Annotated in this window: 51 protein-coding genes (2 of these 51 cut by a window edge); 30 read left to right on the top strand and 21 right to left on the bottom strand. The window is 59.5% G+C overall.

From position 1 onward, the window contains the following. Positions 1-826 carry the 3' portion of an S-methyl-5-thioribose kinase gene (gene mtnK, locus AC0TN7_RS17025; protein ID WP_473702303.1) on the top strand. The gene continues 374 nt to the left of window position 1, outside the view, so 826 of the gene's 1,200 nt are visible here — the last part of the coding sequence; its start codon lies beyond the left edge, outside the window; the stop codon is at positions 824-826. 89 nt (positions 827-915) lie between these two features. On the opposite strand, the gene AC0TN7_RS17020 is transcribed toward mtnK, so the two are convergent. From AC0TN7_RS17020 to AC0TN7_RS17005, 4 genes are all read right to left on the bottom strand, one after another. After that, on the bottom strand, positions 916-2,157 hold the full coding sequence (locus AC0TN7_RS17020) for an LVIVD repeat-containing protein (RefSeq protein ID WP_473702302.1): 1,242 nt from the start codon (positions 2,155-2,157) through the stop codon (positions 916-918). A gap of 89 nt (positions 2,158-2,246) precedes the next feature. Continuing rightward, entirely contained in the window at positions 2,247-3,311 is a 1,065-nt protein-coding gene (locus AC0TN7_RS17015; RefSeq protein WP_473702301.1) for a sugar ABC transporter substrate-binding protein, read from the bottom strand. A 19-nt stretch (positions 3,312-3,330) separates the two neighbouring features. After that, positions 3,331-4,326 (bottom strand): ABC transporter permease, encoded by a 996-nt coding sequence (locus tag AC0TN7_RS17010; protein ID WP_024906992.1) that lies wholly within the window; start codon positions 4,324-4,326, stop codon positions 3,331-3,333. Further along, positions 4,323-5,825 (bottom strand): sugar ABC transporter ATP-binding protein, encoded by a 1,503-nt coding sequence (locus AC0TN7_RS17005; RefSeq protein ID WP_248163574.1) that lies wholly within the window; start codon positions 5,823-5,825, stop codon positions 4,323-4,325. Before AC0TN7_RS17005 ends, AC0TN7_RS17010 begins: the two co-directional genes overlap by 4 nt. A gap of 159 nt (positions 5,826-5,984) precedes the next feature. On the opposite strand from AC0TN7_RS17005, the gene AC0TN7_RS17000 reads away from it, so the two are divergent. The 4 genes from AC0TN7_RS17000 to AC0TN7_RS16985 all read left to right on the top strand — a co-directional run bounded on the left by AC0TN7_RS17000 (position 5,985) and on the right by AC0TN7_RS16985 (position 8,739). Then, positions 5,985-7,073, top strand: coding sequence for an oxidoreductase (locus AC0TN7_RS17000; protein ID WP_024906990.1), 1,089 nt, complete (start codon positions 5,985-5,987; stop codon positions 7,071-7,073). A gap of 57 nt (positions 7,074-7,130) precedes the next feature. Continuing rightward, entirely contained in the window at positions 7,131-7,874 is a 744-nt protein-coding gene (locus tag AC0TN7_RS16995) for an SDR family NAD(P)-dependent oxidoreductase (RefSeq protein WP_024906989.1), read from the top strand. Between the two features lie 183 nt (positions 7,875-8,057). Next, positions 8,058-8,360, top strand: coding sequence for a type II toxin-antitoxin system RelE family toxin (locus AC0TN7_RS16990; protein ID WP_104949151.1), 303 nt, complete (start codon positions 8,058-8,060; stop codon positions 8,358-8,360). Beyond that, on the top strand, positions 8,335-8,739 hold the full coding sequence (locus AC0TN7_RS16985) for a helix-turn-helix domain-containing protein (protein ID WP_023305666.1): 405 nt from the start codon (positions 8,335-8,337) through the stop codon (positions 8,737-8,739). The genes AC0TN7_RS16990 and AC0TN7_RS16985 overlap by 26 nt, the downstream gene beginning before the upstream one ends. Here the strand turns inward: AC0TN7_RS16985 and AC0TN7_RS16980 are convergent. The 7 genes from AC0TN7_RS16980 to entC all read right to left on the bottom strand — a co-directional run bounded on the left by AC0TN7_RS16980 (position 8,736) and on the right by entC (position 16,076). After that, complete coding sequence (locus AC0TN7_RS16980) at positions 8,736-8,933, bottom strand: YbdD/YjiX family protein (RefSeq protein ID WP_006809671.1); 198 nt, start codon at positions 8,931-8,933, stop codon at positions 8,736-8,738. The two genes, AC0TN7_RS16985 and AC0TN7_RS16980, sit on opposite strands and share 4 nt — an antisense overlap. A gap of 60 nt (positions 8,934-8,993) precedes the next feature. Then, positions 8,994-11,099, bottom strand: coding sequence for a pyruvate/proton symporter CstA (gene cstA, locus AC0TN7_RS16975; protein ID WP_473702300.1), 2,106 nt, complete (start codon positions 11,097-11,099; stop codon positions 8,994-8,996). A gap of 149 nt (positions 11,100-11,248) precedes the next feature. Continuing rightward, entirely contained in the window at positions 11,249-11,662 is a 414-nt protein-coding gene (entH, locus tag AC0TN7_RS16970; protein WP_048993150.1) for a proofreading thioesterase EntH, read from the bottom strand. A gap of 1 nt (position 11,663) precedes the next feature. Continuing rightward, positions 11,664-12,410, bottom strand: a complete 747-nt coding sequence (gene entA / locus AC0TN7_RS16965) for a 2,3-dihydro-2,3-dihydroxybenzoate dehydrogenase EntA (protein ID WP_473702523.1) — start codon at positions 12,408-12,410, stop codon at positions 11,664-11,666. A gap of 5 nt (positions 12,411-12,415) precedes the next feature. Then, on the bottom strand, positions 12,416-13,270 hold the full coding sequence (locus AC0TN7_RS16960; RefSeq protein WP_417927078.1) for an isochorismatase: 855 nt from the start codon (positions 13,268-13,270) through the stop codon (positions 12,416-12,418). A gap of 10 nt (positions 13,271-13,280) precedes the next feature. Continuing rightward, positions 13,281-14,891: a (2,3-dihydroxybenzoyl)adenylate synthase EntE gene (entE, locus tag AC0TN7_RS16955; RefSeq protein WP_473702299.1), complete on the bottom strand. Its 1,611-nt coding sequence runs from the start codon at positions 14,889-14,891 to the stop codon at positions 13,281-13,283. Between the two features lie 9 nt (positions 14,892-14,900). Next, positions 14,901-16,076, bottom strand: coding sequence for an isochorismate synthase EntC (gene entC, locus AC0TN7_RS16950; protein ID WP_417927076.1), 1,176 nt, complete (start codon positions 16,074-16,076; stop codon positions 14,901-14,903). A 188-nt stretch (positions 16,077-16,264) separates the two neighbouring features. Between entC and fepB the strand changes: the two genes are divergently transcribed. Then, positions 16,265-17,224, top strand: coding sequence for a Fe2+-enterobactin ABC transporter substrate-binding protein (fepB, locus tag AC0TN7_RS16945; protein ID WP_024906981.1), 960 nt, complete (start codon positions 16,265-16,267; stop codon positions 17,222-17,224). Positions 17,225-17,270: 46 nt separating this feature from the next. Here fepB and entS read toward each other — a convergent pair whose 3' ends face one another. Next, a complete protein-coding gene (gene entS, locus AC0TN7_RS16940) occupies positions 17,271-18,518 on the bottom strand; it encodes an enterobactin transporter EntS (RefSeq protein ID WP_157188753.1) in 1,248 nt (415 codons plus the stop codon). A gap of 108 nt (positions 18,519-18,626) precedes the next feature. Between entS and fepD the strand changes: the two genes are divergently transcribed. From fepD to fepC, 3 genes are read left to right on the top strand one after another with little or no spacing between them, the layout of a single operon-like run. Next, on the top strand, positions 18,627-19,631 hold the full coding sequence (gene fepD / locus AC0TN7_RS16935) for a Fe(3+)-siderophore ABC transporter permease (protein ID WP_024906979.1): 1,005 nt from the start codon (positions 18,627-18,629) through the stop codon (positions 19,629-19,631). Next, positions 19,631-20,620 (top strand): iron-enterobactin ABC transporter permease, encoded by a 990-nt coding sequence (gene fepG / locus AC0TN7_RS16930; RefSeq protein WP_417927692.1) that lies wholly within the window; start codon positions 19,631-19,633, stop codon positions 20,618-20,620. The genes fepD and fepG overlap by 1 nt, the downstream gene beginning before the upstream one ends. Further along, entirely contained in the window at positions 20,617-21,417 is an 801-nt protein-coding gene (gene fepC / locus AC0TN7_RS16925) for an iron-enterobactin ABC transporter ATP-binding protein (protein ID WP_473702298.1), read from the top strand. The genes fepG and fepC overlap by 4 nt, the downstream gene beginning before the upstream one ends. Positions 21,418-21,499: 82 nt before the next feature. Here fepC and entF read toward each other — a convergent pair whose 3' ends face one another. Genes entF through fes form a run of 3 tightly spaced genes read right to left on the bottom strand, consistent with a single transcriptional unit; the run spans position 21,500 to position 26,782 of the window. Further along, the gene (entF, locus tag AC0TN7_RS16920) at positions 21,500-25,363 is read right to left on the bottom strand and encodes an enterobactin non-ribosomal peptide synthetase EntF (RefSeq protein WP_473702297.1); all 3,864 of its coding nucleotides are present in this window, start codon (positions 25,361-25,363) and stop codon (positions 21,500-21,502) included. Then, positions 25,360-25,572: an MbtH family protein gene (locus AC0TN7_RS16915; RefSeq protein ID WP_024906975.1), complete on the bottom strand. Its 213-nt coding sequence runs from the start codon at positions 25,570-25,572 to the stop codon at positions 25,360-25,362. Before AC0TN7_RS16915 ends, entF begins: the two co-directional genes overlap by 4 nt. 10 nt (positions 25,573-25,582) lie before the next feature. Next, positions 25,583-26,782: an enterochelin esterase gene (gene fes / locus AC0TN7_RS16910; RefSeq protein ID WP_417927072.1), complete on the bottom strand. Its 1,200-nt coding sequence runs from the start codon at positions 26,780-26,782 to the stop codon at positions 25,583-25,585. Positions 26,783-26,926: 144 nt separating this feature from the next. On the opposite strand from fes, the gene AC0TN7_RS16905 reads away from it, so the two are divergent. The 3 genes from AC0TN7_RS16905 (at position 26,927) to AC0TN7_RS16895 (ending at position 32,348) form a co-directional block, all read left to right on the top strand. Then, positions 26,927-29,176 carry a TonB-dependent siderophore receptor gene (locus AC0TN7_RS16905; protein WP_208763593.1) on the top strand — a complete coding sequence of 750 codons (2,250 nt, stop codon included), beginning with the start codon at positions 26,927-26,929 and terminating at the stop codon, positions 29,174-29,176. A gap of 109 nt (positions 29,177-29,285) precedes the next feature. Next, positions 29,286-29,939, top strand: a complete 654-nt coding sequence (entD, locus tag AC0TN7_RS16900; RefSeq protein WP_248163553.1) for an enterobactin synthase subunit EntD — start codon at positions 29,286-29,288, stop codon at positions 29,937-29,939. Positions 29,940-30,242: 303 nt separating this feature from the next. Continuing rightward, positions 30,243-32,348 carry a prolyl oligopeptidase family serine peptidase gene (locus AC0TN7_RS16895; protein ID WP_473702296.1) on the top strand — a complete coding sequence of 702 codons (2,106 nt, stop codon included), beginning with the start codon at positions 30,243-30,245 and terminating at the stop codon, positions 32,346-32,348. Positions 32,349-32,394: 46 nt separating this feature from the next. Here AC0TN7_RS16895 and betT read toward each other — a convergent pair whose 3' ends face one another. Next, positions 32,395-34,428 (bottom strand): choline BCCT transporter BetT, encoded by a 2,034-nt coding sequence (gene betT, locus AC0TN7_RS16890; protein ID WP_290094573.1) that lies wholly within the window; start codon positions 34,426-34,428, stop codon positions 32,395-32,397. Between the two features lie 128 nt (positions 34,429-34,556). Here betT and betI point away from each other — a divergent pair, with 128 nt between their 5' ends. The 5 genes from betI (at position 34,557) to AC0TN7_RS16865 (ending at position 41,072) form a co-directional block, all read left to right on the top strand. After that, on the top strand, positions 34,557-35,144 hold the full coding sequence (gene betI, locus AC0TN7_RS16885; RefSeq protein ID WP_024906969.1) for a transcriptional regulator BetI: 588 nt from the start codon (positions 34,557-34,559) through the stop codon (positions 35,142-35,144). Positions 35,145-35,157: 13 nt separating this feature from the next. Beyond that, positions 35,158-36,630: a betaine-aldehyde dehydrogenase gene (betB, locus tag AC0TN7_RS16880; RefSeq protein ID WP_290094572.1), complete on the top strand. Its 1,473-nt coding sequence runs from the start codon at positions 35,158-35,160 to the stop codon at positions 36,628-36,630. Positions 36,631-36,643: 13 nt separating this feature from the next. Continuing rightward, positions 36,644-38,323, top strand: a complete 1,680-nt coding sequence (gene betA, locus AC0TN7_RS16875; protein WP_473702295.1) for a choline dehydrogenase — start codon at positions 36,644-36,646, stop codon at positions 38,321-38,323. Positions 38,324-38,603: 280 nt separating this feature from the next. Beyond that, positions 38,604-39,344, top strand: coding sequence for an SDR family oxidoreductase (locus tag AC0TN7_RS16870; RefSeq protein ID WP_061715795.1), 741 nt, complete (start codon positions 38,604-38,606; stop codon positions 39,342-39,344). Between the two features lie 33 nt (positions 39,345-39,377). Next, positions 39,378-41,072 (top strand): thiamine pyrophosphate-binding protein, encoded by a 1,695-nt coding sequence (locus AC0TN7_RS16865; RefSeq protein WP_473702294.1) that lies wholly within the window; start codon positions 39,378-39,380, stop codon positions 41,070-41,072. A 33-nt stretch (positions 41,073-41,105) separates the two neighbouring features. Here the strand turns inward: AC0TN7_RS16865 and AC0TN7_RS16860 are convergent, their stop codons facing one another. After that, positions 41,106-41,804 carry a GNAT family N-acetyltransferase gene (locus tag AC0TN7_RS16860; RefSeq protein WP_473702293.1) on the bottom strand — a complete coding sequence of 233 codons (699 nt, stop codon included), beginning with the start codon at positions 41,802-41,804 and terminating at the stop codon, positions 41,106-41,108. A gap of 201 nt (positions 41,805-42,005) precedes the next feature. On the opposite strand from AC0TN7_RS16860, the gene AC0TN7_RS16855 reads away from it, so the two are divergent. The 5 genes from AC0TN7_RS16855 to AC0TN7_RS16835 all read left to right on the top strand — a co-directional run bounded on the left by AC0TN7_RS16855 (position 42,006) and on the right by AC0TN7_RS16835 (position 47,011). After that, positions 42,006-43,574: an ABC transporter substrate-binding protein gene (locus AC0TN7_RS16855; protein WP_473702292.1), complete on the top strand. Its 1,569-nt coding sequence runs from the start codon at positions 42,006-42,008 to the stop codon at positions 43,572-43,574. 70 nt (positions 43,575-43,644) lie between these two features. After that, a complete protein-coding gene (locus AC0TN7_RS16850) occupies positions 43,645-44,658 on the top strand; it encodes an ABC transporter permease (RefSeq protein WP_473702291.1) in 1,014 nt (337 codons plus the stop codon). Further along, positions 44,658-45,491 (top strand): ABC transporter permease, encoded by an 834-nt coding sequence (locus AC0TN7_RS16845; RefSeq protein WP_126544101.1) that lies wholly within the window; start codon positions 44,658-44,660, stop codon positions 45,489-45,491. The genes AC0TN7_RS16850 and AC0TN7_RS16845 overlap by 1 nt, the downstream gene beginning before the upstream one ends. Next, on the top strand, positions 45,484-46,320 hold the full coding sequence (locus AC0TN7_RS16840; protein ID WP_473702290.1) for an ABC transporter ATP-binding protein: 837 nt from the start codon (positions 45,484-45,486) through the stop codon (positions 46,318-46,320). Before AC0TN7_RS16845 ends, AC0TN7_RS16840 begins: the two co-directional genes overlap by 8 nt. Continuing rightward, positions 46,307-47,011 (top strand): ABC transporter ATP-binding protein, encoded by a 705-nt coding sequence (locus AC0TN7_RS16835; RefSeq protein WP_473702289.1) that lies wholly within the window; start codon positions 46,307-46,309, stop codon positions 47,009-47,011. The genes AC0TN7_RS16840 and AC0TN7_RS16835 overlap by 14 nt, the downstream gene beginning before the upstream one ends. 45 nt (positions 47,012-47,056) lie before the next feature. Here AC0TN7_RS16835 and AC0TN7_RS16830 read toward each other — a convergent pair whose 3' ends face one another. The 4 genes from AC0TN7_RS16830 to budA all read right to left on the bottom strand — a co-directional run bounded on the left by AC0TN7_RS16830 (position 47,057) and on the right by budA (position 50,925). Then, entirely contained in the window at positions 47,057-47,530 is a 474-nt protein-coding gene (locus AC0TN7_RS16830) for a cold-shock protein (protein ID WP_024906955.1), read from the bottom strand. A 131-nt stretch (positions 47,531-47,661) separates the two neighbouring features. After that, on the bottom strand, positions 47,662-48,432 hold the full coding sequence (locus tag AC0TN7_RS16825) for a (S)-acetoin forming diacetyl reductase (RefSeq protein WP_024906954.1): 771 nt from the start codon (positions 48,430-48,432) through the stop codon (positions 47,662-47,664). A 20-nt stretch (positions 48,433-48,452) separates the two neighbouring features. Continuing rightward, positions 48,453-50,174: an acetolactate synthase AlsS gene (gene alsS, locus AC0TN7_RS16820; RefSeq protein WP_198925452.1), complete on the bottom strand. Its 1,722-nt coding sequence runs from the start codon at positions 50,172-50,174 to the stop codon at positions 48,453-48,455. Beyond that, positions 50,146-50,925 (bottom strand): acetolactate decarboxylase, encoded by a 780-nt coding sequence (gene budA / locus AC0TN7_RS16815; protein WP_155725213.1) that lies wholly within the window; start codon positions 50,923-50,925, stop codon positions 50,146-50,148. The genes alsS and budA overlap by 29 nt, the downstream gene beginning before the upstream one ends. Before the next feature lie 105 nt (positions 50,926-51,030). On the opposite strand from budA, the gene AC0TN7_RS16810 reads away from it, so the two are divergent. The 8 genes from AC0TN7_RS16810 to glnQ form a co-directional block, all read left to right on the top strand. After that, complete coding sequence (locus tag AC0TN7_RS16810; protein WP_061715805.1) at positions 51,031-51,912, top strand: LysR family transcriptional regulator; 882 nt, start codon at positions 51,031-51,033, stop codon at positions 51,910-51,912. Positions 51,913-52,161: 249 nt separating this feature from the next. Then, entirely contained in the window at positions 52,162-52,752 is a 591-nt protein-coding gene (locus AC0TN7_RS16805) for a hypothetical protein (protein WP_473702288.1), read from the top strand. A 232-nt stretch (positions 52,753-52,984) separates the two neighbouring features. Next, positions 52,985-53,842 (top strand): MurR/RpiR family transcriptional regulator, encoded by an 858-nt coding sequence (locus AC0TN7_RS16800; protein ID WP_032649670.1) that lies wholly within the window; start codon positions 52,985-52,987, stop codon positions 53,840-53,842. 127 nt (positions 53,843-53,969) lie between these two features. Continuing rightward, on the top strand, positions 53,970-55,298 hold the full coding sequence (locus AC0TN7_RS16795) for an aspartate aminotransferase family protein (protein WP_473702287.1): 1,329 nt from the start codon (positions 53,970-53,972) through the stop codon (positions 55,296-55,298). Next, complete coding sequence (locus AC0TN7_RS16790) at positions 55,295-55,849, top strand: carboxymuconolactone decarboxylase family protein (RefSeq protein ID WP_175557789.1); 555 nt, start codon at positions 55,295-55,297, stop codon at positions 55,847-55,849. Before AC0TN7_RS16795 ends, AC0TN7_RS16790 begins: the two co-directional genes overlap by 4 nt. Positions 55,850-55,974: 125 nt before the next feature. Further along, positions 55,975-56,727: a glutamine ABC transporter substrate-binding protein GlnH gene (gene glnH, locus AC0TN7_RS16785; RefSeq protein ID WP_032649674.1), complete on the top strand. Its 753-nt coding sequence runs from the start codon at positions 55,975-55,977 to the stop codon at positions 56,725-56,727. A gap of 50 nt (positions 56,728-56,777) precedes the next feature. Further along, positions 56,778-57,434 carry a glutamine ABC transporter permease GlnP gene (gene glnP, locus AC0TN7_RS16780; RefSeq protein ID WP_024906945.1) on the top strand — a complete coding sequence of 219 codons (657 nt, stop codon included), beginning with the start codon at positions 56,778-56,780 and terminating at the stop codon, positions 57,432-57,434. A 2-nt stretch (positions 57,435-57,436) separates the two neighbouring features. Beyond that, positions 57,437-57,671 carry the beginning of a glutamine ABC transporter ATP-binding protein GlnQ gene (gene glnQ, locus AC0TN7_RS16775; RefSeq protein WP_267217187.1) on the top strand. Its footprint extends 488 nt past the window's final position, so the window shows 235 of its 723 coding nt (coding positions 1-235); its start codon is at positions 57,437-57,439; the stop codon falls past the right edge of the window.

Below are 57,671 nucleotides of genomic sequence, written 5' to 3'. Positions count from 1 at the left end.
CAACATTTACTACCCGCAGGCGGCGCGTCAGCTGGGTGAATACCTCGCGCACGCGCTGTTCCACACCAGCGATTTCTACCTGCACCCGCACGAGAAAAAAGCGCAGGTGGCAAAATTCATCAATCCGGAGATGTGCGAGATCACCGAAGATCTGTTTTTCAACGATCCGTACCAGATCCACGAACGCAACAGCTACCCGGCCGAACTGGAAAATGACGTCGCCGCCCTGCGCGACGACGCCCAGCTGAAAATTGCCGTGGCCTCCCTGAAGCACCGTTTCTTTTCTCAGGCGGAAGCCCTGCTGCACGGAGACATTCACAGCGGCTCGATTTTTGTGGCCGACGGCAGCCTGAAGGCCATCGACGCCGAGTTCGGCTATTTCGGCCCGATTGGCTTTGACGTCGGCACCGCTATCGGCAACCTGCTGTTGAACTTCTGCGGCCTGCCAGGGCATCTGGGCATTCGCGATGCCGCCGCCGCCCGCGAGCAGCGCCTGACCGATATTCAGGAACTGTGGAACACCTTCGCGGAGCGATTCCAGGCGCTGGCACACGAGAAAACACGCGACGCCGCGCTCAGCGCGCCGGGCTATGCCTCCGCCTTCCTGAAAAAGGCCTGGCATGATGCCATCGGCTTCTGCGGCACCGAGCTCATTCGCCGCAGCGTCGGGCTTTCCCACGTCGCGGATATCGACACCATTCAGGACGAGGCGATGCGCCACGAATGCCTTCGCCACGCGATAACGCTCGGCAAGGCGCTGATTGTGATTGCAGACCGTATCGACAGCGCGGAAGATCTGGTGGCGCGGGTGCGACAATACAGCTGAGTGCATTTGCCCGGTGGCGGCTTCGCCTTACCGGGCCTACGGGTGCAAAATGTAGGCCCGGTAAGGCGAAGCCGCCACCCGGCAAAAACTCACCCCAAATACTCAATCACCGACAGCCCACCGTTATAATCCGTGCTGTAGATAATCCCCTGCGCATCCACAAACACGTCACACGACTGGATCACCTGCGGGCGATTCGGACGGGTATCCATCATTTTCTCCGGTGCAGCAGGCACCAGCGCGCCGGTTTCCACCGGACGATACGGATTGGAGATGTCATACGCGCGCACGCCCGCGTTCTGATACGTGGCAAAAATCAGCGTGGAGCTGACAAAGCTCCCCGGCCGGTTCTCGTGCAGGTTATGCGGCCCGAAATGCGCCCCTTTCGCCACGTAGTCAGTTTCGTCCGGCTGCGGGAAGGTCGAGATGCTTACCGGGTTCGACGGCTCGCGAATATCAAACAGCCAGATCAGCTTCTCGCCGTCTTCCTGGTTATCCAGCACCGCTTCGTCCAGCACCACCAGTAGATCGCGGTCCGACAGCGGCAGCGCGGTGTGCGTCCCGCCGCCAAACGGCGGACTCCAGTTACGGTGGCTAATCAGCTTCGGCTGGGTACGATCCTTCACGTCCAGCAGCGTCAGGCCGCCGTCGCGCCAGCTGCCGTACGCGGTATCCCCCGCGATAATCGCGTGGTGCAGGGCGTAGCGTTTCCCTTCCGGCCAGTTCGGCTTCTCACCTTCGGCCTGGTTCATCCCCGGCAACCACCAGCGCCCGGCCACTTCGGGCCTACGCGGGTCCGCCAGATCGATGGTCAGAAAGATGTAGTCGGTAAAGCCATCGATCAGCGCCGACACGTACGCCCAGCGGCCGCCGACGTACCAGATGCGGTGAATGCCAATCCCGCTCAGCGACAGAAAGCCGATTTCGCGCGGCCTGTCCGGCGTGGAGATATCAAACACGCGCAGCCCGGCGCTCCAGCCTTTGTCCTGCACGTCGCTGACGGTCTCTCCCACCTGGCGGGTGTAGTAGACCTTTTCGTCGGCAAAGCGGGCATCGGCAAACAGATCCCGGGCGTTGATCACCAGCAGCAGGTCATCATGCGCCTGCAGATGCACGTTCCAGGTGCCGGGCGGCGCGGGCACGTAGCCCGCCGCTTTCGGGTTCTTCGGATCGCGCACGTCGACAATCGAAAAGCCCTGCGACACCATATGGCCGATATAGGCGAAACCGCGGTGCACCATCAGCTGCACGCCGTCCGGGCGACCGCCCTGATCGCTATGGCCAATCAGCCGCATATTGCGGCTGTATTCTGGAGGGGGTAAAGAAGACACCTTGAGCTCCTGTTGGTTTTCCCCCTCTCCCCGTGGGAGAGGGCCGGGGTGAGGGCATCAGGCCGCACCTGATGCCACCCGGCTTGGTTTTATTTGTTTTTCGCTTCCAGCGTCGCAAACCACGGCGCGATAAAATCTTCCGTCTGGCCCCAGCCCGGAATGATTTTCCCCAGCGACGCCACGTTCACCGCGCCCGGCTGGGCGGCCAGCAGCGCCTGCGGAATGGCCGCGGCTTTGAAATCGTAGGTCGCAGGCGTGGCTTCCCCGGCAATCTTGTTCGCCACCAGACGCACGTTGGTCGCGCCAATCAGCTTCGGATCCACCGCCACGCTCACCTTCCATGGGCTGCCAGGCTCGCGCATCAGCTGCAGATCCTGGTTGGAGATGTCGATGCTGTAGAGCTTGATCTCGGTGCGGCCGTTCTCTTTCAGCGCTTTGTACGCGCCCTGGCTGAAGGCGTCCCAGGTGCCCCAGATGGCGTCGATTTTACCTTTCGGGTATTTCGCCAGGATCGCGCCCACTTTGTTAGCGGTGTCGCCCTGCACGTCAGAGGAGACCGCGCCGATGGACTCCAGCTCTTTGATGTCCGGGTACTGCTTTTGCAACTCTTTATACGCCGCCTGACGACGCTCCATCGGCGGGAAGCCCGCGACCCACAGCTTGACGATATTGGCTTTGCCGTTGAAATCTTTCGCCAGCTGGCCGAAGGAGAGGTTAGTCAGGGAGGCATCATCCTGCTGGGTAACGGTCACGCCCGGGATCTCGCCGTTGACGGCGGTATCAAAGACGGCGACCTTAATTCCGGCGTCCACCGCCTTCTTCACCAGCGCGGTGGAGTACGGATCGCGCCCCTGAGACAGGATAATCCCGTCATATTTCTGGCTGATGGCCTGGTTCACAAAGTCCTGGAATTTGGCATCGTCCCCGTTGCTTAAAAAGGTGCTGACCTTAAAGCCAAGCTTCTTCCCTTCCTGAATGGCCCCGGCAATAAACTGCGTGGTATTGTCGTCTGAGCCAAGGTTACGGATCACCGCGATGCGGATCGGGCCGTCATGGTTGGCAATGGCCGCCGGAAGCGGCGCGGGCGTAGCCGCGAAGCCAGGCAGAGCGGTGAATAACCCTAATGCCACCAAAGAGAGTGCAATCTTTTTCATTTTTTATCCCGTTGTGTTGTCAGCGTTTTTGTATGTACGTAATCGCCAGCGCTACCGCGAGCACCAGCCCTTTTATAATGTCCATGGCGTAATACGGCACGGAGAGCATCACCAGCCCGTTCGACAGCACGCCGAGAATAACCGCCCCGACCAGCGTCCCCAGCGCATTCGGCTTGCCGGACCCGGCCAGCGAGAAGCCAATCCACGCCGCCGCCACCGCATCCATCAGGTAACCGCCGCCCGCGTTTACCTGCGACGAGCCAATGCGCGAGGCCAGCAAAATCCCGCCCAGGCCCGCCAGCAGGGAGGCAATCACGTAGGCCGCCACCTTGTAGCGGGTGGTGCGAATCCCCGAGAGGCGCGCCGCTTCCGGATTACCGCCGATGGCGTACATCCGACGACCGTGAGTGGTGAGCGACAGCCCCAGCTGCGCCAGAACCGTCACTACCAGCATGATGATCACAATCGTCGGCACCTGCCCCAGCAGGCTGAACGCCGCCGGAATGGTGCCTTCCGCCATGTCACCGCTCGGCAGCACCATGTTCTCGGTAATCGACCCGCCGTAGCTGTAGGTCATCGCCACGCCCTGGATCACAAACAGGCTGGCCAGCGTCGCGAGCATGTCCGGAATGCGCAGGATGACGATAAGAAAGGCGTTAAACAGCCCCACCAGCGTGCAGAGCGCGAGGGTGATCAGAATCGACTCGGTGGTACCAAAGCCGTGCCAGACGAACAGGGAAATCACCAGCGCATTCGCCAGTGAGGCGGTCGATCCCACGGAGAGATCGAACCCGCCAATGGTCAATGATATCGACACGCCAACGGCAATCACCGTCACGATGGCGATTGAGCGCAGAATATTGATGATGTTGTTCGGATCGAGGAAGCTGTCCGACGCCAGGCCAAAGACGGCCACCAGCGCGACGACGGTTAACAGCATGCCCCACTTGTAGAGAAAATCGAAAATCTGCTGACGGCCAGACGCCGTCGCGTTTACTGAAAGGGCCTTGCTCACGACGCCGTTCCTCCGGTTGAATAATAAAGTAGTGTCTCTTCACGGGCCTCGGCTCCGGCGATTTCCGCCACGATGCGCCCGTCCCACAGCACGCAGATGCGGTCGCACAGCCCGACCAGCTCGGCAAACTCGCCCGAGGCGTAAATCACCCCTTTGCCCTCGCGCGCCAGGCCGTCAATCAGCTGGAACAGATCGGTTTTGGCCTTCACGTCCACGCCTTTGGTTGGCTCGTCGAAGATCAGCACGCTCGCGTCATTGCGCAGCCACTTGCCGATGGCGACCTTCTGCTGGTTGCCGCCGGACAGACGTCGCAAAACCTGCCCGGGGCCGCGGGCGCGCACGCCGACGCGAGCGATCACCTCCTCCGCCCAGCGCCACGCCTGACGATGGCCAAACAGGCTCCAGCGCGAGAAGCTGTTATCGGCGCACACGGCAAGGTTCATGCTCACCGGCTCGTCGATAAAAATGCCCTCTTTACGCCGCTCTTCCGGCACCAGCGCCAGGCCGCGCAGCACCGAGTCGGCCGGGTCGCGAGGCTGCCAGGGCTGTTGATTCAACTCACCGCGCGCCACGCGGCTTTTGCTGGCGCCAAACAGCGCCTTGCAGAGTTCGGTTTTCCCCGCCCCCGCCAGCCCGGCAATCCCGAGAATTTCGCCTTTGCGCAGGTGCAGGGAGATATCTTTCAGCAGCGCGTCGTCATGCAGACCTTCCACCCGCAGCAGCGTTTCGTCGCCGTGCGGCGGCCGAGCGGGCGGGTAGATATCGCTCAGCACGTGGCCGAGCATCTTCTCGACGATCGCTTCGCCGCTAAGATCGGCCATCGGGCCGGACTCGATCAGCTTGCCGTCGCGCAGCACCGTCAGGGTGTCGCAGATGGCCTTCAGCTCGTGAATGCGGTGGGAGATAAACACCACCCCGATGCCCTGCTGCTTTAACCGTCTCACCACGGCAAACAGGCGCTCGCTCTCGTGCGCGTCCAGCGGCGCGGTGGGCTCATCAAGAATCAAAAAACGACAGTGATGAGACAGGGCGCGCGCCAGCAAAATCTGCTGCTTTTCGGCAAGCGTGCAGCTGTCGATGGAACGGCGTACGTCCATAGAAACGTCCAGCTGCGCCAGCGCCTGTCTCGCCTGCTGGCGGATTGCACGCCAGCGGAAGCGATGCCCCGGCTGCGCCAGCTGGTCGAGCATGATGTTCTCGGCGATGCTTAATCCCGGGATCAGCGCCACGTCCACCTCCTGCTGCACGAGGTGGATCCCCAGCCGTTTGGCGTCCAGCGGCTCGCGGATGCTTACCGGCTGGTTATTAATGGAGATTTCGCCTTCATAGTGGTCGTGCGTCCCGCACAGCACCGCCATCAGCGTCGATTTTCCCGCGCCGTTGGCACCGGTCAGCGCATGTACCGATCCGCCGGTTAAGGTGAAGTTCACGCGCGACAGCGCCTGAAACCCGGAAAAGGCCAGGCTGATACCGCGCATTTCAAGGCGACTGGAAACCATCCGCGTAAATCCTTCATTACTCTTCTGATTTATCGAATTTTTCACAGCTCCGGTTGACTGACAACGACGGAAAAGGCATAAGTTAAAGCGAAATATTATTAGCCATCCGGATGTCCAGACATAACATCGGGTTAGCGCTTGCTAAAAAAGGACAACACCATGAGCAACACCGATATCCGCGTCGTGCCTGGCCCGGCGAACTACTTCTCCCACCCCGGAAGCCTTGCGCATCTGAATGACTTCTTTACCCCGGAACAGCTTTCCCGCGCGGTGTGGATCTACGGCGAGCGCGCTATCGACGGCGCGCGCCCTTTCCTGCCTGAGAGCTTTCACGCGCCGGGGGCGAAACACCTGCTGTTTAAAGGCCACTGCAGCGAGCGCGACGTCACCCATCTGGTGAACGAATCCGGCAGTGACGCCAGCGTGGTGATTGGCGTCGGCGGCGGTGCGGTACTGGATACCGTCAAGGCCGTGGCGCGTCGTCTGGGCGTGCCGTTCGTGGGCATCCCCACCGTTGCCGCCACCTGCGCGGCGTGGACCCCGCTCTCCGTCTGGTACAACGATGCAGGTCAGGCGCTGCATTTTGAGATCTTCGACGACGCCAACTTCCTGGTGCTGGTAGAGCCGCAGATCGTCCTTAACGCCCCGGCGGAATACCTGCTGGCGGGCATCGGCGATACGCTGGCGAAGTGGTACGAAGCGGTTGTGTTGGCACCTGAGCCGCAGAACCTGCCGCTGACCGTGCGGCTGGGCATCAACGGCGCGCTGGCGATCCGCGACGTGCTGCTGGAGCACAGTGAGGAAGCACTGGCCGACCAGCAGCGCGGCGAACAGACGCAGGCGTTTCGGGACGTGGTGGATGCGATTATCGCCGGCGGCGGGATGGTCGGCGGGTTGGGCGAACGCTATACCCGCGTGGCGGCGGCGCATGCGGTGCACAACGGTTTAACCGTGCTGCCGCAGACGGAAAAATACCTGCACGGTACCAAGGTGGCCTACGGCATTCTGGTGCAGAGCGCCCTGCTCGGCCAGGACGACGTGCTGGCGCAACTGGTGACGGCGTACCAGCGCTTTAACCTGCCGACCACGCTTCGCGAGCTGGACGTCGACATCAATAACCGGGAAGCGCTGGATAAGGTCATTGCCCACACCCTGCGCCCGGTGGAGTCGATTCACTATCTACCGGTTGCGTTAACGCCTGACGTTCTGCGCGCCGCGTTTGAGAAAGTGGAATCCTTCAGCCGTTAATCGCGCCGACAGGCTATACCTAATGATGATTCTTTCTACTCTTGCAACGAGGTCATCATGCAGATCGATTTAACAGGTAAAAAGGCGCTGGTTACCGGTGCCAGCCGCGGGTTGGGTCGGGCTATTGCACTCTCGCTGGCGCGCGCCGGTGCGGATGTGATTATTACGTATGAAAAATCTGCCGATAAAGCCCAGGCGGTCGCCGATGAGATTAAGGCGCTGGGACGACACAGCGAAGCCGTGCAGGCGGACAGCGCCAGCGCGCAGGCGATTCAGGATGCCGTCACCCATGCGGCACGTTCCCTTGGCGGGCTGGACATTCTGGTCAACAATGCCGGGATCGCGCGCGGCGGCCCGCTGGAGTCCATGACGCTGGCAGATATTGACGCCCTTATCAACGTCAACATCCGCGGCGTGGTTATCGCCATTCAGGAAGCGCTGGTGCACATGTCCGACGGCGGGCGCATCATCAACATCGGCAGCTGTCTGGCAAACCGCGTGGCGATGCCGGGCATTGCCGTTTACTCGATGACGAAGTCCGCTCTTAACTCCCTCACCCGCGGTCTGGCCCGTGATTTAGGACCGCGCGGCATTACCGTAAACCTGGTGCACCCCGGCCCCACCAACAGCGATATGAACCCGGAAGACGGCGAACAGGCGGAAGCCCAGCGCCAGATGATTGCTGTCGGTCACTACGGCCAGCCGGAAGACATCGCGGCGGCGGTCACCTTCCTCGCCAGCCCGGCTGCCGGGCAGATCTCCGGTACCGGTCTGGACGTGGACGGTGGTTTGAACGCCTGATCGCACATTTCCTGCAAGCCTCTGTCGTCCGGCAGAGGCCTTCTCGAGCCGCCTCGACGGTTTGCGTTTTGCCTCTTACCCGCGTTTTTACTCCGCTCTACAGTACCCCATTAGAAATTCGGAATTTATCTAATAGTCTTATTATTTCCTTATATTTTTTGTGGGCGTACAGTGGAGGTACGGATGAAGATTGTCTGGTCAAAAACAGCAGAGAAGCAATTTTCTAAAATCGATACGCGATATCAGAACCGCATTAAATTCAGGCTGGAGAAGATGGATGATAAAACATCAACTGTCGCGGATATCAAGAAATTATCTTCTCCCGAAAACCACTACAGGTTGCGATTAGGTGATTACAGGGTCATTTACACCTTCGGAGACCCGCCAGGTGATACCTGTTACGTAGTGGCGGTAAAACGCCGGACAACCACCACCTACCTTCATGAGGAGCATACGGAATATGACTATTCAGTTCATCAAGGATGAAGAAGGAAAAAAACAGTATGTTGTCATTCCCTACGGTGAATATTTTCGCATGCGTTTAGCCATGCTTGAGTATGATGACGATGATGAAAACGACTGGGAAGACATCCCTTACGAATCAGATATCTACGATAACGTAGGTTTACCGGGTGAAGTGTGCGACATCATGCATAGCGAGAACGTCAGCCTGCAGGCCGCATGGCGTATCCTGCGTGGGTTATCCCAGCAGGAGGTGGCGGAGAAACTCGGTATCAGCCAGTCCGCCGTGTCACAGCTGGAAGCGCTGGACTCCCGTCCGCAAAAACGCACCCGCGAAAAGCTGGCGGCGATCTACGGCTGTAAGCAGGAGCAGATCAGCCTCTATCTCCCGAAAGAGGGTTAACAGCACTTCGCCCCGCCCTTGCCGCCGTAGCGGGCGTCCTGGCGGTCACGGAAAAATTCTTCGTAGGTCATTGGCGTCTGGTCCGGATGGTTGACGCGCATATGCTCGACGTAGTTGTCGTAGTCCGGCACGCCAATCATCATTTTAGCGGCCTGGCCCAGGTACTTACCGGCTTTGGAAAGGGTGTCGAACATGATTCTGATCTCACAGGGAATGTAGGCCGGGTAAGGCGAAGCCGCCACCCGGCACAAAGGTTAGTGCGCCCCTTTCGCCTGGGACACAATCTCTTCCAGGTTTTCAGGCATTGGCTCGTACGGCGTCTCTTTCGCCGTTGGCTTATCGTTTTTCAACGCCGCCAGCGCGGTCTTGAGAGAATACAACGCCAGCACCACGACCACCACCATAAAGAAGATGGTCAGCCCGGCGTCCAGACGGTTGTTAAACACCAGCTGCGACAGCTGCGACTCGGTGTACTGCGCCGGGATCTTACCGCTGTCGATCATCGCCTGGAACTTGTTGGCGATCGCCAGGAAGCCCACTTTGTTGTCCGGGCTGAAGGCTTTCTGCCAGCCCGCCGTCAGGGTACAAATCAGCAGCCACGCGGTTGGCACTAATGCCACCCAGGCGTAACGCTGGCGCTTCATCTTGAACAGCACCACCGCGCAGAGCATCAGCGCCATGCCTGCCAGCATCTGGTTGGCGATACCAAACAGCGGCCACAGGGTGTTAATCCCGCCCAGCGGATCGACCACGCCCTGATGCAGGAAGTAGCCCCATGCCAGCACGCACAGCGCCGTCGCCAGCAGGTTAGCCGGGAGCGAATCGGTACGCTTCAGGTTCGGGGAGATCACCCCCAGCAGGTCCTGCAGCATAAAGCGCGCCGCACGGGTTCCCGCATCCACCGCAGTCAGGATAAACAGCGCCTCGAACAGGATGGCGAAGTGATACCAGAACGACACGTCCATCAGCCCGCCCAGCGCGCCGTGCAGGATGTAGGCCATGCCGACCGCCAGCGTCGGCGCCCCGCCCGCACGGGAGATAATCGACTGCTCGCCCACTTCACTGGCGATGCTCGTCAACGTATCAGGGGTAATCGCAAAGCCCCAGCCGCTCACCACCTGCGCGGCGGATGCCACCACGTCAACGGTTCCGGCAGGCGCCAGCACCGCCATCGGGCTGTTCATCGCGAAGTACACGCCCGGATCGATAATGCAGGCCGAGACCAGCGCCATGATGGCGACGAAGGACTCCATCAGCATACCGCCGTAGCCAATCAGGCAGGCCTGATTTTCATTCGCCAGCATCTTCGGCGTCGTCCCGGAGGCGATCAGCGCGTGGAAGCCGGACACCGCGCCGCAGGCAATGGTAATAAACAGGAACGGGAACAGGTTACCGGTCCAGACCGGGCCGGTGCCGTCGATAAATTTGGTTAATGCCGGCATGGTCAGGGTCGGGCGCATAATCAGAATGCCGATCGCCAGCCCGACGATGGTGCCGATTTTCAGGAAGGTAGAGAGGTAGTCACGCGGGGCCAGCAGCAGCCACACCGGCAGCACCGCCGCCACAAAGCCGTAGCCCACCAGCATCCAGGTCAGCTGTACGCCGGTAAAGTCGAAGAACGGCGCCCAGGTCGGGCTTTCCGCCACCCAGCCGCCGGAGATAATGGCGAACACCAGGAATACCAGACCAATCACCGACACTTCACCAATGCGCCCCGGGCGCAGATAGCGAATGTAGATCCCCATGAACAGCGCCAGCGGAATGGTGAAGGCAACGGTATAGGTTCCCCACGGGCTGTGGGTCAGCGCTTTCACCACGATCATCGCCAGCACCGCGAGGATGATTACCATGATCATAAAGGTCGCCACCAGCGCAATCACCCCGGCGGTGGCCCCCATCTCCTCTTTCACCAGCTCACCCAGCGAACGTCCGTCGCGGCGGGTGGAGACAAACAGCACCATAAAGTCCTGTACCGCCCCCGCCAATACCACCCCGGCGAGGATCCAGATCATCCCCGGCAGGTAACCCATTTGCGCCGCCAGCACCGGACCCACCAGCGGGCCTGCCCCGGCAATCGCCGCAAAATGGTGACCGAACAGCACTTTCTTGTCGGTCGGCACGTAGTCCAGCCCGTCGTTGTGGCGGACGGCTGGCGTCATGCGCGTCGCATCAACGCCTAACACGTTCTTTGCGATATAGCGGCCATAAAAACGGTACGCGATCAGATAAATGCAGACGGAGGCGACAACGATCCAGAGCGCGTTGATCTGCTCCCCCCGGTTGAGGGCGATATAGCCCAGGGCAAAGGCTCCCACAACGGAGAGCCCTGCCCATGTAAGGTATTTCCCTGAGTTGTTCATAGTTGTTGTCCGTTGTTGTGAAACAGTGAGATGTTACATTTTGTTTCTAGAACAACCGGAAAAATTTAACAACTTTGAAACGCAATAATGCGTGGTCAAACCAGAGATTTACACCACAGTGTTAAGCCGATCACTTTGATCTGCCTGGGCTAGCCCAGCACCATCGTACTCAACCGGCAGGTACAGCACCGCCGCCCCTGCTCGTCGAAGACCACGATCTCCCAGCTTTGGCTCGAACGCCCAAGATGCAGCGGCTGGCACACCCCGCGCACCTTACCGTGGGAGACCGCGCGATGATGCGTGGCGTTCAGCTCCGTCCCCACCACGCTCTGCCCGTCGCGGGTCATCAGAAAACCGGCCATTGAACCCAGCGTTTCCGCCAGCGCCGCCGAGGCCCCGCCGTGCAGCAGGCCAAACGGCTGGTGGGTGCGCGCATCCACCGGCATCTCCGCTTCCAGCGTGTCGTCGCCGATACGGGTATAGACAATGCCGAGATGCGCCACCAGGGTGTTCAGGCTGGTCGCGTTCAGCTCCTCGAGCGGTATATGACGTTTCCAGATCATCTTACGCCCCCAGCGTGGAGCCGCCGTCCACCACGATATCCTGCAGGGTGATATGGCTGGCGGCATCGGATGCCAGGAACAGCACCGTGCTGGCAATCTCCTGCGGACTGGCGATTTTGCCCAGCGGAATGCCGAGCTTAAACTGCTCGCCGAAGCCGCGGATGCGCTGCTGCTCCGCATCGTCGCTTTTCCACAGGGTGCGCTGCATATCGGTATCCGTTGAGCCCGGCGACACCAGATTACAGCGCACGCCGCTGCCTGCCAGCTCCAGCCCGACGGTCATGGCCAGGCTTTTCAGCGCCGCTTTCGATGCGCCATAGGCGCTCATGCCGATGCGCGGCGTGTGCGCCGCATCGGACGCCACGGTAACAATCGCCCCGCCCTGCTGACGGCGGAACTGGCCCATGGTCAGCTGGAACAGATTGAACGCGCCGCCGACGTTGACCGCGAAGGTCTGCTGCCAGTCCTCCTGCGAGAGCTGGTCCGTTGCCCCCATGCGCAGAATGCCCGCCGCGTTGACCAGCACGTCCAGACGCTCAAGCGTTGTCAGCACGCGCCCGCACACCTCATGCACCTGCGCGGCGTTCGCCACGTCCAGCGTTTCGGTGGCGAACGGGTAATCATCCTGCGGAAACGCCAGATCGAACCCAGTCACCTGCGCGCCGGCTTCGGCGAACGCCAGAGCCGTCGCGTAGCCAATCCCCTTCCCCGCGCCCGTCACCCAGACGGTTTTGCCGGTGAAATCCAGTCCCATCACTTCACCTCGCGGGAAAGCAGCGCCCACCAGGCGTCGATTGTTGGATTTTTTGCCAGCATCACGAAGTCGATATCGCCGTGTACTTTGCGCCAGCGGGCGGCCAGCGCCATCATGCGCACTGAATCCAGACCGTAGTCGATCAGGTTTTCGTCATCCATCGGCTCGTCGGACTCATCCAGCAGCGGCAGAATCAGCTCGCGCAGTGCGGCCTTCGAGGCCGGAACGGACGGCAGCAGCTCGTCGGTCATCACCACGCGGCCCGAGCGTCCGGCTACATAGTTCAGCGACATCAGGTGCTCGTCGCGGGTGAAATCCGCCAGCGCGTCGGCAATGAAGAATGGCTTAATGTCGCGCATAAAGGCGTCGGTGGCGGTGGTCATGCAGCCGATGTGGGCGTACACGCCGGTAATCAGCAGCTGGTTGCGGCCCGTCTCTTTCAGCATCTGCTCCAGCGGCGAGCGGTGGAACGCGCTGTAGCGCCACTTCACCAGCACCGTGTCCGCTTCGTCCGGCGCCAGCTCGGCGACGATGCGCTGCTGCTCCGGCGAACGGGTCAGGCCCGGGCCCCACATGTCGTTCAGCAGGGCGCGATCGTCGTCGCTCTGCTCTTTTGGCTGCGCGGTGTAGTACACCGGGATATTGTGTTCTTTGCACCAGGCGCGCAGTCTGGCGATGTTCGCCACCACCTGCTGCATCATCGCGCTGTTTTCGCCCCAGAAGTTCAGGAAATACTCCTGCATATCGTGGATCAGCAGCGCCGCACGCTCGGGCTCAAACGCCCAGTTCACCTTGCTGGTCGGCAGCTCTGCGGCGGTCGGCAGCGCGTAAGCGGTTAATTTTGGAATGGCCATACTCTTTTCCTCAGCCCCGGGCGCGTTCAGCAAGCCACAGGCGCAACTGTTTCTTATCGACTTTGCCGACAGGCGTCAGCGGGAGCGCATCCACGCTCTCCACTCGGTCCGGCAGCTTGAATTCGGCGACGCCCTGCTCGCGCAGGAAGCGACGCACCTCGACCGCGCGCAGGGGCTGTTTCACCACCAGATACGCGCAGCTTTTTTCGCCCAGCAGGCTGTCCTCCATGCTCACCAGCGCGGCGTGGATCACCGCCTCATGGCGCAGCAGCAGGTTCTCGATCTCTTCGGCAGCAATCTTCTCGCCGCCGCGGTTGATCTGATCCTTCTCGCGTCCCTGCACGGTGATGTAGCCCTGCTCGTCAATGGCGATCAGATCCCCGGAGCAGTAAAAGCCGTCGGCGTCGAAGGCGCTGGCGTTGTGTTCCGGGCTGTTGAAATAGCCGCGGAAGGTATACGGACCGCGCGTCATCAGACGCCCGACTTCCCCGCGCGGCAGCGGGTTGCCGTGCTCGTCCGCCACCCACACTTCGTCGTCCGGGCACATCGGGCGGCCCTGGGTGTTGATGATGCGCTCCGGCGCGTCGTCGAGCGCGGTGTAGTTCACCAGCCCTTCCGCCATGCCGAACACCTGCTGAAGCTGGCAGCCGATTTCCGCCGGAATGCGCGCCGCAAGCGTGGCGGAGAGGCGTGCGCCGCCCACCTGCAGCAGCTTCAGGGAGTTAAGCTGCGCGTTCCCCGCACCGTCGGCAATCGCCTGCAGCCAGAGGCTCACCGCCGGAGGGACCAGCGAGGTGACGTTAATCTGATGCCGTTCAATCAGCGGGAAGCAGAGCGTCGCGCTCGGATCGTTCGCCAGCACCACGCAGCCGCCCGCCGTGAAGACGCCCAGCGATCCCGGCGAACTCATGGCGTAGTTATGCGCCGCAGGGAGCGCGTTCAGATATCGGGTGTGCGCAGTAATGCCGCAGATCTCGTTGCTGCGGCGAATGCTGTAGTCGTAATCGTTGTGCGTGCGCGGGATCAGCTTCGGCGTACCGGTGCTGCCGCCGGAGAGCTGGAAGAACGCCACTTCGTCGGCGGGCGTCGGGTTAGGGATAAAATTGTCCGCCGGGCGCGCAATCGCCGCGTCCAGGGCATATTCACCCTTATCGCCGCGCAGGAGCACGACGCGCACCGAGCGATGTTCATCCACAAAGGCATGAAGAAAATCATCGCCCGCAAACAGCGCATGGTCGCGATCGGCGATCAGCACGGCGGGGTTGATCTGCGCCGCGTAGGCGTTCAGCTCGCTGCGCTGGTGGCTAAAGAGCGCGTTGACCGGCGCGACGCCGATTTGCAGCAGCGCGAAGAAGGTCATGTAGAACTCGGCCACGTTGCCAAGCTGCACCAGCGCCGTCTCGCCACGCTGCAGTCCACGCGCCTGAAGGGCTGAGGCCAGGTTGTTTACGGCCTGATTCAGCGCGCGGTAGGTAATGTGGCGATCGCCATCGATAATCGCCACCGCATCGCTGTCCGCCCGATCGGTCAGGATGTGGGTCAACGGCAGATCCTGCCAGTAGCCTTTTTCACGGTAGCGGCGGGCAAATGCCTCAGGCCAGCGGGTAAAGGGAATGGTCATGAGTCTTCCTTAGTGCAAACCAAACACGTTGAGCATGGTGGAGAGCTTCACGCCGGTTTCGCGCCACTCGCCCACCGGCGAGGAGGCAGGCACAATGCCCGCACCGGCAAACAGGCGAACGGTATTTTCGCGAAGACGCGCGCAGCGGATGGTCACCACCCACTCGCCGTTGCCTTCGCTGTCGCACCAGCCGACGATGCCGCCGAACAGCTCGCGGTCGAACGGCTCCAGCTCGGCGATCAGGTCTTTCGCCACCTGATGCGGGAAACCGCTCAGCGCCGGCGTCGGGTGCAGCAGACAGGCCAGGGTCAGGGCGTTTTCATTTTCACGCGCCTCGCCTTCAACCGGCGTCGCCAGATGCCACAGCGTCGGCGTGGTAATCAACTGAGGCGAATCCGGCATGCTGAGATGGTGGCTGCGCGGTGCCAGAATGGCTTTCATCGCCTGGGTCACCAGGTCGTGCTCGTGACGGTCCTTTTCGGAGGCCAGCAGCTTGTTGCCTGCTTCACGATCAAGCACGTCGTCCGGCTGACGACGCGCGGAGCCTGCCAGCGGCAGCGAGCTAAAGTGCCCACCCTCTTTGCGCAGCAGCAGCTCCGGGCTGGCGCCGAGCAGTACGCCGCCGTCTTCCAGCGGCACGTGGAAGTTAAAGCTCGCCGGGTTCTGGGCGATCAGGCGCTCCATCAGCGCGCCGCTATCAATGTACTTATCGGTCGTGATATCAATCAGGCGCGACAGCACCACCTTGTTCACCTGCGGCGTGGCAGTGAGCGACGCGGCGCGGGCAACCATCTCTTCGAACACGGGCTGCGGCGGGATCTCGGTGCGTTGTTCCACCTTCAGCGCCTGCGAGCCGGAAAAATAGCGTGAAGACTGCTGACGCGCCGGACGGGAAAAGGTCTGCCAGCGCTGTGGAATAAACAGAGAGGATGGCTTGCGGGTATCGAACGGGATAGCCCCTACCATCACCGGATGGACGATGCCGCTGGCCTTTGCGTTCTGGAAAGCCTGGGCTAATTTTTGCTGGAAGTGCCCTGCCTGATCGTCGCCGCCAACGGCGGGTTCACTGAAGCGGGCAAAGCAGCCGGACGTGGTAAAGCTGCGGTAAGGCGACATAAAGAAAAAGCGGTCTGATTCGAGCGTGGTTGCGGTGTGCTGAACTTCCTCAGCCAGGGACGTATCCATATCATCCTCCTTAAAATGATAAAAGAAGCAATAATGATTATCATTTATATTTTCGTCGGCTAACCTAATCCCACATCGCTTCGCTGTCAACCGTCGGGCAAATAACTTGTGCGACAAAAGCTTGCATCCCTTTGCGGCAACCATGAAAATGAGAAGCATTATCTTCAACAAAAACAGGATGTCGCGCTGTGAAATTCCCCGCCGTATTTCGAAATACCCTGCTTTTACCTGGACTTTTTGTTTTCGGACTTGCCTCAGCCGCTGCCGCCGACTGGCCGCGTCAGGTAACCGACAGCCGCGGCGTTCACGCGCTTGAGAGCAAACCGACGCGCATTGTCTCCACCAGCGTGACCTTAACCGGCTCCCTGCTGGCGATTGACGCACCGGTCGTCGCCAGCGGCGCGACCACGCCGAATAACCGCGTGGCGGATGGGCAGGGCTTCCTGCGCCAGTGGGGTGATATCGCGAAGCAGCGCAAGCTGGCCCGGCTGTACATCGGCGAGCCCAGCGCTGAAGCGGTCGCCGCCCAGATGCCGGACCTGATTTTGATCAGCGCCACCGGCGGGGATTCCGCGCTGGCGCTGTACGATCAGCTCTCCGCCATCGCCCCGACGCTTATCATCAACTACGACGACAAGAGCTGGCAGGCGCTGCTAACTCAGCTGGGCACCATCACCGGACAGGAAAAGCAGGCCGCAGAGCGCATTGCCACGTTTGATAAACAGCTCGCGCAGGTGAAACAGCAGATAAAGCTGCCGCCGCAGCCGGTGAACGCCATCGTCTACACCGCCGCCGCGCACAGCGCCAACCTGTGGACCGCGGAATCCGCGCAGGGCAAGCTGCTGCACCAGTTGGGCTTTGCGCTGGCGGAGCTGCCTCCCGGATTGCAGACCTCAACTAGCCAGGGTAAGCGCCACGACATTATCCAGCTGGGCGGGGAAAACCTGGCGACGGGGCTGAACGGCGAAGGGCTGTTTGTGTTTGCCGGTGACGAGAAAGACGTGGAGGCGATTTACGCCAACCCGCTGCTGGCGCATCTGCCGTCGGTGAAGAACAAGCGCGTCTGGGCGCTGGGAACGGAGACGTTCCGCCTGGATTATTACAGCGCGATGTTGGTATTAGACAGATTGAATGCGTTGTTTAAGTAGGCATTTTCCCTCCCTCTCCCCGTGGGAGAGGGCCGGGGTGAGGGCATCAGGCCGCACCGTCGTTCAACACACTCTCCTGCCTGAATCGGCGCAATTCCACCAACGCCACTAACAAAATCCCACCAACCATCGCTAACGCAAACCCGCTGCTGCTCGCCGACGCCGCCGGGGTCATTATCGCCCCCAGCCCGCCGAGGATCGCCGCGCCGATGGCATCACCCGTCACGTTCTGCGCCGTCCACAGGCCGTTGATGCGCCCGAGCATCCCTTCCGGCGTCTGGGTCTGGATCAGGGTGTACTGCAAGAGCGAGCTGATGGCGCTCAGCCAGCCGAAAATCACCAGACACAGCACCCCGAGCGCCCAGACCGGCATCAGGCTAAAGAAGCCGATGGCGATAAACGAGGCCAGCGTGGCAAGCAGCATAATCAGCCCCGGACGCGCGCTTTGCGCCAGGTTGCCGCTGGTCAGCGCCCCGCACGCCGCGCCGAGCGGAATGGCGGCGTAGAGAATGCCAATCTCCGAGGCGCTCATCTGCCACTCTCCTGCCAGCGCCGGGTAGAGCACGCGCACTGCGCTCGCCATGGTCAGCAGGCCGCCGAGCAGCGCAATGCCGCCAATCAGCGGGTTGCTGAACAGGAAACGAATAGCGGCCATCAGTGATTTCAGCGGATGCTCGCGCGGCTGCGGCGGAGGCGGCAGCAGCGGCAGGCGCAGCAGCGTCAGGGTGGTGATAAAGGTCCCCGCCGCCGCCAGCCCGTAGTTCCACGCCACGTTGCCGGTTGCCAGCAGCAGGCCGCCCACCATCGGCGAAATCACCGAGCCCAGACGCACGGTGAGCATGGTGATCGCCCCCGCCTGCATCAGGTTATCGCGCCCGACCAGCGCGGGCGTTGCCGCCAGCAGCGCCGTCACGCCTAAGGAGGCAAAGAAACCGTCCCACAGCCCGAGGGCATAAATGGCGATCAGCGACGGCTCCGGCAGCATCGCGTTCAGGCACAGCCCGATAAAGCCCACGCCGCAGGTGCCGCGCGCCAGCAGGATCAGCTTCTTGCGCTCGTAGCGGTCCGCCATTACGCCGCCGACCATCAGGCCGATAAACATCGCTCCGCCGGTTAACGTCACCGATAACCCCACCAGCCAGCTGGAGTGGGTCATAGTCTGTATCTGTACCGGCACGGCCACGCCGAGCAGGCCGAGGGATAAAATGGAGATAAAACGAGCGATAAAAACGGCGCGATACGCCGGGTGCGTTTTGAGCAGGCTGAGGTTGAGCAGCCAGGATTTTTGATTCATGACAAAGCCTTGAGTGTAATTCTACCCATTCCATGGGCGCACATGCTAACATAGCCAAATAAGATAAATAACGATAATCACTATCATTATCAAATCATGGATGTTGCTATGTCGTTTTCCTCTTCTTCGGTGCGCGCCGTTGCCGTGCCCGTTTTATTGCTGCTATTGAGCCTGGCGATTGCACTCAGCCTGCTGGTTGGCGCGAAGCCTCTGCCCGCGTCCGTTATCGTTGATGCGCTCTCCGGTACCTGCCAGAGCGCCGACTGCGTCATTGTGCTCGACGCCCGCCTGCCCCGCACCCTTGCCGGACTGCTGGCCGGTGGCGCGCTCGGCCTTGCCGGTGCCCTGATGCAAACCCTCACCCGTAACCCGCTGGCCGACCCCGGCATTCTCGGCGTGAACTCCGGTGCCAGCTTTGCCATCGTGCTCGGTGCGGCGCTGTTCGGGTTGACCTCTCCGTCCGAGCAACTGGTGATGGCCTTCTGCGGCGCGCTGGCCGCCTCGCTGGTCGTCGCCTTTACCGGCAGCCAGGGCGGCGGACAGCTGAGCCCGGTGCGCCTGACGCTGGCGGGCGTGGCGCTCGCGGCGGTGCTGGAAGGCTTATCCAACGGCATCGCCCTGCTCAACCCGGACGTTTACGACCAGCTGCGCTTCTGGCAGGCCGGTTCGCTGGATATCCGCACTCTTGAAACCCTGAAAGTGGTGGCGATCCCGGTGATGATTGCCGCTGCCGTGGCGCTGTTTTTAAGCCGGTCGCTCAACAGCCTGAGCCTCGGCAGCGACACCGCGACAGCCCTCGGCAACCGCGTGGCACGTACGCAGCTGATTGGTCTGTGCGCCATCACCGTGCTGTGCGGCAGCGCGACCGCCGTGGTCGGCCCGATCGCCTTTATTGGCCTGATGATGCCGCACATGGCGCGCTGGCTGGTGGGGGCGGATCACCGCTGGTCGCTGCCGGTGACGCTGCTGGCAACCCCTGCCCTGCTGCTGTTTGCCGATGTGCTGGGCCGCCTGCTGGTACCCGGCGAGCTGCGCGTCTCGGTGGTCAGCGCCTTTATCGGCGCGCCGGTGCTGATTTTCCTGGTACGCCGTAAACACGGAGGTGGCGCATGATGGCCCCGTCCCGTCGTTTAATCACCAGCGTCTCGCTGTTGACTCTTCTCATTGTGCTGCTGGCGGTCTGGAGCCTGCGCAGTGGCGCGGTGACGCTCGATTTTTCTCAAGTGTTTGACGCCCTGCTCGGCAGCGCGCCGCGCAACATCACTATGGTGGTGACGGAGTGGCGACTGCCGCGCGTGGCGATGGCGATTCTGGTCGGCGCGGCGCTCGGCGTGAGCGGTGCGATATTCCAGTCGCTGATGCGCAACCCGCTCGGCAGCCCGGACGTGATGGGCCTCAATACCGGGGCCTGGAGCGGCGTGCTGGTGGCGATGGTGCTGTTTGGTCAGCACCTGACGGCCATTACCTTTACGGCGATGGCGGGCGGCATTCTGACGTCCTTACTGATCTGGGCGCTGGCCTGGCGCAACGGTATCGACACCTTCCGCCTGATCATCATCGGGATTGGTATCCGCGCCATGCTGATGGCCTTTAACACCTGGCTTTTACTGCAGGCCTCGCTGGAAACCGCGCTCTCCGCCGGGCTGTGGTACGCCGGTTCCCTCAACGGCCTGACGTGGGGCAAAACCTGGCCCGCAGCACCGCTGATTGTGCTGATGTTTATCGGCGCGCTGCTGCTGGTGCGGCGCATGCGGCTGCTGGAGATGGGCGACGACAGCGCCTGCGCGCTGGGCGTGGGCGTCGAACGCTCGCGCCTGATGCTGATGCTGGTCGCCGTACTGCTGACCGCCGCCTCCACCGCTATCGCCGGGCCGATCTCGTTTATTGCCCTCGTCGCGCCGCATATCGCGCGGCGACTTAGCGGTACCGCGCGCTGGGGATTAACTCAGGCGGCGCTATGCGGCGCTGTGCTGCTGCTGGCCGCCGATCTCTGCGCCCAGCGGCTGTTTATGCCTTACCAGCTGCCGGTGGGCGTGGTGACCGTCAGCCTCGGCGGCATTTACCTTATCGTCTTGCTCGTTCAGGAGTCTCGCAAGAAATGACAGATTCAACCACCCGCTTGCGCGGCGAAAATCTCACCCTCGGCTACGGCAAAAAAATCATTGCCCGTGACTTATCCGTCGCCATTCCGGACGGCCATTTCACGGCAATTATCGGCCCTAACGGCTGCGGCAAATCGACCCTGCTGCGCACGCTGAGCCGCCTGATGACGCCGGCAGAAGGCAGCGTGCTCCTCGACGGGGAGCAGATCCAGCGCTTCGCCAGCAAAGAGGTAGCCAGGCGCATCGGGCTGCTGGCGCAAAATGCCACCACGCCGGGGGACATCACGGTGCAGGAGCTGGTCTCGCGCGGACGCTATCCGCACCAGCCGCTGTTTACCCGCTGGCGCAAGGAAGATGACGAGGCGGTGAACCGCGCGATGCGGGCGACGGGCATTACCGATCTCGCTCAGCAAAGCGTGGATACCCTTTCCGGCGGACAGCGTCAGCGCGCGTGGATCGCGATGGTGCTGGCGCAGGAGACCTCCATCATGCTGCTGGACGAGCCGACGACCTGGCTGGATATCAGCCATCAGATTGACCTGCTGGAGCTGCTGAGCGAGCTGAACCGCGAGCAGGGGTACACCCTTGCGGCGGTGCTGCACGATTTAAACCAGGCGTGCCGCTACGCCACGCACCTGATTGCCTTGCGAGACGGGGAGATTGTGGCGCAGGGCGCGCCGAAAGAGATTGTGACGCCGGAGCTGATCGAGCGGATCTACGGCATGCGCTGCATAATTATTGACGATCCGGTGGCGGGCACACCGCTGGTGGTGCCGCTTGGAAAACGTGCGGTCTGATGCCCTCACCCCGGCCCTCTCCCACAGGGAGAGGGAGCAAACCATCCCCTCTCCCTGTGGGAGAGGGTTAGGGTGAGGGGCTTTAAACGTTACCCAATATCTCCTTCAACACCGGTCCTGTCTTTTCAAACGCCTGCGGTGAAATGATATCCACGTGGGCGCAGTCCTGACTGTACACCTCCAGTTCCGCCACCCACGGCGCCCAGGCAACCTGCGGATCCATCGTTCGCGTGCGCTCGGCGACGAACAGCGTCGCTTTGCCGTCAAACCGCGCGCTGTGCGCCGTGGTGAGCAGCCGCACCGCGTCGGCGTAGTTGCCTTCGATAGCATTAAACAGCTCGCTGGAGCCCTGCCCCTGCTGGGCGGCGATAAACGCCTGACGCTCGCGCTCGATTTCCGCCAGCACTTCCGGGTCGAGGCCGTTGGCCTTTTTCTCCGCCCAGTTCTGGGTTTCCGGCGGCCAGGTATCCAGCAGGCCGAGGAAGGCTACCTCTTCACCCTGCTCGCGCAGACGGGCTGCAATCCCTTGCGCCAGCGTACCCCCGAGGGAATAGCCGAACAGATAATACGGCCCTTGCGGCTGCTGCATACGCAGCGTATTCAGATGATGCTCAATCACTCCATCCAGATCCGCACACTGCTGCATCGGCCCGTCCGGACGCGGCGACTGAACGCCGACGATTGACCAGCGCGGGCTGAGGTAGCGCGCCAGCACGCTAAACTGCCAGGCAAAGCCGGAAGCCGGATGGAAGCAGAATAGCGTCGGGCCGCCGCTCTCGCGCAGCGGCAGAAGCGTTTCATAACCCAGACGCTGCGCCTGCTCGTCGCTCATCTGCGAGTCCAGCAGCGTGCTCAGCTTGCTCACCGTGGAGGCGACCATAATCTGCCCCGGCGTAACCTTGCGCTCGAACGCGCGGCTAAGCTGCGCCGCCAGACGCATCGCCAGCAGCGAGTGTCCGCCGAGGGCAAAGAAGTCGGCCTCAATGTCGTTGACCTCGCAGCCCAGCAGCGCGGCAAACGCCTGCGCGACGGCAATTTCGGATTCGCTTTCCGGCGCACGTCCGGAGATTTTGCTGGTCAGCTCCGGCAGCGGCAGCGCCTTGCGGTCAAGCTTGCCGTTGGCGCTCAGCGGCAGCGCGCTGATTTGCAGCAGCACCACCGGCACCATATGCGGCGGCAGCTGTGCCTTGAGCGATTCGAGCAGCGCGTCGCGGTCCAGCGGTAAGCCGGTTTCAGAAACCACGTACCCCACCAGCTGCCGGGCATCGCCACCCGTTGCCGCCGCCCGGTTGAACACGCAGGCGTGCGCCACGGCCTGAGCCACGCCCGGCAGCGACAGCATCGCCCGGTCGATTTCACCCAGCTCGATGCGCTGGCCGCGGATTTTAAGCTGGTCGTCGCTGCGGCCCAGGTATTCCACCGCGCCGTTGTCCAGCCAGCGGGCAACGTCTCCGGTGCGGTACATCCGCTCGCCCGGCGCAAACGGGTCGGCGATAAAGCGGCTGGCGGTGAGGTCCGGACGGCCAAGATACCCCTGCGCCAGCTGAATGCCGGTGAGATAGAGATCGCCCGCCACGCCGAACGGCACCGGGCGCATCATCGCGTCCAGAATGCGCAGCCCCGTGTTCCACACCGGGAAGCCGATCGGCACGCTGTTGCCCTCCACCGCCGCCAGCTCGGGACCAAACGCCGGATACCAGCTCACGTCCACCGCCGCTTCCGTCGGGCCATAGAGGTTGTGAAGCGGCGCATGGGTCAACTGCTCCCACTCGCGGCACAGTTCGGTTGGCAGCGCTTCGCCGCTGCAGAACACCTGCTTAAGGGTTTTACAGCACGCCACGTTTTCCGGCGTCAGCGAGGCAACAAACGCCGCCAGCATCGACGGCACGAAGTGGGTGGTGGTCACGCCGTACCGGGTGAAGAAGCTCTGCATCGCCTGGGGATCGCGGTGCGCGTCCGGCTCGGCCATCACCAGCTTCGCCCCGGCGACAAACGGCCACCAGAACTCCCACACCGACACGTCAAAGCTGCACGGCGTTTTCTGCGCCACCACATCGTTCGCGTCCAGCGGATAATGGTCCTGCATCCACTTCAGGCGGTTAACGATGGCGGTATGGCCGACCATGACCCCTTTCGGGCGGCCCGTCGAACCGGAGGTAAAGATGATGTACGCCGTCTGCTCCGGCTTTGCCAGCCGCAGCGGCTCAGCACCCGCGGTCGGTAACAGTGTGTTGTAACTAAACGTCGTAATAGGCAGATCGCTAAAGCGCGGAAGCTGTTCGTCGGTAGTAATGAGCAGGGACGGCTTCGCGTCCTCAAGCATCATCCGCAGGCGGTCGCCCGGGTAGCCGGTGTCGAGCGGCAGCCACGCGGCGCCCGCCTCCACAATGCCGTGCAATGCTAACGTCAGGAACACCGAGCGCGGCAGGGCCACCGCCACGCTGTCGCCCGGCTTCACGCCGCGCGCGCGCAGCAGGTTTGCCAGCGCGATGACCTGCTCGCGCATCTGGCGATAGCTGAGCTCAATATGCACGTCCGCCAGCGCGGGCGCGTCCGGCGTTTTGCTCGCCTGCTCCGCCACCAGATCCGCGAGCGTGGTGGACGGCAGCGCCAGCCCGGTATCGTTGATGCGCGCCAGCTGCTGATACTCCTGCTCTGAAACGGTTTCCACTTCGCCACAGCGCAGGTCCGGATTAGCCGCAAACTGCCTCAGCATCGCGTTCAGACGCGCGACGTGTCGGGAAAGCGTCACTTCATCGTAGCGCTGCTTATTGGCGAGGATCTCAATGCTCAACCCGCCCTGCTCGTCCGGGAACAGCGCCAGCTCAAGGTCGTTCACCGGGCCGGTTGCCAGCGTGTGGGTAATGGCCTCCACATCGTCGATATCCAGCTGATAGTCGAACACCTTGACGTTCAGCACCGGGCCAAACAGCGCTTCATCACCCGCCGCTTTCCCGCTGTCGCGCACGATCTGCTCGGCGTCATAGCGCTGGTGGCGGCGCATTTTTTTCAGCTGGTTCGCCAGGCGCAGCGCCAGCGAGGGCAGGCTCTCCTGCGGATCGATATTGACCGCCAGCGGCAGGACGTTAAGCACCGGCCCGGTCGCGGTCAGCGCCGCGGAGCCCAAGCGGCGCATAAAGATAAACCCGGCGGCATAGTCCAGCCTCCCGGTCAGGCGGCCCAGCCACAGTGCCACCAGCGCAAGGGCCAGGTCGGTGCGCTGTACCTTTTCTGCCGCCTGTGCAAGCTGGCTGAAGGCGCGGCCGTCGGCGGCGATTTTCAGGCGCAGGATATCCGTTGTCGCGGCTCGGCCCGGCAGCGGCGTGGAGGAGAGCGAGACCGGAGAAGGCAGTTCCTTGCGCTGCTCTGCCCAGAACGCGCCGTCGCGCGCATACGCCTCGCTGTCGCGATAGCGCTGGTACTCGTCCACCACCTCTTCAAACGGCGTAAACGGAGATGCGGGCGTAGGTTCGCCCTTTTCCCACGCGGCGTAAATCGCGGCGATCTGGCGGGTAATGGCCGGGAAACTGAAGCCATCCACCACCAGGTGATGATACCGTTGATACCAGTACCAGTGGTTTTCACCGACCTGAATCAGCTGCTGAAACGCCAGCGGCTGACCGCTGTCGACGCGCAGGTTCTGGTCAAGATCGGATTCCATCAGCGTCATGGCGTCGTCGTGAGAGTTAACGCGAACGATGGACGGCTCAGGCAGGTTCGTGGACTCGTCCACCCACTGCCACACCTCGCCGTTCTCCTCGGAAAAACACATCCGCAGTGTATCGGCCTGCATCATGCCTTCAGCAATCGCTTTTGCCAGCAGCGGCGCGTCGATATCGCCTTTCAGCTCGGTGTAGTGCGCCACGCTCCAGGCGTTTGGCAGCGTGGACAGCTGTTCCGCCATCCAGATCCCCGGCTGGGCGGCGACGAGAGGAAGACGGATCATGCGTTCTCCCCCGCAAAATAAGACGGCTCAAGCGTGTGCCAATGCCCGACAAGCCACTGCTGGCATGCCTCCTGAGACTGTGCTTCACACACCACGTGCCACCCCGCCGGCAGTTCGCACTGCTGCGGCCACAGGCTGTACTGCCCCTGGTCGTTTTGCAAAATGGCGAACTGTCCCTGCGGATTATCGAAAGGATTGCTGAATTCCATACAGACTCCGTTAGTGAATTAGCGGCTGCCAGAGGGTCATCAGCCCCTGCGTCAGCCCACCGCGCCAGCAAAGCGCATCGTGTCCGCCGTCAACCTGACGCCAGATAACCGGTTGGTACGTGTTCAGCTCGACGTAAATCGCCTGATTCGCGCGGAAGATGAGCGGCTCGTTGCGCCCGGCTTCAAGAATGATGCGTAGCCCGCGAGGGGATATTTCACCGGCTTTAAGCTGTTCGATTAACAGCCCGTCCTGCTGCCCACCGCGGTGCGGCCACCAGAAGGACCCGGACTGGCTGAGCACGCAGCCAAAACGCTGCGGCCAGTTGAGGCCAGCATAAAGCGAAGAGAGGCCACCAAAGCTCTGGCCCGCCACCACCGTACGGTCGGCGCGGTCGCTAAACGGCACGCGTTTTTTAACAAGGGGGAGAAGTTCTTCCTGCACCGCCAGCCAGAAATCGGGATTGCACGGCAGCTCGCGGTTGCGATGCTCCATATCGATAACATCGATTAAGACGTAGACCGCAGGCGGTAATTTGCGCTCGGCGGTGAGCGACGCCAGCGCAGGCCAGACCGGCATACTTTCGGCCCAGAACTGCCCGTCGAGCAGCACCGCCAGCGGACGTTCCGAGTCGTCGCCCCCGGTAGTGAAAATCCAGACGCGACGGCGATTTTTCAGGCGCGCGCTTTCCCACTCAATGCAGACTGGCGGCTGATACGGCGTATCGGGATGATTCCACCCCGGCTGAACAGGTGCTTCCGGCATTTCCAGCGCCGAGACGGCATGACCGCGCCCGCCGCGCCAGCTCTGCGGATTCAGCGGATCAGACACCGCGTGCGGCAGCAGTTTGCGCCAGCCTTCGCGCAGCGCCATGCGGTCCGGCTGCTGGCCTTCGAATACCGCGTCGGCAAAATCGTTTTCATTCACGGAAGGGATAAAACAGTAGCTTCCGCGCCACTCGGGGCTGAAATCGCCCTGCCACTGCCAGACGTCGGTATCGGGCATGCGTTCGAGAGACTGCGGGCGGGCATTTTGGTGGTGATCGGTCACGCCGGTGACGTAGAGCCAGACGCGTTTGATCGGTGACGTTCTTTGCGTTCCTGCCGGGTCACGCCACCAGAACGTGACGCGATAGTTTCCCTTTTCCGGCTTCCATTCAGGCCCGTTTTTCGACTGCCACCACGCTTCACTTCCCGTTGTTAACGCCGTCACCCTTATAACCTCATGTTTAACAGTCTTTTTTGTTTCAGAGCAAATTTTATTGATAATATTATTGATAACTATTTGCATTTGCAATAGCGTAGTGCCCGCGCTGTGGGAAGCGCTCATAAAACAACCACAAAAGCAGGACGTACAATGAATAAGAAGATTCACTCTTTGGCCTTGCTGGTCAATTTAGGGATTTACGGCGTCGCGCTGCCCGCTCTGGCAGACGACAACACCGCCTCTGCGCAGCACGAAGACACGATGGTGATCACCGCCGCCGAGCAGAATCTGCAGGCGCCGGGGGTATCGACCATCACCGCCGATGAGATCCGTAAAAACCCGCCCGCGCGGGACGTGGCTGAAATCATCCGCACCATGCCGGGCGTTAACCTGACCGGTAACTCCACCAGCGGCCAGCGCGGGAACAACCGTCAGATTGATATCCGCGGCATGGGGCCAGAAAACACCCTGATCCTGATCGACGGCAAGCCGGTCACCAGCCGAAACTCCATCCGTCTGGGCTGGCGAGGCGAGCGTGACACGCGCGGCGATACCGGCTGGGTGCCGCCGGAGATGATCGAGCGCATCGAAGTGATCCGCGGTCCGGCCGCCGCGCGCTACGGCAACGGCGCGGCTGGCGGCGTGGTGAACATCATCACTAAAAAATTCGACGACCAGTGGCACGGCTCCTGGAACACCTACCTGAATGCGCCTGAGCACAAGGATGAAGGGTCTACCAAGCGCACCAACTTTAGCCTGAGCGGCCCGCTGGGCGGCGACTTCAGCTTCCGCATGTACGGCAATCTGGACAAAACCCAGGCCGACGCGTGGGACATCAACCAGGGTCACCAGTCTGACCGAACCGGTGCCTACGCCGACACGCTGCCCGCGGGCCGCGAGGGTGTAGAAAACAAAGACATTAACGGCGTGGTGCGCTGGGACTTTGCGCCGATGCAGTCTCTGGAATTTGAGGCGGGCTACAGCCGCCAGAATAACCTCTACGCAGGCGACACGCAGAACACCAACAACGACAACAGCTCCAGCGGTCTGGTGAAAAAGAACTACGGCAAAGAGACCAACCGCATCTATCGCCAGAACTTCGCGGTGACCTGGAACGGCGGCTGGGATAACGGCATTACCACCAGCAACTGGGCGCAGTACGAGCACACCCGCAACTCCCGTCTGGGAGAGGGGCTGGCGGGCGGTCTGGAAGGTCTGTTCAACAGTAATAAATTCACCGACACCGATCTGGCCGACGTGATGCTGCACAGCGAAGTCAACCTGCCGATTGATTTCATCGTCAACCAGAACCTGACGCTCGGCACCGAGTGGAACCAGCAGCGCATGAAGGACTCGACCTCCTTCACCCAAACCCAGCAGGGCGGCACCATTCCGGGCATGAGCAACGACCGCAGCCCGTACACGTCGGCAGAGATTTTCTCCCTGTTCGCCGAAAACAACATGGAGCTGACCGACAGCACCATGCTGACCCCTGCCCTGCGCTTCGACCATCACACCATCGTCGGCAACAACTGGAGCCCGTCACTTAACCTGTCGCAGGGGCTGGGGGATGACTTCACGCTTAAGATGGGGATCGCGCGCGCCTATAAGGCGCCGAGCCTGTACCAGACCAACCCGAACTACCTGCTCTACAGTAAAGGCCAGGGCTGCTACGCCAGCTCCGACGGCGTGGGCTGCTACATGATGGGTAACGACGACCTGAAGGCCGAAACCAGCATCAACAAAGAGATTGGTCTGGAGTGGAAGCGCGACGGCTGGCTGGCGGGCGTCACCTGGTTCCGCAACGACTACCGCGACAAGATTGAAGCGGGCTACGCGCCGATTGGTCACACCTCTTCCGGTAAAGTGCAGACCGACATCTACCAGTGGGAAAACGTACCTAAAGCAGTCGTCGAAGGGCTGGAAGGCTCCCTGAACGTGCCGGTCAGCGACACGATTAACTGGACCAACAACATTACCTACATGCTGCAGAGCAAGAACAAGGAGACCGGCGACCGTCTGTCGATCATTCCGGAGTACACGCTGAACTCAACCCTGAGCTGGCAGGTGCATCAGGACGTGTCGCTCCAGTCGACCTTTACCTGGTACGGCAAGCAGCAGCCGAAAAAGTACAACTACAAAGGTCAGCCGGTGACCGGGTCTGAAAAAGACGAAGTCAGTCCGTACAGCATCGTTGGCCTGAGCGCGACCTGGGACATGACCAAAAACGTCAGCCTGACCGGCGGCGTGGACAACGTCTTCGACAAACGCCAGTGGCGCGCGGGTAATGCCCAGACAACCGGAAACACCACCACCGGTGCGTATATGTACGGTGCGGGTGCGTATACGTATAATGAACCGGGTCGCACCTGGTACATGAGCGTGAATACGCGTTTCTAGGTAAAAGCAAAACGGCAACCCTGTTGCCGTTTTTAGTGTTTGCTCCCTCTCCTCGTGGGAGAGGGCCGGGGTGAGGGCATCAGGCCGCACAATTCTGAAGGAAAAAAACATGCACACCACCCACAGCACGCTCATTCTCGCCGGCCACACCGTCCACCACGTTACCTTCGACCCAACCACCTTCACCGACACCGATCTCCTCTGGCTCCCCCACCACGCCGAGCTTTCAAACGCCGGGCGCAAACGCAAAGCCGAGCATCTGGCAGGCCGCATCGCCGCCGCGTATGCCTTACCTGACCACACCGTGCCCGGCATCGGCCCCAGCGGTGAACCTCTCTGGGCTGACGGCGTATCAGGGAGCATCACCCACTGCGGCACGCAGGCGATGGCGCTTGCCGTCCGTCATCCATATGCGCTGGTGGGTATTGATTGCGAAGCCATTCTTCCTGACCGTGAAGCCCGCGAAATCCAGGACGGCATCATTGATGCACAGGAAGCGATGTGCCTGAAGCGTTCGGGCTACCCCTTTGCGCTGGCATTGACGCTTGCATTCAGCGCCAAGGAAAGTTTGTTTAAAGCCCTGTTCCCTACGGCAAGGCACTACATGGGATTCGACTGTGCACGGGTCACGGCGTTGAATCAGCAAACTATCGCGTTGACGCTCAGCCATCCGGCGGGCCGTTATCAGCAGGGAAAATGCTTTAGCCTCGCCTGGCAACGTGTTAAAGAAGAGGTATATACCTTGATTGTCGTTCAGGAATAATGCTGCCCGTTTATTGCTCCCGGCAATTAAAGACTAAAAATAACGAAACTCTCACTCCCTACCATTTATAATAGCCACCAAAATCTTCCTGAAGCATTTAAACGTATGCGGGCGATTTTTTTCATAACAGAATTTGGTCATAAAACCTCGAGCCAGATCAAAAACACGAGGATAAAAAATCAATAAATACAAAATAAGTTATTTCAATTTTATATTTTCAGGAACATTATTCCTTCGCTGTTTTACATTATCTCGATGTGACTAACTAACGCCACTAACAGAACAACATGAGCCCAGCCAGAAATGAAACATTGTCTGATACCGAGAATAAAACCTATCAGCAAACAGATAATTATTACTATCCTCGCATTTTTCGGCTGTCTCTTTTTCGCTCATGCTAACGAAAATCCCTATGAGGACGGCATGGATCCTTATCATTGGATGGAAACTCACCCCCAACAGACTGCTCGCTGGTTAAATCAACGCTCAAACCAGACGGTTAAGACACTCCACGCCCTTCCATGGAGAAACGCGCTGGCGAAAAGGTTAAGCGAGCTGGAGAATACGGCCCCCACTATTTCTGATATTTATGATGCGGGACAAAATCGTTTTTATCTACGCTCAACGGTCGAACACCCATACCTGCGGCTGTTTGTAAGACAGAAGGGAAAACCGGAACGGGTGCTCATTGATCCGCCTGTTGGCTATGGGATTAATTTTTTTAGCCCTTCACATGATGGTCGCTACGTGGCTTTTGGGCTCTCAAGAAACGGGACTGAAAGCACGAGAATTACCGTTATCCGGGTTGTGGATAATGTCGTATTAGATACGCATATACCCGACGTTCGCTATCCCAGCGTTGTCTGGGCCTCGGATAATCAGTCCTTTTATTATAGTCTCAACACCATCACTCAGGATTCAGGACGGCAAACCTGCGGCAAGGTCTACCTCCATCATATAGAAAGCAACAACGATATTATGACGTTTGACTGGCGCACCATTCCAGAACTCGCACAGCAATCCTGCGAAAACGTTAATCTTTACGCCTCCCCTGATTCTGACTACCTGATTGTTAACGTGTCAAAATCCATTAGCGGTTATGGCAGCTCTCTTTTTTCCGCTAAAAAAGACGCAGATGGCAACGGCACGCTCAACTGGACCAGGATTGTTGATCCCGATAAAAATGTTTCTGCCTTTGTTTATTCCGGGGAGTGGATTTATCTGGCGAGCTATAACGCCTCCTCAGGCTATGATATTTCACGCATCAATCTGGCGGCTCCTGCCTCCACTAAAGAACCCGTGATGAGCTGGTCGAACGGAGAGTTAACACAATTAAGCCTGAGCAGGGATTCACTTTATGTGGCTTATCATAACGCCGGAAGCAGTAAATTCATGCGTATTCCGTTTGCTGATATCAGTAACCACCAGGCAATTCCGGTCCCTGCAGATGAAGACGTGAGTGCGATATTTGCCAGCAGCGATAGTCAGGACATTCTCTTCACCCGCCAGGGCTGGCTGAAGCCCCCCGTCATTTATCATTATCAACCTGCAGATAACATCATCCAGAAAACAGAGTTAATACCGCCGTTAAGCCAGCCCCTGACAGACTATGTGACGGAAGAAAAATGGGTCACTACAGCAGACAATATTCGCGTCCCACTGACCCTCATATACCGTAAAGGTATTGCGCGCGATGGTTCGGTCCCTACCTGGTTGACGGCTTATGGCGCGTATGGTGTAAGTACATTTCCATCATTCGATCTGTCGCGCCTGCTCTGGCTTGAACAAGGCGGTATTCTCGCTATCGCGCATGTACGCGGAGGCGGCGAACTGGGCCCCGCATGGCACGAGGAAGGAAGAGCGGATAAGAAAGAAAATTCCATTACCGATTTTATCCGTTGCGCGGAATATCTTATCGACAGTCGCTACACCTCACCGTCAAAACTGGCAATCGGGGGTGAAAGCGCGGGGGGAATTATCGTGAGTATGGCGATGACCCGTCGCCCGGAACTGTTTGCCGCTGTGGCCATAGACGCAGGGATACTCAATACCAGCCGACTGGATAACATTCCGATAGGCGTGATGAACTATGACGAACTGGGATCGCCGCTAACGCCGTCTGGCAGGCTAAACTTACTGAAAATAGATGCTTACCGGCATCTGGTACCTGAAAAACGTTATCCTCCCGTCCTGTTAACCGTAGGCCTGCATGACCAGCGCGTTTCCCCGTGGCAAACAGCAAAATTCGCCGCCCGTTTAGAGGAAATAGGCTCGCCGCGCAGTGTGCTGGTTCTGGCTTACCGTCAGGGAGGACACAGTGCCGCAACCTATGCCGAGGCCGATTCAAAATTAGTCGACACGGTAAGCTTCTTTATCTGGAAAACCGGTCTTCACGTTCAGGATAGATGATAGCGGCACCCGTTACGGGTGCCCTGTCATTCATACACGAAATGGTTCAAACATCCGGGAACATCACGCTATTCCCCGGCGCTTCCCTGTGCAGATGGATAAAGTTCAGGTGCCGTTCATACTGATCCAGAATGTCCGTAATTACCTGCTCCTTGCTGTAGTCCATCAAATCGTTCCCCTGGCTCCCTTCCAGCAGGAAGGTCTCAAGCCGGTAGTAGGTCGATTTCCCGCTGCGCGCCCGGTAGGTAAAGCCGGGGACCGAGTACTGCTGCGGCCAGATCTGGTAGACAAAATTCTGCTCGTCGCCCATATGCACCAGCAGATCCAGGTGCCCCAGGGTCTCGCCCTCCTCCGGCGGCAGGTTTTTCAGCTCCACGTAAGCACCACGCAGCTTCAGCTCCTGGGCTACCTCTTCCATGGCGGGGAAGCAGACCGTCTCCATCATCTGTTTGGTGTAGCGCGTGCCCGGGTAGTTCATCAGGCGCGACAGACGTTTCTTCCAGCTCAGCCTGTCCTGCGCGCCCATCGGGCGCGGCGCGGTGTCGCGGCTGGCGCTGACGCGGCGGTAATCTTCCACCTTGAGGGACTTATACAGCCCGGCCATGACAAAGAAGATGACGAAGCTGAACGGCAGCCCCATGATCACCGTGGTGTTCTGCAGCGCCGAGATGCCGTTGGTCATCAGCATGCCGAGCGTCAGCAGGCCGATGGCGACGGACCAGAAGATGCGCAGCCAGTTCGGGGCATCGCTGTTGATGTCCTTCAGCTTCGAGGTGAAGTTACCCAGCACCAGCGCGCCGGAATCCGCCGAGGTGACGTAAAACAGCAGGCCGGTAATAGTCGCCACGGAGGCGCTAAAGGTGAACGCCGGATACTGCGCCAGCAGGCTGTAGAAGCCTCGCTCCGGGTGCGCCATCGCTTCCTGCGCGAAAGTAGCATTGCCGTGGATAATCTCGTGCAGCGCGCTGTTGCCGAACACCGACAGCCACAGCAGGGTAAAGGTGAACGGGATGATCAGCGTGCCCATCACAAACTGGCGGATGGTGCGGCCACGTGAAATACGCGCCAGGAACAGGCCAACGAACGGCGACCACGCGACCCACCACGCCCAGAAGAACAGCGTCCAGTTGTTCATCCACTCTACAGGGCGGTCGAAGGCGAAGCTGTTCAGCGTCATGCCCATAAAGCGGTTCACATAGTCGCCCACGTTCAGCACTAAGGCATTGAGCAGGAACGAGGTATCGCCCATAAACAGCACGAACAGGATCAGGCCCAGCGCCAGCGCCACGTTCAGCTCGGAGAGCACGCGGATGCCCTTATCGACGCCCGACGTCACCGAAATGGTGGCGATAATGACGGAGAGCGCAATCAGCGCCGCTTTCGCCGCCATCGAATCCGGAATATCAAACAGCACGCTCAGCCCGTAGTTAAGCTGCACCACGCCAATCCCAAGCGTCGTCGCGATACCGAAGATGGTGCCGATCACCGCCGCAATGTCGACGCTGTGGCCAATCGGGCCGTTTATCTTTTTACCGAAAATCGGGTACAGCGCGGAGCGGATGGTGAGGGGCAAATTATAACGATAGCTAAAGTATCCCAGCGCCATGCCCATCAGGGCGTACATTGACCAGCCGGTCAGGCCGTAGTGGAACAGCGTCCAGACCATCGCCTGGCGCGCGGCCTCCATCGTCTGCCCTGCCCCTTCCGGCGGCTGCATATACTGCGTGACCGGTTCGGCCACGGAGAAGAACATCAGGTCGATGCCGATGCCCGCGGCAAACAGCATTGCGGCCCAGCTCGGCAGGCTGAACTCGGGCTTTGACTGCTCTGGCCCGAGCTTCACCGAACCAAAGCGCGAGCAGGCAATGCAGACCACGAAGACGATATAGAGCGTCGCCGCCAGCAGGTAGTACCAGCCGAAGGTCTTCGAAACCCAGTTCAGGGTGCGCCCAATCCACTCGGCAGAAAAATCGCGAAAGAAGATCGTTGTCAGGGAAAACAACAAAATCAGCCCGGCAGACGTATAAAAAACGACCGGGTTGATTTTGTCTTTTTCTCTGTCCTGTGAAAGGTCTGTCATCCAGTATCCCCACTGTTTTTGTAACTATTAAAATCCAAATCCGCAACAATTAAGACACATTTTATATTGAACGTCCAATCAAAAACCGCTTTAATGGTTAACCAACGCTGATGAATGGAGTGGCAAAAATGCCCAAAGTGGGGATGCAGCCGATCCGGCGCAGGCAGCTTATCGACGCCACGCTGGAAGCAATAAATGAAGTGGGAATGCATGACGCGACGATCGCGCAGATCGCCCGTCGGGCGGGCGTTTCCACGGGGATCATCAGTCACTATTTCAAAGACAAAAACGGTCTGCTGGAAGCAACCATGCGCGATATCACCGGCCAGCTGCGCGACGCGGTATTAAGCCGCTTACGCGCCCTGCCGGACGCCAGCGCGGAGCAGCGCCTGCAGGCGATTGTCGGCGGCAATTTTGATGAAACCCAGACCAGCGGCGCGGCAATGAAGGCCTGGCTGGCCTTCTGGGCAAGCAGCATGCACCAGCCGATGCTCTACCGCCTGCAGCAGGTAAGCAGCCGCCGCCTGCTGTCGAACCTGGTGTACGAGTTCCGCCGCGAACTGCCGCGCGAACAGGCCGAAGAGGCGGGCTACGGCCTGGCGGCGCTGATCGACGGGCTGTGGCTGCGCGCCGCGCTAAGCGGCAAGCCGCTGGATAAAACCCTGGCACAATCGCTCACCAGCCACTTTATCAGCCAGCATTTACCGACCGAATAACCGAGGAGAATTTATGTCCCGAATGGCAGAACAGCAGCTTTATATCAATGGTGGTTATACATCGGCCACCAGCGGTCGCACCTTCGAGACCATCGACCCGGCCAACGGTGAAGTCCTGGCGAGCGTACAGGCCGCCGGGCGCGAAGACGTCGATCGCGCCGTAGAAAGCGCAACGCGCGGGCAAAAAGTCTGGGCGGCGATGACCGCCATGGAGCGCTCTCGCATCCTGCGTCGCGCCGTCGATATCCTGCGCGAGCGCAACGACGATCTGGCAAAGCTGGAAACCCTCGACACCGGTAAAGCGTATTCCGAAACCTCAACCGTGGATATCGTCACCGGCGCGGACGTGCTGGAGTACTACGCGGGACTGATCCCGGCGCTGGAAGGCAGTCAGATCCCATTGCGCGAGACCTCATTCGTCTACACCCGCCGCGAGCCGCTGGGCGTGGTGGCGGGTATCGGGGCGTGGAACTACCCGATCCAGATCGCCCTGTGGAAATCGGCCCCGGCGCTGGCGGCGGGCAACGCGATGATCTTCAAGCCAAGCGAAGTGACGCCGCTTACCGCTCTGAAGCTTGCCGAGATCTACACCGAAGCGGGCCTGCCGGACGGCGTGTTTAACGTCCTGCCGGGCGTGGGCGCGGAGACCGGCCAGTACCTGACCGAGCATCCGGGCATCGCCAAAGTCTCCTTTACTGGCGGCGTCGCCAGCGGCAAAAAGGTGATGGCGAACGCCGCGGCCTCGTCCCTGAAAGAGGTGACGATGGAGCTGGGCGGTAAATCCCCGCTGATTATTTTCGACGACGCCGATCTGGATCTCGCGGCGGACATCGCCATGATGGCCAACTTCTTCAGCTCCGGCCAGGTGTGCACCAACGGCACCCGCGTGTTTGTTCCGGCCAAGTTCAAAGCCGCGTTCGAGCAGAAAATCGTTGAGCGCGTGGGCCGCATCCGCGCGGGCGATCTGTTCGATGAAGCTACCAACTTTGGTCCGATGGTCAGCTTCCCGCACCGCGACAGCGTGATGCGCTACATCGCCAAAGGCAAAGAGGAAGGCGCGCGCGTGCTGTGCGGCGGCGACGTGCTGAAGGGCGAAGGCTTCGATAACGGCGCGTGGGTGGCCCCGACCGTGTTCACCGACTGCACCGACGAGATGACCATCGTGCGCGAAGAGATCTTCGGCCCGGTGATGTCCATCCTGACCTATGAGTCCATTGAGGAAGCGATTCGCCGCGCCAACGACACCGACTACGGGCTGGCGGCAGGCATCGTCACGGCCGACCTGAACCGCGCCCACGGCACCATTCATCAGCTCGAAGCGGGCATCTGCTGGATCAACACCTGGGGTGAATCCGCCGCAGAGATGCCGGTCGGCGGCTACAAGCACTCCGGCATTGGCCGCGAGAATGGCGTGATGACGCTGCAGAGCTATACCCAGGTGAAGTCCATCCAGGTTGAGATGGGTAAATTCCAGTCCATATTTTAACCGGGAGGTTTATTTGCAATTTGACTACATCATTATCGGTGCCGGCTCTGCCGGCAACGTGCTGGCTACACGACTGACTGAAGATCCGAACACCACCGTCCTGCTGCTTGAAGCAGGCGGACCGGATTACCGCTTTGACTTCCGCACCCAGATGCCCGCCGCGCTGGCGTTCCCGCTGCAGGGCAAGCGCTACAACTGGGCGTACGAAACCGAACCAGAGCCGTACATGAACAACCGCCGCATGGAGTGCGGACGCGGCAAAGGGCTGGGCGGCTCGTCGCTGATCAACGGCATGTGCTACATCCGCGGTAACGCGATGGACCTCGACCACTGGGCGAAAGAGCCGGGCCTGGAGCACTGGAGCTACCTCAACTGCCTGCCCTACTACCGCAAGGCAGAGACCCGCGACGTGGGGCCGAACGACTACCACGGCGGCGACGGTCCGGTGAGCGTCACCACCTCGAAACCGGGTGTGAACCCGCTGTTTGAGGCGATGGTGGAGGCGGGCGTGCAGGCGGGCTATCCTCGCACCGACGATCTTAACGGCTACCAGCAGGAAGGCTTCGGCCCGATGGACCGCACGGTCACGCCGCAGGGCCGACGCGCCAGCACCGCGCGCGGCTATCTGGATCAGGCGAAACCGCGCCCAAACCTGACCATCCGCACCCACGCCATGACCGATCGCATCCTCTTTGAGGGCAAGCGCGCGGTGGGCGTCGAGTGGCTGGAGGGTGAAAGCACCATCCCATCCAAAGCGACGGCAAAAAAAGAAGTGCTGCTGAGCGCCGGGGCGATTGCCTCCCCGCAGATCCTCCAGCGCTCCGGCGTGGGCAACGCTGACCTGCTGAAACAGTTCGATATCCCGCTGGTACACGATCTGCCCGGCGTGGGCGAAAACCTGCAGGATCACCTGGAGATGTACCTCCAGTACGAATGCAAAGAGCCGGTCTCCCTCTACCCAGCCCTGCAGTGGTGGAACCAGCCGAAGATTGGCGCCGAGTGGCTGTTTGGCGGCACCGGCGTGGGCGCGAGCAACCACTTCGAAGCGGGCGGGTTTATCCGCAGCCGTGAAGAGTTTGAATGGCCGAACATTCAGTACCACTTCCTGCCGGTGGCGATTAACTACAACGGCTCGAACGCGGTGAAAGAACATGGCTTCCAGTGCCACGTCGGATCCATGCGTTCACCAAGCCGTGGACACGTGCGCATCCAGTCGCGCGATCCGCACCAGCATCCGGCGATCCTGTTCAACTATATGTCCCACGAGCAGGACTGGCAGGAGTTCCGCGACGCGATCCGCATTACCCGCGAGATCATGCACCAGCCCGCGCTGGACAAGTACCGGGGGCGCGAAATCAGCCCAGGTATCGAATGCCAGACCGACGAGCAGCTGGACGAGTTCGTGCGCAACCACGCCGAAACCGCCTTCCATCCGTGCGGCACCTGCAAGATGGGCTATGACGAGATGGCGGTGGTTGACGGCGAAGGCCGCGTTCACGGACTGGAAGGCCTGCGCGTGGTGGATGCGTCGATCATGCCGCAGATCATCACCGGCAACCTGAACGCCACCACCATTATGATCGGCGAGAAGATTGCCGACGCCATTCGCGGACGCGAGCCGCTGGCGAAGAGCACGGCCGCGTATTATGTGGCGAACGGGGCACCGGTTCGTCAGGTAACGCAGAGAGCATAATTGCCACCCCCTCTCCGTAAAAGGAGAGGGTTTTCAACACCCCCGCATCATTTCGATATTATTTTCTGTCACCCATAAGAATTAAATATTAGGCCTGCAATTAATTTAATTATTAAAAAACGACATTGACAGACTCTTCCGTACTCCATTAAGTTTTAAACGAACATCATTTTACTCCCGATACACAATATATCAAAAACCCGCGTTAATGAATTTATCATTATTCATTAACGCTTCTCTGCCTTTTATTTTTTGCATCACTCAATAGCGAGATAAGATCATGAATAATAGTGCAAACAAGGTTGTTGTCATTACCGGTGCCAGCAGCGGTATTGGTCAGGCGATTGCCCTCCATTTAGCGAATAACGCGTTTTCGCTGGTGCTGGTGGCGCGCCGTCTGGACAGAATTAATGCCCTGGTGGATCAGATTATTCAGCAAGGCGGCAAGGCTATTGCCGTGAAGGCCGATGTCACCCGTCAGGAAGAGGTTCAGCGCGCCATTGACGCTGCCGTTGCCGCCTACCAGCGCGTGGATGTGCTGATCAACAACGCGGGCTTTATGGCTATCGCCCCCCTCAGCGAGCTGAAAACCGACGAATGGGACAAGATGATTGATACCAATCTGAAAGGGGTACTGTACGGCATCGCTGCCGCTTTCCCGGTGTTCCAGCGTCAGGGCAGCGGGCATTTTATTAACGTTGCCTCCGTCGCGGGCATCAAGGTGCTGGCGCCTGGCGGCGTGGTGTACAGCGCCACGAAATTCGCCGTCCGCGCGCTGAGTGAAGGCTTACGTCAGGAGGCGGGTAAAACCCTCCGCACGACGCTTATTTCGCCCGGTGCCGTCGAGAGCGAACTGCAATTCGGTAGCTCTGACGAAGAGAGCAAAAAATTTCTCCATGAGTTTTATAAGCAGGCTATTCCGGCTGAAGCAATTGCCCGCGCGGTTTTATTTGCTATTGAACAGCCTGGCGACGTTGATATTAATGAAATTGTTGTTCGTCCGACGCAGGAAGAATTTTAGCCTGGGTTAATTAATACTGAATGAGGTGTCAGTATGATTAAATCATTAACGTCCTTATCAGATCTCAATATGCGAACGGGTGCCGATATTCTCCTTGAAGTGCTGGAGAGTGAAGGCGTGGAATATATTTTTGGCAACCCCGGTACCACCGAGCTTCCGCTCATTGATGCCCTGCTTCGCCATGAAAATATTCATTATATTCTGGCGCTACAGGAGAGCACCGTGGTGGCAATTGCTGACGGCTATGCGAAAGCCTCCGGCAAAACGGGCTTTATCAATTTGCATACCGCCAGCGGTCTGGGGCACGGCATGGGGAATCTGATTAATTCGCGGATCATGAAAACCCCGCTGGTGGTCACCGTTGGACAGCAGGATACGCGGCACTACGTCCGCGACCCGCTGCTGTATGATGATATTGTTTCCATTGGCTCCCCGGTCATGAAATGGGCGCAGGAGGTCACCAGCGCCGACCAGCTCCCGGTGCTGGTGCGCCGCGCGTTTCACGCTGCCAGCTATCCTCCGGCCGGTCCGGTGCTGCTCTCTCTGCCAATGAACGTGATGGAAGAGCTCAGCGACGCCGGGATACAAACGGCCTCTAAAGTGAACTACCACACCGTGGCGGGCTCGCTGGACGAACTGGCCGAAGAACTGAGCCAGGTTACGCCCGGCAGGATCATGATTGTGGCGGGCGATGAGGTGCACTCCAGCGGCTCGACGCAGGAGATTGTCCAACTGGCGGAAGCGCTCAGCGCCCACGTCTACGGCTCCTCCTGGCCGCTGAATTTGCCTTTTCCCACTCAGCACGCGCTCTGGCGGGGCAATATGCCCACCACCGCCAGCGAAATCGCCAACATCATCAATGCCTACGATGCCGTATTCATCATCGGCGGCAGAAGCCTGATCACCATTTTGTACAGCGAGGGGGAGGCCATTCCGGCGACCTGCGCGGTGTATCAGCTCTCTGCGGATATGCACGAACTTGGCCGCACCTATGCCACTCGCCTTTCGGTGATGGGGGATATCAAATTGTCCCTGCACGAACTGCTGCCAAAGCTTGAGCAGCGCCTGATCGCCAGCAGGCTGGTCCACCAGCGGCTGCTGGTCGCAGCCCGTGACGAACGGGAGAAGGAGTGGCAGCAGCAGGAGGAACGTCTGACCGCCGAGCGGCTACGCCCGGCGATCTCACCGATGGTCGCAGCATGGGAAGTCATCCGATCCATTCCGGCGGGTACCACCATCGTTGATGAGGCGATAGCGACCGCCAGGCATGTCCGCCGGTTCATCTCTGACCAGCAGCACCAGCGCTACTACTTTATGCGCGGCGGCGGACTGGGCTGGGGGATGCCTGCCTCAGTAGGGCACTCGCTGGGACGCGGACGGGAGCCGGTGGTCTGCCTGATAGGTGACGGAGCCTCCCTGTACTCGCCGCAGGCGCTCTGGACGGCGGCACACGAAAATCTGCCGGTCACCTTTATCGTCATGAATAACAGGGAGTACAACATCCTGAAAAACTTTATGAAGAGCCATGCTGACTACAGCTCAACGCGGCTGGGGCGTTTTATCGGGATGGACCTGGTGAACCCGCATATCGATTTTCAGTCGCTGGCCACCGCCATGGGCGTCCACTGCTGCCGGGTAACCGAAGCTGCCGATATCGCCGAAGCGGTAGCGCGCGGGCTACAGTCAGGAAAAACCAACCTGATTGAAATCGCGATTTCCGCGGATTAGCCGCGCGTTTACGCTGTACCCTACATAAAAAACTTATAACCGAAACGCCTCAAGACGCTTTATCTGACGCCCGTCGTCGTCAAAATTCTCCGCCGCCAGCCAGGCGCGCAGCTCCGCATCTCTTTGCGGCCATTCGCCGTCAATAATAGAAAGCATATCGCTGTCGCGGTTGCGCCCTTTGCGCACCAGCTTCTGGCGCAGGCGCCCTTCCCAGACAAACCCCAGCCGCTCCGCCGCCCTGCGTGAGGCAACGTTCATCGAATCGCACTTCCACTCGAGGCGCCGGTAGCCGTGCTCAAACGCATTTTTCAGCAGCAGCCACACCGTTTCAGTGCCGATGCGGGAACCTTTCATTTTACGCGACCAGGTGACGTGTCCTATCTCCACCGACCCCAGCAGCCGCTCGTTGGCCATATAGCTCACCAGCCCCACCGCCCGTTCGGTACGTAAGTCAATGACGGCAAATGGCACCAGCTCATCGTCCATGACCTTCGCCATGATCCAGTGCGCGGTGGCTTCCACGCTCTCTGGCTGCGTGCTGGCAAGCCACGTCCAGTCGCTGTCGTCGCCCAGCGCGTAGGCCTCATAGAGATCGGCCGCGTGGCGATCGGCGTCCAGCGGCTCCAGGCGGCAATACTGGCCGAACAGCGGCGTGCGGGTTAACGGGCGCGCGCCTTTCCAGTCGGGAACGATATCGTTAACGGTTTGACCATGTTGATTGATTTCGGGCACGGCGGTGACTCCCTGAAAGGTAAGGCATTTGTTATAGCAGGTTAAAAAGCGCGCGAAAAGCAGCGTGTTTTAATAGCCCGAGCGCATGCGATATTCCCGGAAGGCATAAGTAAAGCTGAATTTCGACTTTGTGGAATGTCACAGTCGCCCTAACGTAGCGGAGCATAAAACAATCACAATATATTCTTCTCAGGGATCGCTATGACAAAAAAACTGTTGCCGTTACTGGTGCTGGCTGCGCTCTCAAGCGCTACCCACGCCGCTACTCCGCCCAACACGCTGGTGGTTGCCCAGGGGCTGGATGACATCGTGAGCCTCGACCCGGCCGAAGCCAACGAGCTCTCCAGCATCCAGACCGTGCCGAGCCTGTACCAGCGTCTGGTCCAGCCGGACCGCGATAATCCGGAAAAAATCACGCCGATTCTGGCGGAAAGCTGGGAAGCGGACGCGGCAGCAAAAACCCTGACCATCAAGCTTAAACCCGATGCGAAATTCGCCTCCGGCAACCCGCTGCGCCCGGAAGACGTGATTTTCTCCTACACCCGCGCCGTGACGCTGAACAAATCCCCGGCCTTTATCCTCAACGTGCTGGGCTGGGACGCGAGCAACATCGCCAGCCAGCTGAAAAAGGTGGACGATCACACCCTCCAGCTGCACTGGACGGCGGACGTCAGCCCGTCTGTGGCGCTGAATATTCTCTCCACGCCGATTGCCTCTATCGTCGATGAAAAGCAGGTCGCCGCGAACGTGAAGGATAATGACTTCGGTAACGCGTGGCTGAAAATGCACTCGGCGGGCAGCGGCGCGTTCAAAATGCGCGTCTATCAGCCGCATCAGGCCATCGTGCTGGAAGCTAACGACTCCGCGCCCGGCGGCGCGCCGAAGCTCAAAAGCATCATCATTAAAAACGTCCCCGATCCGGCTTCACGCCGCCTGCTGATCCAGCAGGGTGATGCGGATGTGGCGCGCGATCTGGGTGCAGACCAGATTAGCGCGCTCGACGGCAAGCCGGGCGTGAAGGTGCTGAGCATTCCGTCCGCCGAGCAGAATTACCTGGTGTTTAACACCGGCAACAGCGCTAACCCGCTGCTGAATAACCCGGCCTTCTGGGAAGCGTCGCGCTGGCTGGTGGACTATGAAGGCATTACCAAAAACCTGCTGAAAGGCCAGTATTTTGTTCACCAGAGCTTCCTGCCGGTCGGTCTGCCAGGCGCGCTGGAAGACAATCCGTTTAAGTTTGACCCGGCAAAAGCGAAAGCCATTCTCGCCAAAGCGGGCATTAAGGACGCGCACTTCACGCTGGACGTAGAGAACAAGCCGCCGTTTATCACCATCGCCCAGTCGATGCAGGCGAGCTTTGCGCAGGGTGGCGTGAAGGTGGATCTGCTGCCTGCCGCCGGGAGTCAGGTCTATGCCCGCGTGCGCGCTAAGCAGCATCAGGCGGCGATTCGTCTGTGGATCCCGGACTACTTCGATGCGCACTCTAACGCCAGCGCCTTCGCGTGGAACGACGGGAAGTCCAGCACCGTGGCCGGTCTGAACGGCTGGAAAATCCCGGAGCTGAACAAGGCCACGCTGGCGGCGGTTGCCGAACCGGATCCGGCGAAGCGTCTGGATCTGTACAAGAAGATGCAGGAACAGCTGCAGCAGAGCTCGCCATACGTATTTGTCGATCAGGGTAAAACCCAGATCGTGGTGCGCGATAACGTGAAGGGGTATCAGCAGGGGCTGAACGCGGATATGGTCTGGTACGATCGCGTTACGAAGTAGCCCTTGTCCTTCTCCCTCTCCCGTGGGAGAGGGGGTCGTCCGTGCATATTTTCAGGATAATGGTTTTCCCATGCCACATCTTTCCACCCGCGTGCTCCAGGGCCTGCTGACCCTGCTGCTCACGCTCTTCGGACTGCTGCTCGTCACGTTTGCGCTGTCGGCGTTTTCACCGGTCGATCGCGTGCTGCAGATCGTCGGCGATCACGCCAGCCAGTCAACCTACGATCAGGTTCGCCACCAGCTGGGGCTGGATCTCCCCCTGCCCGTGCAGTTCTGGCACTACCTCCAAAACCTTGCCCATGGTGATTTAGGCACCGCCAGCGCCACCGGGCAGCCGGTGTTGCAGGACCTGCTGCACGCCTTCCCCGCCACGCTGGAGCTGGCGACGCTGGCCTTAATCATCGGTGCCGTGCTCGGCGTGATTGCCGGGGTGCTGTGCGCCCGCTACGCAGGTTCGCCGCTCGATCTCGCCATCAGAACCCTCACCCTGCTCGGCAACTCGGTACCGATCTTCTGGCTCGGCCTGCTGATGCTGGCCCTGTTCTACGCGAAGCTGCAGTGGAGCGCGGGTCCCGGCAGGCTGGACGATATCTGGCAGTTCACCGTCGAGCCGCGCACCGGCTTTGCGCTGGTGGATACCTGGCTTTCCGGCGACCGCGAGGCGTTTCGCAACGCCCTCAGCCACCTGGTGCTGCCGGTGCTGCTGCTGACCTATTACTCGCTGGCAAGCATTACCCGCCTGACGCGCTCCGCCTGCCTCGGCGAAATGAACAAGGAGTACATCCTGCTCGCCCGCGCCAAGGGAGCCGGGGAGATGACCATCCTGCTGCGCCACGTGCTGCCAAACATTCGTGGCACCCTGCTGACGGTGATCGCCCTCGCCTACACCAGCATGCTGGAAGGCGCGGTACTGACCGAAACCGTCTTCTCCTGGCCGGGGATCGGGCGCTACCTCACCACCGCCCTGTTCGCCGGAGACACCACCGCCATCATGGGCGGCACGCTGCTGATTGGCGTCTGCTTTGTGCTGATCAATAACCTTACCGACCTGCTTGTGCGGGCGACCGATCCCAGGGTGCGCTGATGCCGTTTTATCTTTTCTTACGCCGCCTGCGCCGCTCCCCTGCCGCGTTTTGCGGGCTGGTGGCCATCGCGCTGCTGGTGTTTATCGCCCTGTTCGCCCCCTGGCTCGCGCCGCTTGACCCGAACTGGCAGGACGCCGCCGCGCGCTTACAGGCACCGAACGGCCAGCACTGGCTGGGTACCGACAGCTACGGGCGCGACCTGCTCTCGCGCCTGATTTACGGCACCCGTCCGGCGCTCGGGCTGGTGGCGCTGGTTACCGTTATCACCCTGCCTGCCGGGCTGCTGGTGGGGATTTTGTCCGGCTACTACGGCGGCTGGATGGAGCGCATCCTGATGCGCTTTACCGACGTGGTGATGTCGATGCCGCGCCTGATCCTCGCCTTCGCGTTTGTGGCGATGCTCGGCCCGGGGCTGGTCAACGGCGCGCTGGCGCTGGCCTTAACCACCTGGCCTGCCTATGCGCGTCAGGCGCGGAGTGAAATTCAGCGTCTGCGCCACAGCGATTATCTGGCCGCCGCCGAGATGATGGGGATCCGCGGCCTGCGCCTGCTGGTCGGCCATATTCTGCCCCTGTGTCTGCCGTCCGCGATTGTGCGCCTGGCGCTGGATCTGGCGGGGATTATTCTGGCCGCCGCTGGTCTCGGCTTCCTCGGCCTTGGCGCACGGCCGCCCATGGCCGAATGGGGGGCGATGATTGCCGACGGCATGCAGGTCATTTTCGACCAGTGGTGGATTGCCGCCATTCCGGGCGGGGCGATTCTGTTTGCCAGCCTGGCCTTTAACCTGTTAGGCGACGGCCTGCGCGACGTACTGGAGCCACAGCATGACTGAACACCGCGTCATCGTCGATGCGCTGAATATCGACTACCCCGCCGCGCGCGTGGTCAACAACCTGAGCTTCACGCTTGGCAACGAGCGGCTGGCGCTGGTGGGGGAATCCGGCTCCGGCAAGTCGATGTCCGCCCGCGCCCTGATGGGGCTGGTGCGTAAGCCCGGCATCGTAAGCGCTAACCGGCTTAACGTGCTCGGCAACGACCTGCTGACCCTGAGCTCCCGCCGCTGGCAGGCGCTGCGCGGCAACGGGATTGCGATGGTCATGCAGGACCCGCGCTACGCCCTCAACCCCGTGAAAACCGTCGCCGCCCAGCTTGATGAGGCGCTCACGCTGCATCAGCGGCTGCCGCGTTCAGAACGCCAGGCACGCATTCACGACATCATCCGCGCCGTCGGACTCAACGAACATGTCCTCCAGCGCTACCCCGGTGAGCTTTCCGGGGGCATGGGCCAGCGGGTGATGATTGCGATTGCGCTCGTCAACAACCCGCAGGTGCTGATTGCCGACGAACCTACCTCCGCGCTGGACGCCCGCCTGCGTAGCCAGATCCTCGAACTGCTGGTGCAGCAGTGCGAAGAACGCCGGATGGCGATGCTGTTAATCAGCCACGATCTGCCGCTGGTGGCGGAGCACTGCGACCGCGTGCTGGTGATGTATCAGGGCGAAAAGGTGGATGAGATGGCGGCAAGCCAGCTTCCGCAGGCAACGCATACGTACACGCGCACCCTGTGGACCTGTCGTCCAGACGCCCATACTTATGGACAGATGCTGCCAACGCTCGACCGTTCGCAGCCGTGGAAGGAGGCCGACAATGACGCTCGTTGAAGTAAAGGATCTCCAGGTGAGCTTCGGGGAGAAAACGGCGGTGTTCGCCGCCAGCTTTGTCATCGAGAAAGGTGAAACCTTCAGCCTGATAGGTGAATCCGGTTGCGGGAAATCGACGATTCTGCGCGTGCTGGCAGGGCTGCAGCGTGAGTGGCGCGGCAATATTGCGCTGCTGGGGGAAACGTTAACGCCTGGGCGACGTTTTGAAGGCGAGCTTCGCCGCAACGTACAGATGGTGTTTCAGGATCCGTGGGCGTCGCTGCACCCGAACCACACCATTGCGCGCACGCTGTCGGAGCCGTTAAGCATCCATGGCGAGACGCAAATCGCGGAAAAGGTGGCCAATGCACTGCACGAGGTGGGGCTTTCTGCCGACGCGGGTAAACGTTATCCGCACCAGCTTTCCGGCGGCCAGCGCCAGCGCGTTGCCATTGCCCGCGCGCTGCTGCTGCGCCCGCAGCTTCTGCTGCTGGACGAGCCGACCTCGGCGCTGGATATGTCCGTGCAGGCGGAGATCCTGAACCTGCTCAACCGCCTGAAGGCCGAGCACGAGATGACCTATCTGCTGGTGAGTCACGATGCGGACGTGATTGCCCATATGTCCGACCGGGCGGCGTTTATGTCGCACGGGGAGATCCAGAAGGTGTTTGACCGTGAGGCGATGTTACGGGGCGAGCACAGGATGGGTTAAGTTTTCCAGGCCGGGTAAGGCATCGCCGCCACCCGGCAAAAAAAATCACTTCAGCAGCTTCACCGTGGCATCAATGTCGATCTCATCTTCGGTGAAGATCAGCGTCGTGTTCTGGAAGGTGGTGATTGCCAGCTTCTTCACCGTGCGCATTTCGCCCGGCTTTTTATCAGATTTCGGCTTGATGCTGTTCATCAGCAGCCCCACAGACAGCACCGCATTCTCTTTGTCGATTTTGGTATCAACCGGCTCTTCTTCGTTAAACACCACGAAGGATTTGATGGAGGTGAGCTTCACGCGCTCGCCCGCAATAAAGAGATGTTTGCTTTCCGGGATCACCTTCACCGCGTAGGCGGAAAGGCCTTTGTTGTTGGTGGTCGGTTCGAAGGTCACCGCGGCATCTTTCTTAATCAGATCGGGGTTCGCGACCTTAATCACATGAAAATAGCGGTTATCGCCGTTTTCATCTTTGATAAATCCAAAGCCTTTATCTTTAAACCACGTTGTGATTGTACCGTTCATCGCTGTTACCGCCTGTCAGATCGTAATGACTAAAGTTTTGCAGCGCGCAGTGTAATGCACAATGGCGGAGGAGACAAAAAAAAGCCCCTGCACGGGTGCAGGGGAAAACTCATGTCAGAGCTTATTAGAATTTAGTTGAACACCATCCCACCATCAATTAAGAGCGACTGGCCGGTCATGTAGTCGGAATCCGGCCCAGCCAGGTATGAGACGCAGGCGGCGACATCTTCCGGTTCGGACAGGCGGCCAAGCGTAATGCGTTTGGCAAAGGTTTCGGTCCCGTAGCCGAGCGGTTTACCCGCCGCCTCGGAGACCTGACGGTCAATCTCTGCCCACATCGGCGTTTTAACGATGCCCGGACAGTAGGCGTTAACGGTTATCCCCAGCGGCGCGAGATCCCGTGCGGCGGTCTGGGTTAAGCCGCGCACCGCGAACTTGCTGGAACTGTAGACGGCCAGCTCCGGGTTGCCGGTGTGGCCCGCCTGGGAGCAGGCGTTGATGATCTTGCCGCCGTGCCCCTCTTTGCGGAACGCGTCAATCGCGGCCTGGATCCCCCAGATCACCCCTTTCACGTTGATGTTGTAGACCTTGTCGACAATATCCGGTGTGATGGATTCAATTGGGGTAGACGGCGCAATCCCGGCGTTATTGACGATCACGTTGAATCCGCCCAGCGCGGTGCGGGCTTTCTCCACCGCCGCAAATACCTGTTCGCGGTCAGAGACATCCACCTTCACGGCGACGGCGTTCCCGCCGTTACGGATGATTTCATCGGCGACGGCTCTTGCCGTCTCAACGTTATAGTCGGCGATGGCGACGGCAAAGCCATCCTTCACCAGGCGAAGCGCGATCGCTTTACCAATCCCCTGGCCTGAGCCTGTTACGAGAGCAACTTTTTGCATTTCTCTGTCCTTATGTTGATTCACAAAATCTGGCTGAGATGGAGCTGGCCCATCAGCAGCGGGTTATCGCTGTAGTCGACGGGAATGGCCACCACGGCCGGGCCATCCACATCCATCGCCGCACGCAGCGTGGGTTCGAGCGCGTCGGCGCTCTCCACGGCAAAGCCTTTCGCGCCAAAGGCGTCGGCATAGACTTTGAAATCGACCGGGCCGAACTCGACGCCGGAAAGACGCTGGTATTTTTTCTCTTCCTGAATGGCAACCATGTTGTAGCCGTTATCCACCCAGATGATGTGCAACACGTTAGCGTTGAGGCGCACCGCGGTTTCCAGCTCCATGCTCGACTGCAGGAAGCCGCCGTCACCGGAGACCGAAACCACCTTGCGGCTCGGGTTGACCAGCCACGCGCCAATGGCCCACGGCAGCGCGACGCCCATGGTCTGCTGACCGTTGGAGATCATCACCTGACGCGCCCGGAAGCTGTAGAGGTAGCGGGCGATCCAGATGTGGAAACTGCCCATGTCGACGGTGAGCGTCACGTCGTTATTGACGATGTCCTGCATGGCGCGCACGATGCGCAGCGGATGCAGGGCAAACTGGTTGAGCGAGGCGCCGCGACGATCGAGCAGATCGCGTTGATGCTGGCGATCGACCAGAATTTCGGAGGCCCGCTGGCTTAGCTCAAGCTTATGGTCGATACGGTTAGCGAGCTGATTCAGCGTTTCGGCGATGTCCCCCACCAGCTCCAGATCCGGCACGTAGTTTCGTTCTTCATAGGCAGGCAGCACATCGATGTGCACCAGCGTGGCGTCGCCGCTGTTCCACATGGACGGCTCGTATTCCACCGGGCTATAGCCGATGCAGATAATCAGATCCGCCAGATGGAGCAGCCGGTCGCCCGCCTGGTTATTGAAGAGACCGACGCGTCCGGCGAAGCGGGTGAAATGCTCCTGGTTCACCGCCCCGGCGGCCTGATAGGTGCTGGTAACCGGAATGCGGCTTTTCTCCAGCAGCTTGCGCAGCGCGGCACTGTTGGCTGGCTGGCTCGCCATCAGCCCCAGCAGAATGACCGGGTTTTTGGCCTTCTCGATAAGCTTCGCCACGTCGTTGATGGCGGATTCCGGTGCCGGCCCCATCAGCGCGGGGCCGCTGGCGGGCAAAATTGCCCCCGTGGCGGGCTGGTCGACAATATCCTGCGGCAGGCTGACGAATGCGCCTCCCGGCCTGCCGTGCTCGGCGGCGCGAAACGCGTTGGAAACCACCTCAGCAATCGCGTCCGGTGCGCTCACCTCCACGGCGTATTTGGTGACCGGGCTGAACATGGCGACGGTGTCCATGCTCTGGTGCACCAGCTTGGCTTTATCTGCCCGCTTCACCGCCCCGCCCAGCGCCACCACCGGGTCGCCTTCGCTGTTGGCGGTGGCAATGCCGGTAATCAGGTTGGAACAGCCCGGCCCGGAGGTGACCAGCGCCACCCCGGCCTTGCCGGTCAGACGCCCTACCGCCGCCGCCATAAACGCCGCGTTGGCTTCGTGACGCACCGGAATAATCTCGATGGAAGAATCCAGCAGGGAGTCAAAGACCTTGTCGATTTTCGCCCCCGGGATCCCGAACACCTGCTTCACGCCCTGCGCTTCCAGCTGGCCAACAACCAAATCGGCGCCGTGCGCCCACTGACGTGACTGTTTCTCACTGTTCACGGTAGTTCTCCTGTTAGTTTTCGACGGCACGGATCGCCGCATCCAGATTGCTGGGGTGAAGGTTGGCCTGTAAAAAGGCGCTGTCGGCGGGCAGATCGATCATCAGCTTGTGAATTTCACCGAAGGTGAGGACGCCGCTCTCCAGCTGGTAGTCGAGCAGATGGCCCCCGCCCTGACGGTCGTCGGTGATGAAATGCTCGTGATAGCCCGCCACGTTGATGCCCTGCATATGCTGCGGCGTGCGGAAACCGACCAGCACACCCTCGCGCTGGTTAAAGCGGAACACCGGCTGGTCGTCCAGCACGTCGGTCATCGCGCGGTACGGCGGCTTCTGGCGCGGTACGGTGCGGGTGTGGGCGTGACGGAAGTTGCCGTCGATGCGCAGCGCGCAGAACAGGTTATCGGAGGGGATCTGCTGGTCGATGACGTCGTGGATCTGCTGACGGCTCACCGGCGTATCGAAAGTTTTGCGGTACTGCGGCTGGAACCAGGTCATAACCGCGAACGGCGTTTTCTGCTCCGGCTTCGCGGCCCGGGCGCTGCCGTCGGCGCGCAGCTGGTACACCTGGCTGCTGAAGGCAATCATTTCGCCGTCCAGCTCGTTGAAGGTACCCAGACCAAAATCACCGTGTGCCAGCAGATCGGCGATGGTGGTCTCTCCTTCATACACGCCGCTTAACAGGGCGCTCATTAGCGATGTCTGATAGATCACGCTGTCAGGATGCTGGGCGGAGAACCCGCGCAGGGTCTCACACAAACTGGCCTCACAGTCGCAGGCAGATGAATGCATCATCATGCTCGTCCTCTTCAACTTTATTTAGAAAGGTTAAATAAATGTTGACCCGATTCAGCAGAGAGTTCCAATATAGAAACCATGCTGGTTTGAGACGTTTTAGATATGGAACTTCGTTATCTGCGGTATTTTGTCGCGGTGGCACGCGAGCGACACTTCACCAGGGCGGCCGAAGCGCTGGGTATTTCACAGCCTCCTCTGAGTCAGCAAATCAAACGGCTCGAAGAGGAAGTGGGTACGCCGCTGTTCAGACGCCTGACGCGAGGCGTGGAGCTGACCGAAGCGGGAGAAGCCTTCTACGAGGATGCCTGCAAGATCCTGGCGCTGAGCGATGCCGCGCTGGAGAAAGCCCGCGGCATCGCGCGCGGGCTGAACGGCAACCTGTCGATTGGCATTACCAGCTCCGACGCTTTTCATCCCAAAATTTTTACCCTGATTCGCCAGTTTCAGGTGCAGAACATGGCGGTGCAGGTTCACCAGGTGGAAGCCAATATGTCGTCGCTGACGACGATGCTGGCAGAGGGTGAACTGGATATCGCCTTCGTGCGCCTGCCGTGCGAGAGCAGCAAGGCGTTCGAGTTAAAAATCCTCGACCGGGAGCCGATGGTGGTGGCGCTGCATCGCGATCATCCGCTGGCGGCGTGCGATTCGCTGGCGTTAGAGCAGCTTCGGGAGACGCCGGTGGTGTTGTTCCCGCAGGAGGTCGCGCCGGGCCTGTATGATCGGGTTCACGGCTGCTGCGAGCGGGCCGGGATTGACGTGCATCACGCGTTGCAGTCGTCGCAGCTTTCGTCCTCCCTGAGCATGGTTTCCGCAGGCGGCGGGTTCGCGCTGGTCCCCAAATCCATGGCAGCCATTTCGCCGCCGAATGTCACCTATCACACGCTGAGCTCACCGGAGCTTTATACCGATATCGCGCTCTGCTGGCGGCGCTTTGAACGCTCGCGGACGGTGAAGCGGTTTTTGACGATGCTGAGCGAGGGGTGACGGCAGTGCGGCTGTGCCCGGCGGCGCTTCGCTTGCACGGGCCTACGGTTCGTGTCGCTTTTTTTTCTCTTGTAGGCCGGGTAAGGCGCAGCCGCCACCCGGCAATGCCAGCCTCTGTCGTCAAATAACGGGATCTTAGAACGGTAAAGGTCTTGTTGATGCACGCTTCGGTACTACGTTTTCCTGGTAATTGTCTGCCGCAAACCATCTGTTACTCTGGCTGTGCTCAAAGGATGACAAGGAAGAACAATGCTGAACCCCGGATTCGTTACCCGCAAAGCGCTTGCTCAGTGGCGGGATGTTCCTGCTTTTCTCCCCCAGTTCCAGTTTCATGAAAAACACCGAGCGGTCATTCATACTGCGCATCCTGAAAATATTCTGCCGTTGATTGCCAACTTTGACGTCCGGCAAGATGCCGTGATTCGTCGGCTGATGTCTTTGCGGCAATTGCCGCAAAGATTTCTGCGCAATCAGCAGGCTAACTCAATCAGCAACTTTGGGTTGCACAGCTTTACGCTTTTGAAAAGTTCAGCCTCTGAGCTCAGCTACGGCTTAAAAGGACAATTCTGGAGGACTGATTTCGGTCTGGAAAACGCACCGGATGCCATTGCTTTTCAGTCTCCAGCCGCGCCGGGCAGCGCAAAACTGTTGCTCCGCTACCAGGTAACGGAACTGGCCCCGGGTCAACATGAACTCTGTACGGAGACCTTCGTCTATTGTCCGGACAAACGTACTCACCTAAAAATGGCAGCCTACTGGCTGGCAATACGGGCTGGGAGCGGCTGGATCCGAAGAAGGACGCTGAAAGCGGTTAAGTCGAATATCGAAGGGCTGGAATGAGCGAGGAGCAGCACAATGCTGCATAGAAAACAGTCTTACCTTTGGCCTTTATCATAATGATCATCAGATTGGTTTCGCGCATCTGATAACCCCCCTGTTCAGCTCCCCGTTGACTTATTCACTCTGTGTTTTCATCATCCGTTTCTGAGACAACGCGAACCCGTTCGGTCTGTGAAGATCGAACGTAAGTTGACAACAGCAGCGCTAACCTTCAAAAGCGGGACTATTTGCTATGAATCCAAGGGAAAATATTGTCAGTACATTCAGTGAGTTGTCTGCAGAATTACAGCGTGCTGCCGAGTTCTCTCTACAGAATACCAATCAGCTGGTCGTGCTATCGATGCGCGCCTTCGCCAGTGAAGCCGGTGTAAAACCCGCCACGCTGCTGCGGTTAGCGCAACGATTGGGTTACAACGGCTGGGGTGAACTCAAGAACGCATTCATTGATGAACTCGGGCTGCGCAATGATACATATGTATCCAAAGCCGAGAAATTGATTGCCAAAGGCACTCAACCGCAGCTGTATGAAGAGGTGTTTCAGGCGCATCAGGCAAATTTGGCTTTCACACAGCATGAAAACCATCAGGCCATGGAGCAGGCTGTATCGCTGCTGGACGCGGCTGAGAATGTCTATATTTGCGGCTTCCGGGCCAGCTTTCCTATCGCCTGGTCGCTGTTTTATGTCTATCGACTGTTCAATCGGCAAGCATCACTCATTGATGGTCTGGCGAGCAATATCGAGGTGTTCACCCGCGAATTAACAGCACAAGATTGCCTGTTACTCACCAGTTTTGCCCCCTATTCGCGTGAGTCGCTCGATGTCCTGCGCGCGGCCCAGCAGGCAGGCGCGACAATCGTCGCCATTACGGATTCTCCCGTCTCGCCATTAGCCCAGGCTGCCGATTGCACGCTGCTGTTTTCCATAGACAGCCCGTCGTTTTTTCCTTCCGTGGTGTCCGGTATGGGGCTCGCCGAGTGTTTACTGGCGATGCTGGTCGCGCGCCATGGTCGGGATGCAGTCAATAAAATCGAAAATGCTGAACGCTATCTTATCGACTCTGGTGCCTATGTGGTGCCCGGGAAACCCTGAAAAATAATTCATTTGCATCCGGCATAAGAAAACAGAATGCATTTGGATCAAAATGAAATTGACGTGATACAAATGGATCCTGCAAGATGCGCTTTATTAGCACAGCGTATTCAGGAGCAGGACCCGCATGACCCATATCATTCACCGCAGTCTACGCAACACGCCCGCCGTGGCGGTACGCGCCCAGGGGGCGTACATTTTTGATGCACAGGGAAAACAGTATCTGGACGCCTGCGGTGGCGCCGCCGTTTCCTGTTTAGGCCACGCGCATCCTGACGTGCTGGCTGCGATGCATCGCCAGATCGATCAACTGGCCTATGCCCATACCGGTTTTTTTACCAGCGACACTGTTGAACAGCTTGCTGAACAGCTGACTCGCACGGCGCCTGGCGATCTTAACTATGCCTATTTCGTTTCGGGGGGTTCGGAAGCGGTCGAAACTGCGCTCAAGCTGGCGCGTCAGTATTTTGTTGAGATCGGCCAGCCGTCGCGCACCAAATTTATCGCCCGTAAGCAGAGCTATCATGGCAATACCCTTGGGGCGCTCGCGGTGGGAGGCAACGAATGGCGCCGCCGCCAGTTTGCTCCCTTGCTGATCGACGTTATCCGCGTTTCGGCCTGCAACGAGTATCGCGACCGCCGCGCTGACGAAACCCAGCAGCAATACACCACGCGTCTGCTCAACGAGCTGGAGCAAGCCATTATTGAGGCCGGTCCCGACACCATTATTGGTTTCTGTGCAGAAACCGTGGTGGGAGCCACCACCGGCGCCACGCCGCCTACCCCGGGCTATCTTAAAGGTGTACGCAACCTGTGTGATAAATACGGCATCCTCTATATCGCGGATGAAGTCATGTGCGGCATGGGACGCACCGGCACATTGCATGCGTTTGAACAGGATGATGTGGTGCCGGATTTGGTGACCATCGCGAAGGGGCTGGGGGGCGGCTATCAGCCTATTGGCGCAGTATTAGCGAGCGAGAAGATTGTCTCAGCGCTGCAGGCCGGTAGCGGTCTGTTCCAGCACGGGCACACCTACATTTGTCACGCGACCGCCGCGTCCGCAGCCCTGGCCGTGCAGCAGGTGATTGCACGCGATAATTTGCTGCAGGCGGTCAGGCAGCAGGGGGCTTACCTGCACAGCGCATTGCGTGAAGTGCTGGGGGAATTACCGCATGTCGGTGATACGCGTGGACGCGGCTTGTTTGCGGGCGTTGAGCTGGTACGCGATAAAGCCAGCAAAACCCCCTTCGATCCTGCCCTGAAACTGCACGCAGCAATCAAAGCAAACTGTATGTCACGTGGGCTGATGGTCTATCCAATGGGTGGAACGATTGACGGGCAATATGGCGACCATATCCTGATCGCCCCCCCGTTTATTGTCACGCCTGGCCAGCTCGACTTTGTAGTGGACACGCTAAACACCGTCATTCGCGAAGAGACCGGCAAATTATGATCAATCGTTTACCCCCACTGGCGGAGCATGAATGGGACGACCAGCAGCGTGCTTTGGCCGAAGAGATAATCAACGGGCCCCGCGGTGCGCTGCTGCCACCTTTCGAGCCGCTGCTGCGCAGTCCCGAGCTGATGGCGCATGCGCAACGCATGGGCGAATACCTGCGTTATCGCAGCGCGCTGGGACAGCGCCTGTCGGAACTGGCGATTTTGATGACCGCGCGGCACTGGTCGCAGCCTGTGGAGTGGGCGATTCATGCGCCGATAGCGCGCGAGAAAGGTATTTCTGCCGCGGCAGTGCAGGCGATTAATGAAAAGCGTCTTCCAGAGGATTTGCAGCCGGATGAGTGGGCGGTCTATCACTTTTGCAAGGAGTTACAGGAGCAGCAGAAGGTCAGCGATGCCACCTGGCAGCACGCTATCGCGCTGTGGGGCGAGAAAGGCGTGGTGGATCTAATCGGAATTAATGGTTATTACAGTTTTCTCTCGATGGTAATGAACGGCGCACAGACGCCGGTACCCGACACGCGGGATGAGATTATTCCCGCATAAGTATCGTTTTAATTTTGGCGCATGAAAGTGCGCCCTGCATATCAACTTTTTTATTTCCCCACCCTGCCGATATATTTCGCCGGGTGACATTCATGTACGCTACTTTACTGACGCCGAGGGTTATCATGTCTGGATTATTCACTAAATTAAAAGTTACGTTAGCACTGGTCGCTTGCTCCGCCAGTTTTGTGGCAGAAGCACAGGATAAATTAACGGTTGGCGTTGATACCGCGTTTGTCCCCTTTGAATTTAAACAAGGCGATAAATACGTCGGCTTTGATATTGATTTGTGGGATGCGATTGCTAAAAAAATGCACGTCAGCTACGAATTACGCCCGATGGACTTCGGGGGACTGATTCCGGGTTTGCAATCACGTAATCTGGATGTCGCCATGGCGGGCATTACGATAACCGACGCGCGTAAACAGGTCGTCGATTTCAGCGACGGTTATTATGATGCTGATTTATTAATGGCGGTGAAAAGCAGCGATAATACCATTACTAAATTCAGCGATTTAGCAGGAAAGAAAGTGGGATTAAAGCAGGGAACGGCGGCGGCCAGCTTTATGAAAAGCAAATATAAGGCGAACTATGTCGAATTCCCGAATATCGATAACGCCTATCTTGATTTGCAGGCAGGTAACCTTGATGCCGTGGTGCATGATTCGCCCAACGTACTCTATTACGTAAAAACGGCAGGTGATGGCAAAGTGAAATCGACCGGCGAGACTGACAGCATTCTGCCGCAGCACTACGGCTTTGCGATGCAGAAGAACAGCAGCCTGACGCCGAAGATCAACGCCGCGCTGCAGGCGTTACGTGCGGACGGCACTTACAGCAAGATTTACGTGAAGTGGTTTGCTAAACAGCCAAAATAATCCCGCCAGGTCGGAGCGATCCGACCTCGTTGCATCTTAACGGGTAACATATGAATTTCGACAGTAAATATATTTGGGAGTCCCTGCCGCTGCTGTTGCAAGGACTACAGCTGACGCTGATTATTTCATTATCAGGTTTATTGGGTGGTTTTGTTATTGGCCTGCTGGCGGGAACCTGCCGGGCGCTCGGAGGGAAAATATCAAAGACAGTCTCGTTAGTCTTTGTCGAGTTAATCCGCGGGACGCCTATTATGGTACAAGTGATGTTTATTTACTTCGCACTCCCCATGGTGTTACCGATTCATATCGATCCGGTAACCGCGGCCATTACGACTATTGTGATTAACTCGGGTGCTTATATTGCAGAAATCACCCGAGGGGCGATCCTCTCGATTAATAAAGGTTTTAGAGAGGCCAGCCTGGCAATGGGATTATCTCAGCGCAGCACGCTATGGCATGTCATTATGCCGCTGGCATTACGCCGTATGATCCCTGCGTTAGGTAATCAGTGGATTATCAGTATTAAAGACACCTCGCTGTTTATTGTGATTGGTGTGGCGGAATTGACTCGTCAGGGGCAAGAAATTATTGCCGGTAATTTCCGCGCGCTGGAAGTCTGGACCGCAGTGGCAATGATTTATCTGCTGGTGACGCTGTGCCTGAGTTTCCTGCTGAAGCAACTGGAGAAGAGGATCCATATTTTATGAGCATGGTTGAATTTAGCGCAGTGTCGAAAAATTTCGGCGCCACTCAGGTGCTGCACGACATCAATTTAAAAATTGACGCCGGCGAAGTCGTGGTGATCATCGGCCCTTCCGGTTCGGGCAAATCGACGCTGCTGCGCTGCATTAACAAGCTGGAGGAAATTTCCTCTGGCAAGCTGCTGGTAGCGGGAATGCATATTACCGATCCTCACGCTAACGAATGTGATATCCGCCGCGAAG

Source organism: Enterobacter sp. PL_is511, from assembly GCF_055816065.1.
This window is presented reverse-complemented; position numbering and strand designations above follow the sequence as displayed.

What these genes read in the sequence shown, in the direction of transcription:
- AC0TN7_RS17015 (WP_473702301.1), bottom strand. Translation starts at nt 3,311, where the DNA reads ATGAAAAAGATTGCACTCTCTTTGGTGGCATTAGGGTTATTCACCGCT.
- AC0TN7_RS17005 (WP_248163574.1), bottom strand. Translation starts at nt 5,825, where the DNA reads ATGGTTTCCAGTCGCCTTGAAATGCGCGGTATCAGCCTGGCCTTTTCC.
- AC0TN7_RS17000 (WP_024906990.1), top strand. Translation starts at nt 5,985, where the DNA reads ATGAGCAACACCGATATCCGCGTCGTGCCTGGCCCGGCGAACTACTTC.
- AC0TN7_RS16995 (WP_024906989.1), top strand. Translation starts at nt 7,131, where the DNA reads ATGCAGATCGATTTAACAGGTAAAAAGGCGCTGGTTACCGGTGCCAGC.
- AC0TN7_RS16990 (WP_104949151.1), top strand. Translation starts at nt 8,058, where the DNA reads ATGAAGATTGTCTGGTCAAAAACAGCAGAGAAGCAATTTTCTAAAATC.
- AC0TN7_RS16985 (WP_023305666.1), top strand. Translation starts at nt 8,335, where the DNA reads ATGACTATTCAGTTCATCAAGGATGAAGAAGGAAAAAAACAGTATGTT.
- AC0TN7_RS16980 (WP_006809671.1), bottom strand. Translation starts at nt 8,933, where the DNA reads ATGTTCGACACCCTTTCCAAAGCCGGTAAGTACCTGGGCCAGGCCGCT.
- cstA (WP_473702300.1), bottom strand. Translation starts at nt 11,099, where the DNA reads ATGAACAACTCAGGGAAATACCTTACATGGGCAGGGCTCTCCGTTGTG.
- entH (WP_048993150.1), bottom strand. Translation starts at nt 11,662, where the DNA reads ATGATCTGGAAACGTCATATACCGCTCGAGGAGCTGAACGCGACCAGC.
- AC0TN7_RS16960 (WP_417927078.1), bottom strand. Translation starts at nt 13,270, where the DNA reads ATGGCCATTCCAAAATTAACCGCTTACGCGCTGCCGACCGCCGCAGAG.
- entE (WP_473702299.1), bottom strand. Translation starts at nt 14,891, where the DNA reads ATGACCATTCCCTTTACCCGCTGGCCTGAGGCATTTGCCCGCCGCTAC.
- entC (WP_417927076.1), bottom strand. Translation starts at nt 16,076, where the DNA reads ATGGATACGTCCCTGGCTGAGGAAGTTCAGCACACCGCAACCACGCTC.
- entS (WP_157188753.1), bottom strand. Translation starts at nt 18,518, where the DNA reads ATGAATCAAAAATCCTGGCTGCTCAACCTCAGCCTGCTCAAAACGCAC.
- fepD (WP_024906979.1), top strand. Translation starts at nt 18,627, where the DNA reads ATGTCGTTTTCCTCTTCTTCGGTGCGCGCCGTTGCCGTGCCCGTTTTA.
- fepG (WP_417927692.1), top strand. Translation starts at nt 19,631, where the DNA reads ATGGCCCCGTCCCGTCGTTTAATCACCAGCGTCTCGCTGTTGACTCTT.
- fepC (WP_473702298.1), top strand. Translation starts at nt 20,617, where the DNA reads ATGACAGATTCAACCACCCGCTTGCGCGGCGAAAATCTCACCCTCGGC.
- entF (WP_473702297.1), bottom strand. Translation starts at nt 25,363, where the DNA reads ATGATCCGTCTTCCTCTCGTCGCCGCCCAGCCGGGGATCTGGATGGCG.
- AC0TN7_RS16915 (WP_024906975.1), bottom strand. Translation starts at nt 25,572, where the DNA reads ATGGAATTCAGCAATCCTTTCGATAATCCGCAGGGACAGTTCGCCATT.
- AC0TN7_RS16905 (WP_208763593.1), top strand. Translation starts at nt 26,927, where the DNA reads ATGAATAAGAAGATTCACTCTTTGGCCTTGCTGGTCAATTTAGGGATT.
- entD (WP_248163553.1), top strand. Translation starts at nt 29,286, where the DNA reads ATGCACACCACCCACAGCACGCTCATTCTCGCCGGCCACACCGTCCAC.
- AC0TN7_RS16895 (WP_473702296.1), top strand. Translation starts at nt 30,243, where the DNA reads ATGAAACATTGTCTGATACCGAGAATAAAACCTATCAGCAAACAGATA.
- betT (WP_290094573.1), bottom strand. Translation starts at nt 34,428, where the DNA reads ATGACAGACCTTTCACAGGACAGAGAAAAAGACAAAATCAACCCGGTC.
- betI (WP_024906969.1), top strand. Translation starts at nt 34,557, where the DNA reads ATGCCCAAAGTGGGGATGCAGCCGATCCGGCGCAGGCAGCTTATCGAC.
- betB (WP_290094572.1), top strand. Translation starts at nt 35,158, where the DNA reads ATGTCCCGAATGGCAGAACAGCAGCTTTATATCAATGGTGGTTATACA.
- AC0TN7_RS16870 (WP_061715795.1), top strand. Translation starts at nt 38,604, where the DNA reads ATGAATAATAGTGCAAACAAGGTTGTTGTCATTACCGGTGCCAGCAGC.
- AC0TN7_RS16865 (WP_473702294.1), top strand. Translation starts at nt 39,378, where the DNA reads ATGATTAAATCATTAACGTCCTTATCAGATCTCAATATGCGAACGGGT.
- AC0TN7_RS16855 (WP_473702292.1), top strand. Translation starts at nt 42,006, where the DNA reads ATGACAAAAAAACTGTTGCCGTTACTGGTGCTGGCTGCGCTCTCAAGC.
- AC0TN7_RS16850 (WP_473702291.1), top strand. Translation starts at nt 43,645, where the DNA reads ATGCCACATCTTTCCACCCGCGTGCTCCAGGGCCTGCTGACCCTGCTG.
- AC0TN7_RS16845 (WP_126544101.1), top strand. Translation starts at nt 44,658, where the DNA reads ATGCCGTTTTATCTTTTCTTACGCCGCCTGCGCCGCTCCCCTGCCGCG.
- AC0TN7_RS16840 (WP_473702290.1), top strand. Translation starts at nt 45,484, where the DNA reads ATGACTGAACACCGCGTCATCGTCGATGCGCTGAATATCGACTACCCC.
- AC0TN7_RS16835 (WP_473702289.1), top strand. Translation starts at nt 46,307, where the DNA reads ATGACGCTCGTTGAAGTAAAGGATCTCCAGGTGAGCTTCGGGGAGAAA.
- AC0TN7_RS16830 (WP_024906955.1), bottom strand. Translation starts at nt 47,530, where the DNA reads ATGAACGGTACAATCACAACGTGGTTTAAAGATAAAGGCTTTGGATTT.
- AC0TN7_RS16825 (WP_024906954.1), bottom strand. Translation starts at nt 48,432, where the DNA reads ATGCAAAAAGTTGCTCTCGTAACAGGCTCAGGCCAGGGGATTGGTAAA.
- alsS (WP_198925452.1), bottom strand. Translation starts at nt 50,174, where the DNA reads ATGCGGCGATCCGTGCCGTCGAAAACTAACAGGAGAACTACCGTGAAC.
- budA (WP_155725213.1), bottom strand. Translation starts at nt 50,925, where the DNA reads ATGATGCATTCATCTGCCTGCGACTGTGAGGCCAGTTTGTGTGAGACC.
- AC0TN7_RS16810 (WP_061715805.1), top strand. Translation starts at nt 51,031, where the DNA reads ATGGAACTTCGTTATCTGCGGTATTTTGTCGCGGTGGCACGCGAGCGA.
- AC0TN7_RS16805 (WP_473702288.1), top strand. Translation starts at nt 52,162, where the DNA reads ATGCTGAACCCCGGATTCGTTACCCGCAAAGCGCTTGCTCAGTGGCGG.
- AC0TN7_RS16800 (WP_032649670.1), top strand. Translation starts at nt 52,985, where the DNA reads ATGAATCCAAGGGAAAATATTGTCAGTACATTCAGTGAGTTGTCTGCA.
- AC0TN7_RS16795 (WP_473702287.1), top strand. Translation starts at nt 53,970, where the DNA reads ATGACCCATATCATTCACCGCAGTCTACGCAACACGCCCGCCGTGGCG.
- AC0TN7_RS16790 (WP_175557789.1), top strand. Translation starts at nt 55,295, where the DNA reads ATGATCAATCGTTTACCCCCACTGGCGGAGCATGAATGGGACGACCAG.
- glnH (WP_032649674.1), top strand. Translation starts at nt 55,975, where the DNA reads ATGTCTGGATTATTCACTAAATTAAAAGTTACGTTAGCACTGGTCGCT.
- glnP (WP_024906945.1), top strand. Translation starts at nt 56,778, where the DNA reads ATGAATTTCGACAGTAAATATATTTGGGAGTCCCTGCCGCTGCTGTTG.